Annotated in this window: 52 protein-coding genes (1 of these 52 cut by a window edge); 24 read left to right on the top strand and 28 right to left on the bottom strand. The window is 60.0% G+C overall.

All coding sequences use genetic code 11. The features are described from left to right. The 14 genes from JUI81_RS23590 to JUI81_RS23525 all read right to left on the bottom strand — a co-directional run. Positions 1–639, bottom strand: the 5' portion of a protein-coding gene (locus JUI81_RS23590; protein WP_204125164.1) for an NAD(P)-dependent oxidoreductase. The gene continues 219 nt to the left of window position 1, outside the view; the window shows 639 of its 858 coding nt (coding positions 1–639); it begins with the start codon at positions 637–639; its stop codon lies off the left edge, out of view. After that, complete coding sequence (locus JUI81_RS23585; RefSeq protein WP_204125163.1) at positions 636–1,862, bottom strand: class I SAM-dependent methyltransferase; 1,227 nt, start codon at positions 1,860–1,862, stop codon at positions 636–638. Before JUI81_RS23585 ends, JUI81_RS23590 begins: the two co-directional genes overlap by 4 nt. Further along, positions 1,859–2,419, bottom strand: a complete 561-nt coding sequence (locus tag JUI81_RS23580; protein WP_204125162.1) for a dTDP-4-dehydrorhamnose 3,5-epimerase family protein — start codon at positions 2,417–2,419, stop codon at positions 1,859–1,861. Before JUI81_RS23580 ends, JUI81_RS23585 begins: the two co-directional genes overlap by 4 nt. Next, on the bottom strand, positions 2,416–3,498 hold the full coding sequence (rfbG, locus tag JUI81_RS23575; protein WP_204125161.1) for a CDP-glucose 4,6-dehydratase: 1,083 nt from the start codon (positions 3,496–3,498) through the stop codon (positions 2,416–2,418). Before rfbG ends, JUI81_RS23580 begins: the two co-directional genes overlap by 4 nt. Beyond that, positions 3,480–4,253, bottom strand: a complete 774-nt coding sequence (gene rfbF, locus JUI81_RS23570; protein WP_204125160.1) for a glucose-1-phosphate cytidylyltransferase — start codon at positions 4,251–4,253, stop codon at positions 3,480–3,482. The genes rfbG and rfbF overlap by 19 nt, the downstream gene beginning before the upstream one ends. Positions 4,254–4,523: 270 nt before the next feature. Continuing rightward, on the bottom strand, positions 4,524–8,084 hold the full coding sequence (locus JUI81_RS23565) for a glycosyltransferase (protein WP_204125159.1): 3,561 nt from the start codon (positions 8,082–8,084) through the stop codon (positions 4,524–4,526). Between the two features lie 94 nt (positions 8,085–8,178). Continuing rightward, on the bottom strand, positions 8,179–9,744 hold the full coding sequence (locus JUI81_RS23560) for a flagellar hook-associated protein 3 (RefSeq protein ID WP_204125158.1): 1,566 nt from the start codon (positions 9,742–9,744) through the stop codon (positions 8,179–8,181). A gap of 13 nt (positions 9,745–9,757) precedes the next feature. Further along, positions 9,758–11,818, bottom strand: a complete 2,061-nt coding sequence (gene flgK / locus JUI81_RS23555) for a flagellar hook-associated protein FlgK (protein WP_204125157.1) — start codon at positions 11,816–11,818, stop codon at positions 9,758–9,760. 23 nt (positions 11,819–11,841) lie between these two features. Next, positions 11,842–13,140, bottom strand: a complete 1,299-nt coding sequence (flgJ, locus tag JUI81_RS23550; RefSeq protein ID WP_204125156.1) for a flagellar assembly peptidoglycan hydrolase FlgJ — start codon at positions 13,138–13,140, stop codon at positions 11,842–11,844. Positions 13,141–13,151: 11 nt separating this feature from the next. Then, positions 13,152–14,240, bottom strand: coding sequence for a flagellar basal body P-ring protein FlgI (locus tag JUI81_RS23545; RefSeq protein ID WP_032831038.1), 1,089 nt, complete (start codon positions 14,238–14,240; stop codon positions 13,152–13,154). 27 nt (positions 14,241–14,267) lie between these two features. Beyond that, positions 14,268–14,963 (bottom strand): flagellar basal body L-ring protein FlgH, encoded by a 696-nt coding sequence (gene flgH / locus JUI81_RS23540; protein WP_019579544.1) that lies wholly within the window; start codon positions 14,961–14,963, stop codon positions 14,268–14,270. A gap of 52 nt (positions 14,964–15,015) precedes the next feature. Further along, on the bottom strand, positions 15,016–15,801 hold the full coding sequence (gene flgG, locus JUI81_RS23535; protein ID WP_018929947.1) for a flagellar basal-body rod protein FlgG: 786 nt from the start codon (positions 15,799–15,801) through the stop codon (positions 15,016–15,018). A gap of 45 nt (positions 15,802–15,846) precedes the next feature. Continuing rightward, positions 15,847–16,587 (bottom strand): flagellar basal body rod protein FlgF, encoded by a 741-nt coding sequence (locus tag JUI81_RS23530; RefSeq protein WP_026286705.1) that lies wholly within the window; start codon positions 16,585–16,587, stop codon positions 15,847–15,849. Between the two features lie 247 nt (positions 16,588–16,834). Beyond that, positions 16,835–18,397 (bottom strand): sigma-54-dependent phenylalanine hydroxylase transcriptional regulator PhhR, encoded by a 1,563-nt coding sequence (locus JUI81_RS23525; protein ID WP_019579542.1) that lies wholly within the window; start codon positions 18,395–18,397, stop codon positions 16,835–16,837. Positions 18,398–18,678: 281 nt separating this feature from the next. On the opposite strand from JUI81_RS23525, the gene phhA reads away from it, so the two are divergent. From phhA to JUI81_RS23500, 6 genes are all read left to right on the top strand, one after another. Next, entirely contained in the window at positions 18,679–19,464 is a 786-nt protein-coding gene (gene phhA / locus JUI81_RS23520) for a phenylalanine 4-monooxygenase (RefSeq protein WP_018929945.1), read from the top strand. A gap of 105 nt (positions 19,465–19,569) precedes the next feature. Further along, positions 19,570–19,926: a 4a-hydroxytetrahydrobiopterin dehydratase gene (locus JUI81_RS23515; protein WP_018929944.1), complete on the top strand. Its 357-nt coding sequence runs from the start codon at positions 19,570–19,572 to the stop codon at positions 19,924–19,926. Continuing rightward, on the top strand, positions 19,926–21,119 hold the full coding sequence (locus tag JUI81_RS23510) for an amino acid aminotransferase (protein ID WP_019579541.1): 1,194 nt from the start codon (positions 19,926–19,928) through the stop codon (positions 21,117–21,119). Before JUI81_RS23515 ends, JUI81_RS23510 begins: the two co-directional genes overlap by 1 nt. A gap of 315 nt (positions 21,120–21,434) precedes the next feature. After that, positions 21,435–21,566 carry a hypothetical protein gene (locus tag JUI81_RS32015; protein WP_007938543.1) on the top strand — a complete coding sequence of 44 codons (132 nt, stop codon included), beginning with the start codon at positions 21,435–21,437 and terminating at the stop codon, positions 21,564–21,566. 75 nt (positions 21,567–21,641) lie between these two features. Beyond that, a complete protein-coding gene (locus JUI81_RS23505) occupies positions 21,642–21,824 on the top strand; it encodes a hypothetical protein (RefSeq protein ID WP_204125155.1) in 183 nt (60 codons plus the stop codon). Positions 21,825–21,928: 104 nt separating this feature from the next. Next, a complete protein-coding gene (locus JUI81_RS23500; protein WP_204125154.1) occupies positions 21,929–23,128 on the top strand; it encodes an MFS transporter in 1,200 nt (399 codons plus the stop codon). Here the strand turns inward: JUI81_RS23500 and arfB are convergent. Continuing rightward, a complete protein-coding gene (gene arfB / locus JUI81_RS23495; protein WP_204125153.1) occupies positions 23,125–23,538 on the bottom strand; it encodes an alternative ribosome rescue aminoacyl-tRNA hydrolase ArfB in 414 nt (137 codons plus the stop codon). The two genes, JUI81_RS23500 and arfB, sit on opposite strands and share 4 nt — an antisense overlap. Before the next feature lie 101 nt (positions 23,539–23,639). After that, the gene (locus tag JUI81_RS23490; protein WP_018929941.1) at positions 23,640–25,052 is read right to left on the bottom strand and encodes an amino acid permease; all 1,413 of its coding nucleotides are present in this window, start codon (positions 25,050–25,052) and stop codon (positions 23,640–23,642) included. A gap of 932 nt (positions 25,053–25,984) precedes the next feature. On the opposite strand from JUI81_RS23490, the gene JUI81_RS23485 reads away from it, so the two are divergent. Together JUI81_RS23485 and JUI81_RS23480 are read left to right on the top strand one after the other, a co-directional pair. Further along, positions 25,985–26,122, top strand: a complete 138-nt coding sequence (locus JUI81_RS23485) for a hypothetical protein (protein ID WP_007938535.1) — start codon at positions 25,985–25,987, stop codon at positions 26,120–26,122. Between the two features lie 67 nt (positions 26,123–26,189). Next, positions 26,190–27,155, top strand: coding sequence for a leucyl aminopeptidase (locus JUI81_RS23480; RefSeq protein WP_204125152.1), 966 nt, complete (start codon positions 26,190–26,192; stop codon positions 27,153–27,155). 167 nt (positions 27,156–27,322) lie between these two features. Here the strand turns inward: JUI81_RS23480 and rluB are convergent, their stop codons facing one another. The 5 genes from rluB to JUI81_RS23455 form a co-directional block, all read right to left on the bottom strand. Next, positions 27,323–28,588, bottom strand: coding sequence for a 23S rRNA pseudouridine(2605) synthase RluB (rluB, locus tag JUI81_RS23475; RefSeq protein ID WP_018929938.1), 1,266 nt, complete (start codon positions 28,586–28,588; stop codon positions 27,323–27,325). 300 nt (positions 28,589–28,888) lie between these two features. Further along, complete coding sequence (gene scpB, locus JUI81_RS23470) at positions 28,889–29,881, bottom strand: SMC-Scp complex subunit ScpB (protein WP_204125151.1); 993 nt, start codon at positions 29,879–29,881, stop codon at positions 28,889–28,891. Between the two features lie 11 nt (positions 29,882–29,892). Continuing rightward, positions 29,893–30,651, bottom strand: a complete 759-nt coding sequence (locus JUI81_RS23465; protein WP_253548957.1) for a ScpA family protein — start codon at positions 30,649–30,651, stop codon at positions 29,893–29,895. Between the two features lie 66 nt (positions 30,652–30,717). Next, on the bottom strand, positions 30,718–31,347 hold the full coding sequence (locus tag JUI81_RS23460) for an L-threonylcarbamoyladenylate synthase (protein WP_007938530.1): 630 nt from the start codon (positions 31,345–31,347) through the stop codon (positions 30,718–30,720). A 13-nt stretch (positions 31,348–31,360) separates the two neighbouring features. Next, positions 31,361–32,224 carry a PHP domain-containing protein gene (locus JUI81_RS23455; RefSeq protein WP_018929935.1) on the bottom strand — a complete coding sequence of 288 codons (864 nt, stop codon included), beginning with the start codon at positions 32,222–32,224 and terminating at the stop codon, positions 31,361–31,363. Between the two features lie 87 nt (positions 32,225–32,311). On the opposite strand from JUI81_RS23455, the gene JUI81_RS23450 reads away from it, so the two are divergent. From JUI81_RS23450 to JUI81_RS23425, 6 genes are all read left to right on the top strand, one after another. After that, positions 32,312–32,908: a septation protein A gene (locus JUI81_RS23450; RefSeq protein ID WP_007938527.1), complete on the top strand. Its 597-nt coding sequence runs from the start codon at positions 32,312–32,314 to the stop codon at positions 32,906–32,908. A gap of 1 nt (position 32,909) precedes the next feature. Beyond that, positions 32,910–33,209 (top strand): YciI family protein, encoded by a 300-nt coding sequence (locus JUI81_RS23445; protein ID WP_019579534.1) that lies wholly within the window; start codon positions 32,910–32,912, stop codon positions 33,207–33,209. 110 nt (positions 33,210–33,319) lie between these two features. Next, a complete protein-coding gene (locus tag JUI81_RS23440) occupies positions 33,320–33,730 on the top strand; it encodes a hypothetical protein (protein ID WP_018929933.1) in 411 nt (136 codons plus the stop codon). A gap of 7 nt (positions 33,731–33,737) precedes the next feature. Continuing rightward, positions 33,738–34,415, top strand: coding sequence for a response regulator transcription factor (locus tag JUI81_RS23435; RefSeq protein ID WP_018929932.1), 678 nt, complete (start codon positions 33,738–33,740; stop codon positions 34,413–34,415). A 340-nt stretch (positions 34,416–34,755) separates the two neighbouring features. After that, entirely contained in the window at positions 34,756–35,205 is a 450-nt protein-coding gene (locus tag JUI81_RS23430) for an LTXXQ domain-containing protein (RefSeq protein WP_019579533.1), read from the top strand. A 67-nt stretch (positions 35,206–35,272) separates the two neighbouring features. Further along, positions 35,273–36,613: a cell wall metabolism sensor histidine kinase WalK gene (locus JUI81_RS23425; RefSeq protein WP_204125150.1), complete on the top strand. Its 1,341-nt coding sequence runs from the start codon at positions 35,273–35,275 to the stop codon at positions 36,611–36,613. 82 nt (positions 36,614–36,695) lie between these two features. Here JUI81_RS23425 and JUI81_RS23420 read toward each other — a convergent pair whose 3' ends face one another. Then, on the bottom strand, positions 36,696–37,262 hold the full coding sequence (locus JUI81_RS23420) for an NAD(P)H nitroreductase (protein WP_019579531.1): 567 nt from the start codon (positions 37,260–37,262) through the stop codon (positions 36,696–36,698). 122 nt (positions 37,263–37,384) lie between these two features. On the opposite strand from JUI81_RS23420, the gene JUI81_RS23415 reads away from it, so the two are divergent. Then, entirely contained in the window at positions 37,385–38,839 is a 1,455-nt protein-coding gene (locus tag JUI81_RS23415; protein WP_018929928.1) for a TrkH family potassium uptake protein, read from the top strand. Here the strand turns inward: JUI81_RS23415 and JUI81_RS23410 are convergent. Continuing rightward, positions 38,796–39,857 (bottom strand): AraC family transcriptional regulator, encoded by a 1,062-nt coding sequence (locus JUI81_RS23410; protein WP_204125149.1) that lies wholly within the window; start codon positions 39,855–39,857, stop codon positions 38,796–38,798. The genes JUI81_RS23415 and JUI81_RS23410 overlap by 44 nt on opposite strands. Before the next feature lie 158 nt (positions 39,858–40,015). Here JUI81_RS23410 and JUI81_RS23405 point away from each other — a divergent pair, with 158 nt between their 5' ends. Next, positions 40,016–40,327 carry an Mpo1-like protein gene (locus JUI81_RS23405; RefSeq protein ID WP_019579529.1) on the top strand — a complete coding sequence of 104 codons (312 nt, stop codon included), beginning with the start codon at positions 40,016–40,018 and terminating at the stop codon, positions 40,325–40,327. 101 nt (positions 40,328–40,428) lie between these two features. Next, positions 40,429–41,019, top strand: coding sequence for an HD domain-containing protein (locus JUI81_RS23400; RefSeq protein ID WP_019579528.1), 591 nt, complete (start codon positions 40,429–40,431; stop codon positions 41,017–41,019). 146 nt (positions 41,020–41,165) lie between these two features. Here JUI81_RS23400 and JUI81_RS23395 read toward each other — a convergent pair whose 3' ends face one another. Next, positions 41,166–41,981: a UDP-2,3-diacylglucosamine diphosphatase gene (locus tag JUI81_RS23395; RefSeq protein WP_019579527.1), complete on the bottom strand. Its 816-nt coding sequence runs from the start codon at positions 41,979–41,981 to the stop codon at positions 41,166–41,168. Between the two features lie 149 nt (positions 41,982–42,130). Between JUI81_RS23395 and JUI81_RS23390 the strand changes: the two genes are divergently transcribed. Both JUI81_RS23390 and JUI81_RS23385 read left to right on the top strand, forming a co-directional pair. Continuing rightward, positions 42,131–42,889: an AraC family transcriptional regulator gene (locus JUI81_RS23390; protein ID WP_204125148.1), complete on the top strand. Its 759-nt coding sequence runs from the start codon at positions 42,131–42,133 to the stop codon at positions 42,887–42,889. Positions 42,890–43,010: 121 nt separating this feature from the next. After that, entirely contained in the window at positions 43,011–43,904 is an 894-nt protein-coding gene (locus JUI81_RS23385; protein WP_204125147.1) for a DMT family transporter, read from the top strand. Here the strand turns inward: JUI81_RS23385 and JUI81_RS23380 are convergent. The 4 genes from JUI81_RS23380 to recQ form a co-directional block, all read right to left on the bottom strand. Beyond that, positions 43,898–44,185 carry a SelT/SelW/SelH family protein gene (locus JUI81_RS23380; RefSeq protein ID WP_007895010.1) on the bottom strand — a complete coding sequence of 96 codons (288 nt, stop codon included), beginning with the start codon at positions 44,183–44,185 and terminating at the stop codon, positions 43,898–43,900. The genes JUI81_RS23385 and JUI81_RS23380 overlap by 7 nt on opposite strands. Before the next feature lie 67 nt (positions 44,186–44,252). Then, entirely contained in the window at positions 44,253–46,055 is a 1,803-nt protein-coding gene (locus JUI81_RS23375) for a FimV/HubP family polar landmark protein (RefSeq protein WP_204125146.1), read from the bottom strand. A gap of 128 nt (positions 46,056–46,183) precedes the next feature. Next, positions 46,184–46,618 carry a MarR family transcriptional regulator gene (locus JUI81_RS23370; RefSeq protein WP_018929920.1) on the bottom strand — a complete coding sequence of 145 codons (435 nt, stop codon included), beginning with the start codon at positions 46,616–46,618 and terminating at the stop codon, positions 46,184–46,186. Positions 46,619–46,737: 119 nt separating this feature from the next. Beyond that, a complete protein-coding gene (gene recQ, locus JUI81_RS23365; RefSeq protein WP_028939960.1) occupies positions 46,738–48,864 on the bottom strand; it encodes a DNA helicase RecQ in 2,127 nt (708 codons plus the stop codon). A gap of 284 nt (positions 48,865–49,148) precedes the next feature. Here recQ and JUI81_RS23360 point away from each other — a divergent pair, with 284 nt between their 5' ends. The 5 genes from JUI81_RS23360 to JUI81_RS23340 all read left to right on the top strand — a co-directional run bounded on the left by JUI81_RS23360 (position 49,149) and on the right by JUI81_RS23340 (position 57,138). Next, a complete protein-coding gene (locus JUI81_RS23360; RefSeq protein WP_007938492.1) occupies positions 49,149–49,736 on the top strand; it encodes a YecA family protein in 588 nt (195 codons plus the stop codon). Positions 49,737–49,746: 10 nt separating this feature from the next. After that, complete coding sequence (locus JUI81_RS23355; RefSeq protein ID WP_204125145.1) at positions 49,747–50,142, top strand: YbaN family protein; 396 nt, start codon at positions 49,747–49,749, stop codon at positions 50,140–50,142. A 245-nt stretch (positions 50,143–50,387) separates the two neighbouring features. Continuing rightward, entirely contained in the window at positions 50,388–51,095 is a 708-nt protein-coding gene (gene lapG / locus JUI81_RS23350; RefSeq protein ID WP_026331721.1) for a cysteine protease LapG, read from the top strand. Positions 51,096–51,118: 23 nt separating this feature from the next. Next, positions 51,119–53,059: a cyclic di-GMP receptor LapD gene (gene lapD / locus JUI81_RS23345; RefSeq protein ID WP_204125144.1), complete on the top strand. Its 1,941-nt coding sequence runs from the start codon at positions 51,119–51,121 to the stop codon at positions 53,057–53,059. A gap of 131 nt (positions 53,060–53,190) precedes the next feature. Beyond that, positions 53,191–57,138, top strand: a complete 3,948-nt coding sequence (locus JUI81_RS23340) for an Ig-like domain repeat protein (RefSeq protein WP_239077728.1) — start codon at positions 53,191–53,193, stop codon at positions 57,136–57,138. Positions 57,139–57,412 lie beyond the last annotated feature (274 nt).

The following is a 57,412-nucleotide window of genomic DNA, read 5'->3' as shown; positions in this document are numbered from 1 at the left end:
GAGGTAATCGGCGGCCGTGTCGACCGCCAGGTAATCGCGCAACTGCTCGCCGGCCGACATGTTGAAGCTGTCGTCCCCAGCCTCGATTGCCCGGTCCAGTGCCGCCAGTAAACTGTTGGGGTTTTGCCCGGCACCGTGCAGGTAGAACAGCCGCGCCCATTGCAGGGTGAAGGGCTGTTGGCGCTGCAGGTTTTCGAGGAACAGACGCAAGCTGTTCTTGGCCAGCCCGTAGGGGTTACTCGGCCGCGCCTCGGTCTGCTCGCTGAGCGGCCCGCTCTGCAGGCCGTATTCGAAACAGGTGCCGGTAACCAGCACCTGCGACACGCCCGCCTCGACCGCGCCCTTGATGAACCGGTAATCGGCCATCAGGTTATGCTCGAAGTGAAACAGCGCCTGATAATTCGGCAACCCCGGCCAGGCGAGATGCGCCAAGGCATCGACGCCATCGGTCAGCGCGGCGAAGTCCAGGTCGGCGGCATGAACATCCGCGGCCACGAACTCCACGGCGTTGATCCACGGCAGTTGCGCAGCAGTCTCGGCGTTACGCGCCACGGCCCGCACCTCGCAGCCACGGGCGAGCAAAGCCGCGACCAGATGTCGGCCGACGAACCCGGTAGCACCGGTCACCAGCACCTTCACAGTACGGTCAACTCAGGCACGGCGATCACGAAACGGCCGTCCCACTGACGTACCTGCGCCAGTTGCTGACTGACTTCGTGCAACAGGTTCCATGGCAACACCAGGATGTAATCCGGTTTTTCCAGATCGATCTGCGTCGGCGAAACGATCGGAATGCGACTGCCCGGCAAGTACTTGCCCTGCTTGTGCGGGTTGGCATCGGCCACCCAGGCCAACAGGTCCGGTTTGACCCCGGCGTAGGTGAGCAAGGTGTTGCCCTTGGCTGCCGCGCCATAACCGACCACGCGCTTGCCGTCGGCCTTGGCCTGCAACAGGAAACGCAGCAATTGGTGCTTGATGCCCTCGGCCGCTGGCGCCAGGGTCGCGTAGTACTCGGGGGTTTTCACTCCCGCCGCCAGCTCGGCCTGCAACTGCTGTTGAACGGCTGACTGCACCTCACGGCGAATACCGTCGGCCCGCTGGACGAACACCCGCAATGAACCGCCATGGGTCGACAACTGGCTGACGTCGAACACTTCCAGGCCATTGCGCTCGCACAAGGTCTGCACGGCGGTCAGGGACAGGTAGGAATAGTGCTCGTGATACAGCGTGTCGAATTGCTGCCCGGCCATCAGCGTCAGCAGCTGCGGAAACTCGAACGTTGCCACACCGGTCGGTTTGAGCAAGGTGGCAAAACCACCGAGGAAATCATTGATGTCCGGGACGTGGGCCAACACGTTGTTGGCGGCCATCAGGTCGGCGGCCCAGCCTTCGCTGTTCAGCTGCGCGGCGGTGTCGCGACCGAAAAACAGTTCGCGAATCTCCAGGCCTTTTTCCCGCGCCGCTTGCGCGGTGCTACGGGTCGGTTCAACGCCCAGACAAGGGATGCCGCGCCCGGCCACGTACTGCAACAGGTAACCGTCGTTGGCGGCGATTTCCACCACGCGGCTGTCGGCAGTCAGGCCAAAGCGCTCGACCATCTCGGCGACATAGCGCTCGGCATGGGCCAGCCAGGTGCTGGAGAACGAACTGAAATACGCATACTCGGCGTCGAACAGGCTGTCGGCGCTGGTGTAATCCTCGGTCTGCACCAGCCAGCACTGCTGACACACCGCAACCTTCAATGGCACCCATTGCTCGGCTTGTTCCAGGCGATCGGCGTGCACATAGGCATTGGATGGCGGCGAGGTGCCGAGATCGATCAGCGGCAAGGCCAGAGGAGTACCGCAACCACGGCAGTTCATAGACGCACTCCAGCGAAGTGTTCATCGAGCAAGGGATGGCTGGAATCCCTGACCGACAGATTATTGACAGGCAACGGCCAGGCAATCGCCAGCCGTGGATCATTCACCGACAACCCACCCTCGTGCGCAGGCGTGTAATCGGCGCTGTGCAGGTAGAGCAATTCGGCGTCATCGGTCAGCGTCTGGAAGCCGTGGGCGAACCCGGCCGGGATCAGCAAGCTGCGACCGTCACCGGCCTTCAGGTGCTCGGCGTGCCAGTGCAGAAAGGTTTCGGAGTCGGGGCGCAAGTCCACCGCCACATCCCAGACCTCGCCGCGCAGGCAGGTAATCAACTTGGCTTCCGGCGCATTGGAATTTTGATAATGCAGACCGCGCACACTGCCCCGCTCACGGGTGCAGGAGTGGTTGATCTGGCGGATATGAAACGGCTGGCCGAAAGCGCTCAGGCTGCCTTCGCAAAACAGCCGGGCGAAATGTCCGCGATCATCTTCGAAGAGTTTGTGCTGCACGCTGAACAGTCCGGCCAGCGGCAAGGTCTTCAACAAAAACTCGCTCACAGCGCGCCTCGATACAGGTTCAACTGACGCAGGGTGATTTCACGCATGTCATCGCCGTTCTGCCACGCCAGGTGCCAATCGAGGGTCTGGGTCAGGCACTGCTGCAACGACCAGCGCGGTTTCCAGGCCAACAGTTGACGGGCGCGACTGCTGTCCAGACGCAGCAGGCCGGCTTCGTGCAAATCACTCGGTTCGATGCGCAATCCGCGCGCTTGCGGCCAGCGGTTGGCGAGCAACTCGACCACTTCACCGACGCTGCACATGTCCGCTTCGCTCGGGCCGAAGTTCCACGCGCCGGCAAACTGCGGGCCTTGTTCGTAGAGACCGGCGGCCAATTGCAGATAACCGGCCAGCGGCTCCAGGGCGTGCTGCCATGGGCGCACGGCCTGCGGGTAGCGCAGGGTCACCGGTTGGTCGGCCGACCAGGCCTTGAGTACATCGGGAATCAGGCGCTCCGGCGCAAAGTCACCACCGCCCAGCACGTTGCCGGCACGCGCGGTAGCCAGTGCCAAGCCATGTTCGGCGTACTTGTCGGCCGGGAAAAACGATGCGGCGTAAGACTGTGCCAACAATTCGCAGCAAGCCTTGCTGCTGCTGTAAGGATCGTGACCACCCAGGGCTTCGTCTTCGCGGTACGGCCACAGCCATTCTTTGTTGGCGTAAACCTTGTCGGTAGTCACCAGCACACAGGCGCGCACACCACCGACCTGACGGATCGCTTCAAGCAGGTTGAGGGTGCCCATGACGTTGCTGGAATAGGTGCCGAGCGGATCGCGATAGCCTTCGCGCACCAGCGGTTGGGCCGCCAGGTGCAGGACGATTTCCGGCTGCACGTCGGCGATCAGTTCCAGCAAGGCGCCGAGGTCACGCAGGTCGCCGCGCTGATCGTTGATGCCCTCGTGCACCCGAGCCAGTTCGAACAGGCTCGGCTCGGTGGACGGATCAAGGGCAAAGCCACTGACCTCGGCACCGAGGCTTTGCAGCCACAACGTCAACCAGCTGCCCTTGAAACCGGTGTGGCCGGTCAGCAGCACCCGCTTGCCACGCCAGAACTCCGGACTCAGGCCCATTGCTTCCATGGGGCCTCCCCGCTCTGCCACAGTGCTTCGAGGTGGTTCTTGTCGCGCTGGGTGTCCATCGGGTGCCAGAAGCCTTCGTGTTCGAAAGCCTTCAACTGTTCGTCCTGGGCCAGACGAGCCAATGGCTCGGCTTCCCAGGTGGTCTCATCACCGCCGATGTACGACAGCACTTTCGGCGACAGCACAAAGAACCCGCCATTGATCCAGCCGCCGTCGCCACGGGGCTTCTCGGTGAAACCGAGCACTTGATCGCCGTGACGCTCCAGGGCGCCGTAGCGGCCTGGCGGTTGTACGGCGGTGACGGTCGCCAGACGACCGTGGGCGCTGTGGTAGTCCACCAGTTGACGGATATTGATATCGGAGACGCCGTCGCCGTAGGTGAAGCAGAACGCCTCTTCATCCTTGAGGTAACGACCGGCGCGCAGCAAGCGGCCACCGGTCATGGTTTCCTCGCCGGTGTCGATGAGGGTGACGCTCCACGGCTCGCTGTAGTTCTGGTGCACGTCCATGCGGTTGTTGCGCATGTCGAAGGTGACGTCGGAGGTGTGCAGGAAGTAGTTGGCGAAGAAGTCCTTGATCGCATAGCCCTTGTAGCCGAGGCAGATCACGAAGTCATGAATCCCGTGGGCGGAGTACTGTTTCATGATGTGCCAAAGAATTGGCTTGCCACCGATCTCGATCATCGGCTTGGGCTTGAGGTGCGACTCTTCGCTGATGCGCGTACCGAGACCACCTGCCAGAATTACTGCCTTCATCGCTGTCCTCTTGCTCTTCACACGGCGCGGCAGCCCCTCAAAGGGTCGGCGAACCATCAGATGCACATCATTTACCCGCAGCCACTGGGCCATTCACGCCGTATGCGGTGAAGGTTTTATGGCGATATATGAGGGACTTGCAGGAAGTGAGCCAATTGCACAGGGCAAAAAAAATCGCAGCCTTCCGGCAGTGCCCACAGGTGTAAATACATCCCTGTGGGCACTGCCGGAAGGCTGCGATCCTTTGATGGTTAGAAGGTAATAACAGAATCAGTCCGGCAACCAACCCCACAACCAGTGGTTCAAATTGTCGCCCCGCAGCATGAAATCCCGATGAACCGCGTCGCGCAGTTCATCACCCATGCGGTAACTGGCGTCCGGGTCGGCCAAGTGCATGCGGATCGCCTGCAGCCATTCGTCCGTGCTGTTGCTGTAGACCCTGGTGCATGGCAAGTGGCCGCGATAGGCCTCGGTGTCAGTGCAGATCACCGGGTAACCGCAGGCGCCGTACTCCAGCAATCGCAGGTTGCTTTTGCAATCGTTGAAGATGTGGAACTCCAGCGGAGCCAGTGCCAGATCGAGGTTCAGGCTCGCCAGTTTGAACGGGTAACTCTGCAAGCCTACGGAGGAATGAAACTCGTGAATATAGGGGCGCAAGGCGTCGGGGCACATGCCGAAGAACACCCACTCGACTTCGTCCGCCAGCTCGCGCACCACCTCGGCAATGATCTCCAGGTCCCCGGTGTGACTCGTGCCGCCACCCCAGCCAACACGCGGCTTGCCGGAGGTGCGGCGACGGCTGGTCAGCGCTGCCCAAGGATCCGGCGACAGCATGTTCGGCACCACGCGAATGTCGTTGTGCATGCTCGACAAGACATCGGCCAACGGTGGTGTGGTGACTACCAAGCGGTCGCACAGACCGATGCCTTCGCGCAGCATCTGTTCGATGTTGGCCGGCTGGTTGCGGGCATGAGCGTTTTTCTTCGGTGCGCTGACGATGTAGTCGTCGAGTTCGAAAACCCGCAGGGCGCTGGAATACTTTTTCATCCGCAGAATATCGCCGGCGGAGCCTTCGCTGTAACGTCCTTGCAGGACGATGGTGTCCGGGGACAGACGCTCAATCTCCATGATCGACGGCGACTCATGAGCCACCCGTGAGATCACTCGCGCGGTGGATTCGAGTTCCGCCAGTGGCGCGATCACCCGGTAGTGACCGACGGCAGTGTTGTTGACCGGAAGACCGAGAATCAACGGCAATGCCCGGGTGCAGAACGGGTTCCAGTTGTTGCGTAGCGAAGGCTCCAGACTGAAGCTGGAAACCCCAAGACTCAGTGCCGGGCTGTAGGCCGGATCCCTGGCGATCTTCGGCAGCCATCTGCGATAAAAGGCGTCCTGTTCATGCTCGCACAACTCCAGCGTCGACTCCTCGCCTTCCGGAGCCAACACCACACTGGAGTATGGCGTCCAGACCACCAGGTAGCCGTTATTGTTCGCCCGCAGGCACAAATCGACATCGCCCAGGCTCTGGGCAAACGTCGCCTCATCGAGCTGCCCCAGGCTGTCAAAAACTTCCTTGCGAACCATCAGGCAGTGGTCACTGACCGCGCTCCAGTTCTGGGTCACGTGCAACCGCTGCATGTAGCCACGAGAGCCGGCAGCTTCCCCAACAAATGGCGAACCGGCCGCCCCCGCCAACCCGAGGATCAACCCGGCGCTGACGATCGAACCCTGCGGGCTGAGAATCCGGGCACCGACCACCCCCACTTCGGGACGCTGTGCGTGGTTGAGCAATTCGTCCAGCCAGTCGCTGTCGCGGATCACCGTCCGGGGGCTGAGCAACAGCAAGTATTCGCCGTGAGCCAGGCTCGCGGCGAAGTTGCGGATCGCTGCGTCATTGGCGTCACCGGCGTAACGCAGCACCCGCAACATCGCGGCACCCAGCTGCGTCATGGCAGCCAACCAGTCGAGCATCGCCGGGTCGTCAGTACCGCTGTCGACGATCAGGATTTCGTACTGGGTGTAGGCCGTGCGCTCGATCAAACCTTCGGCGCAACGCTGCAACGCGTGAAGCGAATCACCGGTCCGGACGATGATCGACACCAGCGGACGCGCCTCATGCCGGTAATCGATGCGATTGATCAGTGGCAGCTCTTCGTGACGGACAGCGTGCGCGACGCCGATACGCTCCAGGTGCGCACCGATCATGCCAGCATTGTTTTCGATGACTTCGGGTAATGACAGCCAGTCGGAAAAGGCCAGACTCGACTCCACCTGAATCTCGGCGATGTGCTCGATGGTCTGCGGACCAACCTCTTCCACCAGACGCCACATCAGGTCATGGGGTGCCAGCTCACCGTGAGCCGGGTCAAACCCGCCCAACGCCATGAAGTGCTGACGTTCAAAGGCCAGGGCTCGGCCGACGTAGGGGTAGGCGCGCATCAGGTCGAGGTTGAAATCGGGCTTGAATACCGGATCGATCGACTCGCCGTCGACCCGCGCGCCCTCGTCGCTGTAGACACAGAGAGCGCCCGCGGAACCGGTAATGCGCTCTGCCAGAATCAGCAGAGCGGATTCACGCAAGGTGTCGCCGGCCCGCAACAGATAAAACCAGTGAGCACCTTCCAGTTGCGGGACCACGGCATTGAGCTGTTGCACCCAGTTCGACTGAAACGGCAACTGCACGATTCGATCATCAGCATCACAGTGCGCATCGGATAGCACCACCACCGCCTGAGGCGCATACAGCTGAGCACCGATGCTCTGCAATGTGGTTTTCAACGCTACGCTGTCAGCACCGCTGTCAATGACAATCGGCACGATCTGCGGGCGGAAGGCCCAGCTGTCGATGCGCTGCGGCATGAGCCGCTGTTCGACTGCCGAGAACCTGCGGATCGCCAACCATTCGCGATAGAAGTCGGCGTAACTTTCGCTCTCCCCACCCACTCGACCATTGACCACCGTGCTGCGGTTACCGAGGATGTGCGTCACATACAACTCTTCCCAGGCGTGGGGTTGATGAGTGACTTTGCTCAGGTCGATATAGCGAACCCATCCCTTTGCCGGCGCCGATTCGCCACTGCGTACCGCGAGCATCTGCGCCAGCCAGCTCCACTCGAGCGCTGCCGCCTTGAGCATCTCAGGGGTCCGGCTCAATCGCTCTGTATACAGACGCTCGGTGCTCAGCACGGTGCTGAGTGACACCAGATTAGCGCGGCGCATCAGGCACACGAACAAGGCGAAATCGAGCATGGCGAGGAACCCGGAGCCGTCCTGGATCAAGGCTGGCAACAACTCCAGCACATCAGCGCGACGCATCAGGCTGGAGCTGAAATTGCCGAGGAAATTCTTTGGCGTGCCCTCGAAAATCGCCAGCATATCGTCGCCCTTGAGTAACGCATCGGTCGGACAAAAGCGGCTGTTGCCCACCCGCGACGGCAACAGAAAATTTCCGGCATCGCTGAGCATGCGCAGGCCAAACACCAGATTGACGTCGGGGTGATCGATCAACACCTGGGCCTGCAAGGCAACGCTGGGCGCAAACAGTCGATCGTCATCGCACAGCACTTTGATGAACTCGCCCCGGGCTTCTTCGACGCAACGCAGTACGTTCTTCTGTAATCCCAACCGCTGCGAGTTACGCAAGTAGCGAACCGGATGAACCGACTCGGTAAAGCCCTGCACAATGCGGCGGATTTCATCGTCGGGCGAGTCGTCACAGATGACGATCTCGACATGCTCATAGGTCTGGGAGAGCGCACTTGCCAATGCCTGACTGAAGAAGCGCGGGTTGTAGGCAGGGATGACGATGCTGACGAGGGGACGTTGATTCACGGCGGGAAGCTCTCGAGCGGCGGGCCTCTATCCTTTCAGGCAGAGGCCCCGGAACCGCTTAAAAAAGTCGGTTGGCAGCTCGGCAGACGCCGGCTCAGACCTTGTTGAACAGGCCCAACTGAGCAATCTTGCTGAAGGCCAGTTGTGAGGCCTGTAACATGGTTTGTTGCAAGGTCAGACGGGTCATCACTTCAGCCGGATCGGAATCGCGGATCGACGATTGGGTCTGGGCATTGGCCAGCTTCAGGCTCTGGTTGGTATCGCTCTGGGTGTCCAGGGCTGCACCGCGCCCACCGACAGAACTCAAGGCACTGGACAGTTGATCAGTGCCGCTGGCCAGGTTGGCAACACCGGAAGCCAGTGACGCTTGCAGTTTCTGTGTGGCAATCGCATTACCGTTGGTTGGCGTATTCAGTGCGGTTTTCAACTGGCTCACGGTGTCCAGAATGTTCTGGGTTTCGTGAGTATTGACCGCGATGCTGAACTGATCGTTGGCAGCCGGCGTACCGGTCAGGGTGAAGCTCACACCCGATGCGGTGGCGACGCTACCGGCCATGGTTCCGGTAGACACCGGCTTGCTGCTGGCCGTCAATGGCGCTGCGTACAGTTCGAAGGCAGTGGCACTGGTGAACTTCAGGATCGCCGAACCGCTAGGAAAACTGGCGTGGTAATTCACCGAGTTAGTGATGCTGCTGGCAGTTACCTGCGACGTCGAAGGGTTGCCCGGGCTGCCGGTTGCGCTGAGGGTGTCCGGCTTGGTCGCCAGGGTGAAAGTGTGGCCAGGCAGCACAGTCGCGGCCGTATCACCCGCGCTCAGATTGATATTAAGGGTCAGTTCGACGCCACGGAATGTGACGGCCTGGCCGGCCTTGCTGGCAGGATCGAATGCTCCGCCCTGGCTGGCTTCGGCGGTCACGTCGTTACCGAGCGAATCAGTGATTTTCAGCTGGGTGCCGCTGACGAAGTCCACGGTGTATGGCTCACCACTGCGGAACTTGCTGTTGTAGGTAACGCCCGAAGATACCTGGCCATTAGACAGGGTCACGCGACCGTCATCCACCGCCGGCGCGGTCATGGTGACCTGGCTGCGGCTGGTGTTGATCGCCTGCTGGAACGCATCCCAACCGGTGCTGTTGGTGGCCATCGACATGGTGTCGCCGATTGCCAGGTCAAGCGTCACCTGGTCACCGTTGTAGCTGTAGGTGCCATCGTTGTTGCGGGTGAACGGCACAGTGTCGCCCTTGGAGCCGGCGAAGATGTATTTGCCATTCTCGTCCTTGCTGTTCATCAGGCTCAGCAGCTGCTCTTCGATCTGCCCCAACTCCGATGCGTTGGCCTGGCGGTCGGCGTCGGTGTAACCGGCGTTACCGGCACCCACCGCCAGTTCCCTGGCGCGCTGCAATACGTTGCCAATGCTGCTCATCACCGCTTCGGTGGTGCCCAGGGTCCCCTTGATGGTCGTGGCGTTAGCCTCGTACTGATCGAGCATCGAAGCCTGCTGACCCAATTGCAGCAGACGCGAAGCGCCGACCGGATCATCCGCCGCGGTATTCACGCGAACCAGGCTGCTGGCCTCTTCGCTGCTCTTGACCACGTTGGAAAAGTTCTTCTGATAGTTGGCAGCAGAGGACTCGTAAAACTGGGCGGTAGAAATGCGCATGGGCTACGACTCCTTAAAGACTGTTGATCAGTGTGCTGAAGATTTCCTGCGCAGCCTTGATGATCTGCGAAGAGGCGGTGTAGTACTGCTGATACTTGACCAGATTGCCGGTTTCCTCATCGAGGTCGACACCCGACAGCGAATCACGAGCACCCTTGGCATTGGCCAGGATGGCGGTGGTCGCGGCACTGTCGAGCTTGCCTTGCGCGGCCTTGGCGCCGACGCCTTCGACCAGTTTGCCGTAGGCGTCAGTCAGGGAAATGCCTTTGCTGGCGGAACCGGTATCCACGGTCTGCTTGGTCTGCAAGCCGGCCAGTACGGTGCCGTTGCGGTTGTCCAGCGTGCCCGGCTGGCTGAGCGATACGTTGATCGCGGTGCCGTTACCTGGCGAACCGGCCACGGTCATGTCAAACGACACAGTGCGCTGCACGATGGGCGGTCCCGGATCATTGATCGCGGCACCGGTGCCGTCGACCAGCGGAATGGTCAGGCTCAGCGTATTGTTCTGGCCCGGCACAATAGTGCCGCTGCTGAGCGAGTTACCCTGGGCATCGAGCATTTGGTAAGTCTGAGTCGTACCACCGGCCGCACCGAACACGATCTTGACCGGCGTCGACGTCTTCAGGCCGTTCTGGAGCGTGGTGGTGGTCGCCGTGTCGTAGATATCGAACTTGGTGGTCAGGGTCGGTTGACCGCTGGCCGGAATCGTCAGTGTGCCGCTGCCGCCCGCTGCAATGGCCGCGCCCAACGGTGCCGCGATGGCCAGACGTTTGGAGTCGGTCATCTCGGTCTTGATGTTGGTCGCCGCGTTGCGGGTCGGGGTGATCTTGAACGTGTCGCCGGCGGCTGCTGTGCCACCGGAAAGTGTCATGGAGAAACCATCGATCACCGGCGGTGGCGTGGTCAGCGTGCTGAACGCGCCCATGGCGGTGCCTTCAGGCAGACGCTGCACGGTGTAGTTGGTGGCGCTGGTGAAGGTGACCTTGTAATCGTTGATAGTCAGCTTGCCGCTGTCCTCGATGCTCACATCGAAGTTGCCTGAGCCGGCGCTGTTGCCGACCGTGGCAACGCTGCGCTGAGCCATTTGCGCTGCGGTGTTGATGCTATTGAACAGGTTCGAGCCGAAGTCACCGTTCTTGTCGATGCCCTGGGCCTGGACAGTGTTCATCTGATCGGCAACGACCAGCGCCACACGCCCCAGTTCATTCATGGCCGGGTCCAGCACGGTGCTGCGATAACGCAGCAAGCCGCCCATCTCGCCACCGGTCATCACCGAGGTGATATCGATGGTGCTCGAACCTCGATTGAGCTGAATGGCCGAACGCGACGGATCGTCTTTACTCGGCACCACTTCCAGCTTGCTGGCAGTGCTGCCCATGACCAGCGGCTGACCGCTGCCCAGGTAAATGTCGAGGTTACCGTCACGCTCGATCACTTGCGCACCGGTGAAGGTGGACAACTGGCGCACGGTCTCGTTGCGCGCGTCGAGCAAGTCGTTGGGCTGGCCGCCGGCGTTGGAAACTTCGGAGATCTTCTGGTTCAACTGGGCCACGGTGGCCGCCAGTTTGTTGACCTGATCGGCCATGTCCGCCAGGTTGCCGTTGATGTCCGCATTCTGCGCGGTCAACTGGCTGGAGATCGAGTTGAAACGGTTACTCAGGGCTTGCGCATCGCTGAGCAGCAGTTGGCGGGAAGCATCGTCACCAGGTTTCGCGTTGACGTTCTGTACCGAGGCGAAGAACTTGGTCAGGGCGCCGTTGAGGCCGGTGCCGCTGTCCGACAGCAACTTATCGAGCGGGCTGATCTGTCCGGCATAGGCAGCCGAGTCGCTGTTGAGCGAGGTGGTGGTTTGCAGTTGCGCATCGAGGTAGCTGTTGTACACCCGACGCACATCGGCCAGGGTCGTACCCGTGCCGATGTAGACATTACCGAACTGATTAGAGGCCTTGCTGCCCTGCACGGTTTGCTGACGCGAGTAGCCTGCGGTGTCGGCGTTGGCAATGTTGTTACCGGTCACCATCAACGCGCTTTGGCCTGCGGATAAACCCGACATCCCGATGTTGAGCAAACTCATGATTCAAACCTTATGCCTTGTGCCTATAAAGGCGTAGTGGAAGCGCCCGCTGCAGCGTAGTTTTGGTAACTCGTCATCTGCTTGGCTATCTGCGAAATCTTGCTCGCGTAATCCGGGTCGGTTGCATACCCGGCTTTTTGCAACTCGCGTACAAACTGTTCTGGGTTATCGGCCGACTTCAGCACATCTTGATAGCGATTGTTGCTTTGCAGCAGCGTCACAAGGTCATGGAAACTGTCCTTGTAAGAGGCGTAGGAACGGAACTCGGCCGTCTCCTTGACCATCTGGCCATTTCTGAATTCGCTGGTGATCGCCCGCGCCGAATCGCCCTTCCAGTTACCACTGGCCTTGATCCCGAACAGGTTGTGGCTACTGCTGCCATCCTGGGCGCGCATGACCGATTTGCCCCAACCGGTTTCCAGGGCGGCCTGAGCCACCAGGTAACGCGGATCGACACCGATACGGTCGGCGGCTTCTTTGGCCATTGGCAGCATGGTGTTGACGAATTCGTCGGCGGAACTGAAGGCTTTCTTCGCTGGCGCCAAGGGGATTTGAGCCATGGCACGACCATAAATCTGCAGGCGCCCGCTGGAGGTCGTATCCGTTTGCGAAGCCAGCCAATCGCCGTTGTACAGCGGGCCGGAACCGGTCGCGGTGCTCGGCGGCACCTGGATTTTGTTCTGCGTTGCGATGGCGGTTGTCGCCGTGGTCGATGCCGATGGCACCAGCCCTGCGAGCAAACGGTCGGCCAGTTTCGGTGGCAGCGCCAGACGCCGCTGATTGATCAGCGCCATGTCGTTGCGGTGTGCGCCCTCGCCCGCACCTGCCGGCGTCCTCACCGCGCGTGAAGCCCACAATGGGCGCTCGCCGTTGAGGCGCGACAGCGGCCCATTGGTGGCAACCGTACCGGCGGCAATCGGTGTTTCCACGGCGGCCTTCGCGGCGGCTTGCTTGGCGGCAGACGCTGCAGCAGCCTCACCCGGTGCCAACGGTTTGTTCTTCGACATCTGGCGCATCAGCACGTCAGCCAGACCAATACCGCCACCTTCGCGGGACAGGGAAACGGCCAACTGCTGGTCGTACATTTCCTGGTATTGCTTGGCTGCCGGCGTGTTGAGCGGATTATCCTTGCCCAGCGCTTCGGTGGCCGAGCGCATGGACTTGAGCATTTCACCGAGGAACAGCGACTCGAATTCCTGCGCCACTTTGCGCATGTTCGCATCGCTGTTCTTGTCGCCGACCTTGAGCTGGTTCAAACGATTCAGGTCCGAGTAAGAACCCGAATCGCTGCTGCTGACCAGACCGCTTTTGCGCATATCCATGATCGCCGTCCTCAGATCACGATCAGGTCGGCTTGCAACGCGCCGGCCTGTTTCAACGCTTCGAGGATCGCCATCAAGTCACCCGGCGCTGCGCCGACCTGGTTCACCGCACGAACGATCTCGTCGAGGGTGGTGCCCGGGCCGAACTTGAACATCGGCTTGGCTTCTTGCTGAGCGTTGACCCGCGAACGCGGCACGACCGCCGTCTGCCCGTTGGACAGAGGGCCGGGCTGGCTGACGATCGGGTCTTCGGTGATGGTCACGGTTAGGCTGCCGTGGGTCACGGCGGCCGGGGAAACCTTGACGTTCTGGCCAATCACGATGGTGCCGGTGCGCGAGTTGATGATGACTTTCGCCACCGCCTGGCCCGGATCGACTTCGAGGTTTTCGAGGATCGACAAATAGTCGACCCGCTGGCTCGGATCGAGTGGCGCAGTCACGCGGATCGAGCCGCCATCGATGGCCTGAGCGACGCCAGGGCCAAGCATGTCGTTGATCTTGTCGACGATGCGCTTGGCCGTGGTGAAGTCCGAACGGTTGAGGTTCAGGGTCAGGCTGTTGCCCTGATTGAAGCCGCTCGGTACGGCACGCTCGACCGACGCACCGCCGGGGATGCGACCGGCCGACGGAACGTTGACGGTGATCTTCGAACCGTCACGACCTTCGGCATCGAAACCACCGACCACCAGATTGCCCTGAGCGACGGCGTAGACGTTGCCATCGATACCTTTGAGCGGCGTCAACAGCAAGGTGCCGCCGCGCAGGCTCTTGGAGTTACCGATGGACGCTACGGTGATATCTATCTGCTGACCCGGCTTGGCGAACGCTGGCAAATCGGCGCTGATCGACACGGCCGCGACGTTCTTCAATTGCACGTTGCCGGAACCTGGCGGCACCTTGATGCCGAACTGCGAGAGCATGTTGTTGAAGGTCTGCAGGGTGAATGGGGTCTGGGTCGTCTGGTCACCGGTGCCATTAAGCCCGACCACCAGGCCATAGCCGATCAATTGGTTGGAACGCACGCCGGAAATACTGGCGATGTCCTTCAGCCGTTCGGCTTGAGCATCGAAGGCCGCCGTCAGCAACAGGACGCCCACCATAAGGCTTTTCAGATTCAACGTAGCCACCTAGAAAGGGAACAGCGGGCTGAGGAAGAAACGGTCGAACCAGCCTGGCTGACTCGCATCGGCAAACGCACCGGTGCCCGAATAGGTGATGCGTGCATCGGCGACGCGGGTCGACGACACGGTGTTATCGGTGGCGATGTCATCGGCACGAACGAGGCCGGCAATCCGTACCAATTCGTCACCGGTGTTGAGAGTCAGCCACTTCTCGCCGCGTACAGCGATGATGCCGTTGGGCAACACGTCGGCAACGGTCACAGTGATCGAGCCGGTCAGGCTGTTGCTCTGACCGGACTTGCTATCGCCCTTCGTTGAGCGGTCGGCGCTATAGCCGGCGTTCAGACTCAGGTCGTTGCCACCGACCGGATTATTGGTGGTCAGGCTGGAGCCGAACAGCGAGGTCAGGCCGATCTTGTTGTCGCTGTTCTTGTCCATCTGCGAGTTGGCGTTCTTGCTCGCCTGGGTGCGCTCGTTCAGGGTGATGGTGATGATGTCACCGACCCGGAACGCCTTGCGGTCGCTGTACAGGTTCTGTTCGAAACCGGCCTGGTAGATCGAGCCGTTATTGGCGGCAGCCGGCAGCGGCGTGCGCGGCAACACCGGGGCGTAGTAAGGGTCATTGGGCTTTGGCGTCGGACCGACGCACCCCGCCAGCGCGGCGACCCCACTCAGTGCCAGAACAGATACGAAGCGATTCATGACCCTACCTCACGGTGTTGCAGGCGACCTCATGGCCGCCTCATAGACTTGATTACAGATTCTGCGTTACGAACGAGAGCATCTGGTCGGCGGTGGAGATCACTTTGGAGTTCATCTCGTAGGCGCGCTGAGTGGTGATCATGTTGACCATCTCTTCAACGGTGCTGACGTTGGACGTTTCCAGAGTGTTCTGCAGCGTGGTGCCAAAACCGGCCAGGCCCGGGGTGCCGACTTGCGGCGCGCCACTGGCAGCGGTTTCCAGGAATAGGTTGTTACCCACCGCTTGCAGGCCGGCCGGGTTGATGAAGTCGGCGGTTTGCAGGTTGCCGATCACCTGGGAGGCGGGGTTGCCGGCAACGGTGATGGACACGGTGCCGTCACGACCAACGGTGAACGTCTGGGCGTTGTTCGGAATGACAATGGCCGGCTCCAGGGCAAAGCCGCTGGCGTTGACGATCTGGCCGTTGGAATCCAGGTGGAAGGTACCGTCACGGGTGTAGGACGTGGTGCCATCGGGCTGCAGGATCTGGAAGAAACCGCGACCGTCGATGGCCATGTCCAATGGCTGCTCGGTGGTTTGCAGGCTGCCGGCGGTGAAGTTTTTCTGGGTGCCGACGATGCGCACACCGGTACCCACTTGCAGACCCGACGGCAGTTCGCTGTCCTGGGTCGACTGGGCGCCTGGCTGGCGTTTGATCTGATACAGCAAGTCCTGGAACTCGGCGCGGTCACGTTTGAAACCCGTGGTCGATACGTTCGCCAGGTTGTTGGAAATGGTGGTGAGGTTGGTGTCCTGGGCGGACAGACCTGTTTTGGCAACCCATAGAGCCGGAAGCATTCGTTTCTCCTCGTGCGCCTGTTTTACGGCGCGACGTTCTGATAATTAGCTGATCTGCAAGACCCGAGCCATGGCCTGGTCATCGTCTTTGGCGGTGTTCATCATCTTGATGTGCAGCTCGAACTGCTTGGCCAGCGCCAGTACCGAAGTCATTTCTTCCACGGCATTGACGTTGCTCGACTCGAGAAACCCAGACACCAGTTTGACGCCGGCATCGGCTTGCGCCGGCTTGCCGTCCTTGGTGTGGATCGAACCATCCAGGCCTTTGGTCATGTTCTTGAAGTCCGGGTTGACCAGCTTGATGCGGTCGACTTCGGCCATCACCCGCGGGCCCTCGCCCATCGCACGGATGCTGACGGTGCCGTCTTCGCCAACTTCGATCTGCTGCTCGGGCGGCACGGCAATCGGCCCGCCATTGCCCATCACCGGCATGCCGTTGCCGGCGCGCAGTACGCCCAGCGCGTCAACGTTCAGGCTACCGGTGCGCACGTAGCTTTCACCGCCATCGGGGTTTTGCACGGCGATCCAGCCGTTGCCTTGCACCGCGACATCGAGGTCGCGACCGGTTTCCACCAGGGCGCCCGGGGAGAAGTCGGTGGCCGGACGTTCGCTCATGGCAAACGCACGCGCCGGAAAGCTGTCACCAAACACCGGCATCGAACGGGCCTGCTCCAGGTCCTTCTGAAAACCATTGGTAGAGATGTTCGCCAGGTTGTTGGCATGAGCCTTCTGCGCCAGTGCATTCTGGCTGGCGCCGGTCATTGCCACATAAAGGTACTTGTCCACACTCTTTCCTCTGCATGCCGGACGTTTGCCGCCCACCGCTGTACTGCTGAGCCATAAGCAATTTGCAGACCAACTTTTTTCTGGCGGCGCCGGGCCCGGCAAACAAAGGACTTGAGGGGTTTAGAGAGGATTGGGGGAATGAATCGAAGACGAAAAACCGGCGGTGTCATGCCGCTTACGGCAAGCATCGACCTTTGCAGTCAACACAGAACTCTGTGGCGAGGGGGCTTGCCCCCTCGCCACAGGTTTAAACACCCGGCTCCTTGCCGACCTCATACTCGCGCAACTTATTGGCAATGGTGGTATGGGAAACCCCCAGTCGCTTGCCCAGTTGCCGACTGCTCGGATACTCGGAATACAAGCGCTCCAACACGGCTTTCTCGAAGCGCCCGACAATCTCGTCCAGCCCACCCTCGAGGGAGAAATCGCCAAGCGGCTGACGCACGCCGTAGTCCGGCAGACGAATGTGCTCGGCTTTGACGGTGCCGCCCTCGCACAGGGAAACCGCCTGAAACAGCACGTTTTCCAACTGCCGCACGTTACCCGGCCAGTGATAGTGACTGAGCCGTTCCATCGCCGCCGGCGCCAGTTTCGGCAGTGGGCAACCGATCTGTCGACTGGCCTGATCGAGGAAGTGTTCCACCAGCGGCGCCAGTCCATCGAGGCATTCGCGCAGCGGCGGGATGTGCAGCGAGAGCACGTTCAAGCGGTGGTACAAGTCCTGGCGAAACTCACCGCGAGCACACAGCTCGGACAAGTCCACCTGAGTCGCGCAGATCACCCGCACATCCAGATAGACCTCTTCATCGCTGCCAACACGACGGAAGCAACCGTCCTGCAGAAAGCGCAGCAATTTCACCTGCAAGCGCGGGCTCATTTCGCCGACGCCATCGAGAAACAACGTACCGCCCGCCGTCAGCTCCAGGAGCCCGAGCTTGCCTTCGGCCCGCGCCCCTTCGAAGGCGCCGGGGCCGTAGCCGAACAATTCAGTCTCGGCCATGGACTCAGGCAGGCCGGCGCAGTTGAGCGCCATCAGCGGTGATTGCCCACGCGGGCTCGCCAGGTGACAAGCCCGCGCCAACAACTCTTTGCCGGTGCCGGTTTCGCCTTCGATCAATAGCGGCGCATCCAGTGGTGCCATGCGCCGCGCTTCGCGAACCACCGCCGCCATCACTTTCGAACTTTGGAAAATGCTGTCGAAGCCGCGCAACTCCTGTTTGCGCACGTTATAGATGCGCTCGCCCACCCGGTCCGCCCGGTGCAGCGTCAACACCGCACCGGCCATGGCCTCGCTTTCGTCATGCTCCGATTGCAGCGGCGCGATGTCGGCGAGAAACACGTCACCCTTGACCTTCACCCGCAAGCCGTTGATCCGCGACTTGTTGGCGCGCACCAGTTCCGGCAAGTCGAAGTCTTCGGCATACCGCGACAACGGAATCCCCGGCACCTCATCTACCCGCACCCCGAGCAACTGCGCCGCCGCACGGTTGGCCGCGACGATGGAGCCGCCCATGTCGATCGACAGCACCGGAAACTCCAGGGCACCGAGCAAGGCATTGAGCTCCATGTGCCGACGCTCGCTGGGCATCAGCCCTACACGCTTGACGCCGAATACCCCGCCAATCGCCTCGAACTTGGGCCGCAACGCCTGGAACTGAATGTTGATCAGGTTCGGACAGTGCAGATAGATCGCATTGCCATGCTCACCACCCACCTCGCCGCGGGCGACGTTGATCCCGTACTCGACCAACAGGTTGAGAATGTCGCGCAGGATACCGATGCGGTTCTGGCAGTGAACTTTGATACGCATATAAAGGCCCGTAACAGGGGTGATCGAGGCCCGACGCAAGGAAATTTCTGCGCGAACGCCAAGTTAGTCGTCAAGATTATGTGACACCCGTGATCCATTTCAAACACGGAAATATCAATACTTACGCCACAGCAGCAAAACCGTAACGAATACTTTACGAAAAGCATGGATTTTTCCTACATGGCGCGCGGATCACCTGCTGCAAAGTCGCACACCTTGGCGTATCTCTAATTCCAGAGCAGGACATAAAACAAGAACGTATCCCCTAGCAGGAGAGCAGTATGAAGCAGACGCAATACGTGGCTCGCGAGCCCGATGCGCAAGGTTTTATCGACTACCCCGCTGAAGAACACGCGGTGTGGAATACGCTGATCACTCGCCAACTGAAAGTGGTCGAGGGTCGTGCATGCCAGGAATACCTGGACGGTATTGAAAAACTCGGTCTGCCCCACGACCGCATTCCGCAACTCGGTGAAATCAACAAAGTCCTCGGTGAAACCACCGGCTGGCAAGTTGCCCGGGTGCCCGCGCTGATTCCCTTCCAGACCTTTTTCGAATTGCTGGCGAACAAGCAGTTTCCGGTGGCGACCTTTATTCGTACCCGCGAAGAGCTGGATTACCTGCAAGAGCCGGACATTTTCCACGAGATCTTCGGCCACTGCCCGTTGCTGACCAACCCCTGGTTCGCCGAATTCACCCACACCTACGGCAAACTCGGCCTACAGGCTTCCAAGGAAGAGCGCGTGTACCTGGCGCGTCTGTACTGGATGACCATTGAGTTCGGCCTGGTCGACACACCGCAAGGCCTGCGCATCTATGGCGGCGGCATTCTGTCCTCGCCGAAAGAAACTGTTTACGCCCTGTCGGACGCACCTGAGCATCAGGCCTTCGACCCACTGGAATGCATGCGTACGCCGTACCGCATCGACATTCTGCAGCCGCTGTACTTTGTCCTGCCGAACCTCAAGCGCCTGTTCGATCTGGCCCACGAAGACATCATGGGCATGGTCAAACAAGGCATGCAGCTTGGGTTGCACGCACCGAAATTTCCGCCAAAAGCTGCGTGACCCGCGACTTTTGGCATCAAGTGAGTCTGTTACGGATCGCCGCTTTGCTTTAGCGTGGTCCCACTGACGACCGTTTTTCAAAACACTCGATTTCAGGAACACATCATGTCCACATTGAACCAAGCCCATTGCGAAGCCTGCCGCGCCGACGCCCCTCAGGTCAGCGACGAAGAACTGCCGATCCTGATCAAGCAGATCCCTGACTGGAACATCGAAGTGCGCGACGGTGTGATGCAGTTGGAAAAAGTTTTCCTGTTCAAGAACTTCAAGCACGCGCTGGCGTTCACCAACGCCGTTGGCGAAATCTCCGAGGCCGAAGGTCACCACCCGGGCCTGCTGACCGAGTGGGGCAAAGTCACCGTGACCTGGTGGAGCCACTCCATCAAGGGCCTGCACCGCAACGACTTCATCATGGCCGCGCGCACTGACGAAGTGGCCAAAGACGCCGAGGGCCGCAAATAATGCATTTCGACGCCATCGGCCGAGTACCCGGCGACCCGATTCTCGGCCTGATGGAGGCCTATGCGCAGGACCCTAACCCGCGCAAGTTCGACCTTGGCGTGGGTGTCTACAAAGATGCCCAGGGCCTGACGCCAATCCTGGAAGCGGTGAAGCTTGCCGAGCAGCGCCTGGTGGATCGCCAGGCCACCAAGACTTACATCGGCGGCCACGGCGATGCAGCGTTCGGCAAAGTCATCAACGAGCTTGTGCTGGGTGCTGATTCGGCGCTGATCGCCGAGCAACGGGCCGGCGCCACGCAAACGCCGGGCGGCACCGGTGCGCTGCGCTTGAGCGCCGACTTCATCGCCCAGTGCCTGCCGGGCCGTGGCGTGTGGCTGAGCAGCCCGACCTGGCCGATCCACGAAACGATTTTTGCGACGGCCGGGGTCAAGGTCAGTCACTACCCGTACGTGGGCAGCGATAACCGTCTCGATGTCGAAGCGATGCTCGAAGTGCTCAATCAAGCACCGAAGGGCGATGTGGTGCTGCTGCACGCCTGCTGCCACAACCCGACCGGTTTCGACCTGTCCCATGACGATTGGCGCCGGGTGCTGGACGTGGTGCGCAGTCGCGACTTGCTGCCGCTGATCGACTTCGCCTATCAGGGCTTCGGCGATGGCCTGGAGCACGATGCCTGGTCGACCCGGCTGTTCGCCGCCGAGTTGCCGGAAGTGTTGATCACCAGTTCCTGCTCGAAGAACTTCGGCCTGTACCGCGACCGCACCGGTGCGCTGATTGTCTGCGCGCAAACCGCCGACAAGCTGGTGGACATCCGCAGCCAACTGGCCAACATCGCCCGCAACCTGTGGTCGACACCGCCGGATCACGGCGCCGCCGTAGTCGCGACCATCCTTGGCGATCCAGAGCTGAAAAGCCGCTGGGCCGACGAAGTGGAAGCCATGCGTTTGCGCATCGCCCAGCTGCGCAACGGTCTGGTCGAAGCGCTCGAACCCCACGGCTTGCGCGAGCGGTTTGCGCACATTGGTGTGCAACGCGGGATGTTTTCCTACACCGGTTTGTCGCCGGAGCAGGTCAAGCAACTGCGCGAACATCACAGTGTGTACATGGTCAGCTCGGGCCGGGCGAACGTGGCGGGGATCGATGCGACACGCCTGGACCTGCTGGCCGAGGCCATCGCTGACGTCTGCAAGTAACCCGATGCAATGGCGAGCTCCCTGTGGCGAGGGAGCTTGCTCCCGCTCGAGCGCGTAGCGGTCGCAAAAAACTGCAACCGAGTTCTAACGCAAAGAACCCATTGCCTGCATTGGGGCCGCTCAGCGCCCCAGCGGGAGCAAGCTCCCTCGCCACAGTGGGTCTTCGCCTCCTGCTGACCTGTCTAGACAATCCCATCCGTCGTAACAATTGGATATAAAGTCTATTTGTCATTTTTCCTGCTGTATCCTGCCCAGGCTTTTTTAAAAGCGCGGATCTACCAGATCTATCAACAGACTTAGCGAGGAGCGCGAAACATGCACGAGATCCCTAATCTCCCCTTCCCAAGCCTGCACGAAACTGAGCAGACAACCACGCAACAAGCCGGCGCCCAACAGCCCGAGCCGAAAGAAGCACCTGAACGCCGCCAGGCCGACAGAGAAGACTGATACACCTGCAATGCCAGACCGTGTGGAAAGCGCTAACATGCGCTTTCCACACTGCCTGAACCGCGAGCCCGCACCATGAGCGATGATTTCACTGAAACCCAGGCCAGCGTCCTGATCGGCACCGCCGAGAAGATGATCGACATCTGGAATCGCCTTTCCCCCGAGAAACAAGCCGCCCTGCTGGCTCGCTTCGGCAGCGAAGAAAATGCCCTGGCCGCCCTGGTCACGACGCAACTGGTCGCCCCCGCAAAATCCTGATTCATCCCGTTCGGCAATTAGTTTTACTTTTTCACGCCCTGCGACCGTCCACGCCGCTATCATAAGCAGCCTATCTATCCTGCTGCCCCGTGGACCTTTTACCCATGTCTGAAACCCAGCGCCCCCTGGCGGTCACGCTGCAAGTCGTTTCCATCGTCCTGTTCACTTTCATCGGTTACCTCAATATCGGTATTCCCCTGGCCGTATTGCCGGGCTACGTCCACAGCGACCTCGGCTTCGGCGCGGTGATCGCGGGGCTGGTGATCAGCGTGCAATACCTGGCCACCCTTCTCAGCCGCCCTTACGCAGGGCGCATCATCGATAACAAGGGCAGCAAACTGGCGGTGATGTATGGCCTCGCCGGCTGTGGTTTGAGCGGCGTGTTCATGCTGATTTCAGCCTGGACACAAAGCCTGCCGATGCTGAGTTTGATCAGCCTGTTGATTGGCCGCCTGATACTCGGCAGCGCGGAAAGCCTGGTCGGCTCCGGGTCGATCGGCTGGGGCATCGGCCGGGTCGGCGCGGCGAACACCGCCAAGGTCATCTCCTGGAACGGCATCGCCAGTTACGGCGCGTTGGCGGTCGGCGCACCACTGGGGGTGCTGCTGGTGAGTCAATTGGGTTTGTGGAGCATGGGCGTGAGCATCGTGCTGCTGGCCGTGTTGGGCGTGGCGCTGGCCTGGCCGAAAACCGCGGCGCCGATTGTCGCCGGTGAACGTTTGCCGTTCATGCATGTGCTGGGACGGGTGTTCCCTCATGGCTGCGGCCTGGCACTGGGCTCCATCGGTTTTGGCACCATCGCGACCTTCATCACCCTGTATTACGCCACTCAGCATTGGTCCAACGCGGTGCTGTCCTTGAGTTTGTTCGGCGCCAGTTTCATTGGCGCACGGTTGCTGTTCGGCAACCTGATCAACCGCCTCGGCGGCTTTCGCGTGGCGATTGCCTGCCTCTCGGTGGAAACCCTCGGGCTGTTGCTACTGTGGCTGGCGCCGGATGCCCATTGGGCACTGGCTGGTGCGGCGCTGAGTGGTTTCGGTTTTTCGCTGGTGTTCCCGGCCCTGGGCGTGGAAGCGGTCAACCTGGTGCCGGCCTCCAGCCGTGGCGCAGCAGTTGGGGCCTATTCGCTGTTTATCGATTTGTCACTGGGGATTACCGGACCGCTGGCGGGTGCGATTGCTGCAGGATTCGGGTTTGCCTCGATCTTCCTGTTCGCCGCCCTCGCCGCCTTGAGCGGATTGATGTTGAGCGTTTACTTGTACCGACAGGCACCCAAGTATCGGGAAGAGCGTGAAGCGCGCTAAAAATCCACCTTGCCCCGCCCGGCCTTGATGCTGCCGCGCTTGGTCTTGGATTCGAGCCGACGCTTTTTCGAGCCCAGAGTCGGCTTGGTCGGACGGCGTTTCTTTTCCACTTTGGTAGCGCTGAGGATCAACTCGGTCAGACGCTCCAGCGCATCGGCACGGTTCTGCTCCTGCGTGCGGTATTGCTGGGCCTTGATGATCAACACCCCTTCGCTGGTGATGCGACTGTCGCGCAACGCCAGCAGCCGTTCCTTGTAAAACTCGGGCAGGGACGAGGCCTGAATGTCGAAGCGCAGGTGCACCGCACTGGAGACCTTGTTGACGTTCTGCCCACCGGCGCCCTGGGCGCGAATGGCCGTCAACTCGATCTCGGCATCCGGCAGATGCACGTTGTTGGAAATCACCAGCATGGAAAAAAGTCCGATATCAGGACCGCCAGAATACCCCGGCTTTCGCATCCTCCACAAAAAACCCGGCACTTTGGCCGGGTTTATCGTTTCTGCGCGTTGCGTTATTTCACCGCAACCTGCAACGCCTGCTGGGCGCTGCGCTTGTTCTTGATGCCGTAGCAGATCCACATGAACGCGACCCACACCGGAATCGCATACACCGAGACCTGGATGCCCGGGATCAGCAGCATCACGCCGAGGATGAACACCACGAACGCCAGGCAGATGTAGTTGCCGTACGGGTACCACAGGGCCTTGAACAGCGGCGTCTGCCGGGTCTTGTTCATGTGCTGGCGGAACTTGAAGTGCGAGAAGCTGATCATCGCCCAGTTGATCACCAGGGTCGCAACCACCAGCGACATCAACAGTTCCAGCGCGTTTTGCGGGATCAGGTAGTTCAGCAATACCGCGATCAATGTCACAGCGGCCGACGCCAGGATCGAACGTACCGGCACGCCACGCTTGTCGATCTTCGACAAGGCTTTCGGCGCATCGCCCTGCTCGGCCATGCCCAGCAGCATGCGGCTGTTGCAGTAAGTACCGCTGTTGTACACCGACAGCGCCGCGGTCAGGACCACGAAGTTGAGGATGTGCGCGGCGGTGTTGCTGCCGAGCATCGAGAACACCTGCACGAACGGGCTGCCGCTATAGGCATCGCCAGACGCATTCAGTGTCGTCAGCAGGCTGTCCCAAGGGGTCAGCGACAACAGGACCACCAGCGCACCGATGTAGAAAATCAGGATCCGGTAGATCACCTGGTTGATGGCTTTCGGGATCACGGTTTTCGGTTTGTCGGCTTCAGCGGCGGTGAAACCGAGCATTTCCAGGCCACCGAAGGAAAACATGATGATCGCCATGGCCATCACCAGACCGCTGACACCGTTCGGGAAGAAACCGCCGTGGGACCACAGGTTGGTTACCGAGGCTTGCGGGCCGCCGTGGCCGCTGACCAGCAGATAGCTGCCCAGGGCAATCATGCCAACGATCGCCACGACCTTGATGATCGCGAACCAGAACTCGGCCTCACCGAAGACTTTGACGTTGGCCAGGTTGATCGCATTGATCAGCACGAAGAACGCGGCGGCGGAAACCCAGGTCGGGATATCCGGCGCCCAGTAGTGGATGTATTTGCCGACCGCGGTCAGCTCCGACATGCCCACCAGGATGTACAGAATCCAGCAGTTCCAGCCCGACAGGAAACCGGCAAAACCGCCCCAGTATTTGTGCGCGAAGTGGCTGAAGGAACCGGCCACCGGCTCTTCGACGATCATTTCGCCCAGTTGGCGCATGATCATGAAGGCGATGAAGCCGCAAATGGCGTAGCCGAGAATCATCGACGGGCCGGCGGATTTGAGCACGCCGGCTGAGCCGAGGAACAGCCCGGTACCGATCGCGCCACCGAGGGCGATCAGTTGAATATGGCGATTTTTCAGGCCGCGTTTAAGCTCACCTGAATGCGAGTTTTGTCCACTCATGAAAAGGGTCTCACGCAAGGTTTGATGATGTTCAGTAGACGTAGCTGCTCGGTTGCGATTTCAAGCAGCGCCGATCAAACCCCAGCGCAGGCACCAGGAGTTCAGCGTTTTTACGACAGTCATGCGTCACCTGTTTGTTTTTATCTGTGACGAAATCGAACCCGACACGCTCGTGACGCGGCGGAGTGAACAAGGCGGATAGCCTTGAGGTTTGCGCTGTTGCGCAGAGGGTCACAGTTAAAACGCGGCGCATTGTACACCTGTAACCCCCTGCTGCCAGACACCGCTGGATCAGCGCGTCGGTTGCCGGGATTGCCTGTGTCCGCCTCGAAGGTCTCGGGCGGCTGCAAAAATTGAGTTAGACCTTTGCAGGTCTTCGACGGGGGCAGCGGAAAAATCGCCCCACGGAGAGAGATGGAGATGAGTCACGGCGTTCATTGCGCCTCCTTCTTGTTATGCACCTGCACGACAGGCATGGGGCGCATCTCACCTTTCAATCGAGGCCGAGACAAGCGCGCCAGAGCCCTTGAACAGCACCATCGCGGCGGCGGACGGCAGGTTTTCCTTACAGCCCTTTCCACAGCGGCATTCCATGGGGTTTGAGCGCGCTTTTCGTAAGGATTTATTTACAGCGCGTAACGCATGCTTTCCAAATCAGATCCAGAGAGCCGTCGACTGTAAATTGACGATAGGAAGCTTCCTAAGGAGTTTTCCGACTTAGTTTTCTGTTTTTTATTAGGAAATTTACTTTTTGAAAAATGGAATAATTAGTTCAAATGAAAATTGTTTAATTATTTTTTTGCAATTCAAAAACCTGTGAACTAGGTTTTCAACGACTTGCCGAGCCGCATCGACCGGCAAGTTGACGCGCTCTTCAATGAATGAAAAACGCGCCGCTGTTCTTACCGAAAAAGTCATTCAGGAGATTCACCATGCAAGCACTGGACAAAGACTTGGATACTGAACTGCAACTGGACGATTGGTTTGAAGCACCGACCCATGAAGCCGCCGTTGAAATGATGCAAGCCGACGCGGTTGTTCCGTTCGGCACGGCGATGTGGCCTCTGTAAGACATCCCGGCGGGCATGATCCGGCCGGTCGTGCCCGCCACTTACCAGGTTTGTCAGGGAGGACTCCATGGATAAGCAGCGTGCCATCTCGCATTTCCTTTACTACCTCGAACATCACCCAGCCGTTGCCGGCATCAACCCGGCGAAGGTCTTGCTCGGCCATACCGCTGATTACGAGGTACTGACCGGCGCCATCGCCGAACAGGCCGGCAACAGCCCAAGGTTCAGCTTCAGCGCAGTGCGTCTGGACCTCGAACCCACCGAATTGCTGGCCCAGGCGATTGCCGACAGCGATCTGTACATTTTCTTCTACGACTCTTCCACCCTGCCCAACCCGCGTCCCGACGGCCCGGACTTTGTCCGCGCGCTGCAAGGCGTGATGGCGGAAAACTGGAAGAAGTCGCTGCTGTTCAAGGATTACGGCGATTACTTCTACGACACGTTCAGTGTCACCCCGCAGCGGATTGCCGGGTTGAACAGCCACTTGATCCAGCGCATGTCCCACGCCACCACTTTAAGTTTCAAAGATGATCACGGCTCGTGGTTCGAAACTCCGTTGAGCAGTATCAAGAAGTGGACCGACATCAATGGTGTCGGCAACTTCGATCTGGCGCCCGGCGAGATTGCCACCCATAGCGAGGCGATTAATGGCCGGGTGAAGTTTATGGGAACGTTCCTCAGCACGATTCCGTTTGCCCGCAAGTACGGCGTACTCGAATCACCGCTGGAGTTGTGGATCGAGAACTCGACCATCAGCAAAATCGCCACCGATGTGCCGGGACTGGAACATGACTTCAACAAATACCTGGACGCCAATCCGTCCAATCGACGCATCGAGGAGTTGGGGATCGGTACCAACGAAGGCGTGAAAGAGTTGTATGCGCGCAATGCCGGTTTCGAAGAGCGCCATTGCGGTTTGCACTTGGGGTTGGGCGGAGGTGCCAAGGGCAGCCATCATCTGGACCTGATCTTCTCTGGCGGCGTGTTGGCGCTGGATGATGAGCCGGTGTTTGATGGGCGGTTTGTCTTCTGAACAACACCGGCCCCTGTGGCGAGGGAGCTTGCTCCCGCCGGCCGCTTCGCGCCCCAGCGGGAGCAAGCTCCCTCGCCACAACGCCACCTGCATACTGAAAACCGGTTCTGCCAGACACAAAAAAACGCCATCCCGAGGGATGGCGTTTTTTATGCTGCGCTTACCGATTACTCAGGCTTGCGACGACCGAAGCCCGGACGCTGGCCCGAACCGGCGGGTGCGCCGCGGCGCTTGCCCGATGGTGCGTCCTTGTCGACCAGCACGATGCCTGGGCGTTTCTTCGGCGCCGGCTTGGCCGGGCGCTTGGTGTCGGCCGGGCGGTCTGCCACCGGCGTACCACGGCCGGCAGGCGCACCGCGATCGCTACGACCACCGGACGGAGCGCCACGGCCTTCGCCGCGCTCAGTACGACCGTTGGCCGGACGTGGCGTGCGTGGACCGCGCTCGCCGTCCTGACGCGGCGCTGGCTTGCGGGCCGGGCGCTCGCCTTCGATCTGCGGCTCGCGAGATGGACGCGGGCCGGCAGCTGGAGCGCCAGCGGCTGGACGCAAGGTCCGTACGCGTTCAGTCTTGCCCACCGGGCGGGACGATTTGCGCTGCATACGCTCGAGCTTGTCTTTGCTCTTGGCGTTCATTTGCGGCATCGCCACCGGCGTCAGGCCGACTTCAGCACTCAGAATGTCGACTTCCTGCTGGCTCATTTCGCGCCAGCGACCCATCGGCAAGTCGGAGTTGAGGAACACCGGACCGAAACGTACGCGCTTCAGACGGCTGACCACCAGACCCTGGGATTCCCACAGACGACGAACTTCGCGGTTACGACCTTCCATCACCACGCAGTGGTACCAGTGGTTGAAACCTTCGCCACCTGGTGCCTGCTTGATGTCGGTGAATTTGGCCGGGCCGTCTTCGAGCACCACGCCTGCCTTCAGACGCTCGATCATCTCGTCGTCGACTTCACCACGTACACGGACCGCGTATTCACGGTCCATTTCGTAGGACGGGTGCATCAGGCGGTTGGCCAGCTCACCGTCGGTGGTGAACATCAGCAGACCTGTGGTGTTGATGTCCAGGCGACCGATGTTGATCCAGCGACCTTCTTTCGGGCGCGGCATCTTGTCGAACACGGTCGGACGGCCTTCCGGGTCGTCACGGGTGCAGATTTCACCGTCGGGTTTGTTGTACATGATCACGCGGCGTACCGACTCGGCAGCTTCTTCGCGCTTGATCACCTTGCCATCGATGGTAATGGCGTCATGCAGGTCGACGCGCAGGCCAAGGGTGGCGTCTTTGCCATTGACCTTGATGCGGCCATGGCTGATCCAGGCTTCTACGTCACGGCGCGAGCCGACGCCGATACGGGCGAGGACTTTCTGCAGTTTTTCGCCTGCTGGGCCGATTTCCTGGTCATCTTTCTGGTCGTTGATACTCATCTGGGCACCTCCCGGTGTGATCAAGTTCAGGCCTTGGCCTGAAGATGTGAAATCTGGTCGTTTGACGAAGGGATCGTCAAAGGGTCGCGAATCATACGCTCATGGAAGCGTTCGCGCATCAGAGACTAGCTGATCGACCGTCAGTTATTTGCTTTTCCGCCAGCCGGTGGTGGATGGAGGAACAAGATCAAAAGATCGCAGCCTCGTTTCACTCGACAGCTCCTACAGGATCGATGTTCGCCAAAATGGTGTTAGCGCAACATACAAGGAGCTGCCGCAGGCTGCGATCTTTTGACGGCTTCAATCCTCGAACTGGCGGCGTTCGGCCTCGATCGCTTCGGCCAGGGCCCGGGCTTCGGCTTCTTCATCGCTGAGTTCAGGTTCGGGCTTGGGTTGTTCAAGCGCGGCAACCGCGGCCAGCAGTTTCTCGCGAGCCTCGGCAACGCCAAGAATGTCATCCTCAGGCTCTGGTTCCTGCTCTTCTTCGTCAGCAACTTCGGCCTCAACCTGAAGCTCTACCTCGACTTCCGGCTCCGGCTCCGGCTGCTCCGATACCTCTTCAGTCTCGCTCAACTCGCCATCGCGCAACAAATCGTCGAAATCGGTCTTGAGCCCCTCCTCCATGGTGTCCAGCTCCAGCAACAGCGTGTGGAAGCTGGTTTCTTCCTTGGGCTCTTCCGGCTCGGCGCTGGCATCCGCCAATTCTTGCAACCCGGCCGGCACCGGTGCGTCGTCGAACTCGAGCATCGGTTCGGGCTCCAGCTCGCGCAGCTCCGCCAGCGGCGGCAGGTCGTCGAGGTTCTTCAGGTTGAAGTGATCGAGAAACGCTTTGGTGGTGGCAAACATCGCCGGTTTGCCGGGCACGTCGCGGTAACCGACGATGCGGATCCACTCACGCTCCAGCAGGGTTTTGACGATGTGGCTGTTGACCGCCACGCCGCGCACGTCTTCGATCTCGCCCCGGGTGATCGGTTGGCGATAGGCAATCAGGGCCATGGTTTCGAGCATGGCGCGCGAGTAACGCTGTGGCCGTTCTTCCCACAGGCGCCCGACCCACGGCGCAAACTTTTCGCGGATCTGCAGGCGATACCCGGAGGCGACTTCCTTCAGTTCGAAGGCTCGGCCGTCGCAGGATTTGCCCAGAATCGTCAGCGCTTTCTTGAAAACCGCTGGTTCAGGCCGCTCGCCTTCTTCGAAGAGTTCGAACAGGCGCTCAAGCGATTGCGGTTTTCCCGAGGCCAACAGAAAGGCTTCAAGCAGTGGCGCCAGCTCGCGGGGTTCAGTCAGGTTCATGATTCAACTCGTTATTCGGCTCGGGCTCGCACATGTATCGCCGCGAACGGCTCATTCTGCACCAGCTCGACCAAGGATTCCTTGACCAGTTCGAGGATCGCCATAAAGGTCACCACCACCCCCAAGCGCCCTTCTTCAGCGGTGAACAGCTCGACAAAGGGCACGAAACCGCCGCCCTTGAGCCGCTCCAGCACATCGCTCATGCGTTCGCGGGTGGAGAGTGCCTCGCGGCTGACCTGGTGGCTTTCGAACATGTCGCCCCGGCGCAAGACCTCGGCCATGGACATCAGCAACTCTTCCAGACTCACGTCCGGCAGCAGCTTGCGCGCCCGGGCCTCCGGCGCGTCGAGCTTGGGCACCACGACATCGCGGCCGACGCGGCTCAGCCCATCGATGCCTTCGGCGGCGGCCTTGAAGCGTTCGTATTCCTGCAAGCGGCGGATCAGTTCGGCGCGAGGGTCGTCTTCCTCGTCTTCAATGGTTTCGGCCCGCGGCAGCAACATCCGCGACTTGATCTCGGCGAGCATCGCGGCCATCACCAGGTACTCGGCGGCCAGTTCCAGGCGCACCGACTGCATCAACTCGACATAGCCCATGTACTGGCGGGTGATTTCCGCCACCGGGATGTCGAGGATGTTGATGTTCTGTTTGCGGATCAGGTACAGGAGCAGGTCGAGCGGGCCTTCGAAGGCTTCCAGAAAGACTTCGAGCGCATCCGGCGGGATATACAGGTCCAGCGGCATTTCCATGACCGCCTGGCCATAGACCATGGCGAAGGGCAGTTCTTGCTGGGCGCCGGCCTGGCTGTCGACGGGTTCTGGTTCTACTGCAGACATCTACGCCTCGGCCATGAATGGCGTAGGGTCGCCGCAACCGACGCGGATGACTTCCGGCTCGCCGTCAGCGAGGTTGATCACGGTGGACGCCTTGATTCCGCCGAAACCGCCGTCGATGATCAGGTCCACCTGATGCTCCAGCAACTGGCGCATTTCGTAGGGATCGGTCAGCGGGTCGGTGTCGCCGGGCATGATCAGGGTCACACTCATCAGCGGTTCGCCGAGCTCTTCCAGCAGCGCCAACGCAATCGGGTGGCTTGGTACGCGCAGGCCGATTGTGCGTTTTTTCGGGTGCAGCAACAGCCGCGGAACTTCGCGGGTGGCGTTGAGGATGAAGGTGTAAGGCCCCGGCAAGTGGGCCTTGAGCAGACGGAAAGTACCGGTGTCGATCTTGGCGAACAGCCCCAGCTGCGACAGGTCGCTGCAGATCAGTGCGAAGTTGTGCTTCTCATCCAGCTGACGCAACCGACGCACACGCTCCACGGCGGTCTTGTCACCGATCTGGCAACCAATGGCGTAGGAAGAGTCTGTGGGATAAATCACCACCCCGCCGTTGCGGATGATCTCGACAGCCTGTTTGATCAGGCGCGCTTGCGGGTTTTCCGGATGAATCTGGAAAAATTGACTCACATTCTCTACCTGTTCAGACGGCGGCAATAATTGGGTCATGTTTGAATCGACACCACAGTGGTGGCAGATCCTCCGGGAGCGGGCGGTATTCACCGATCTCGGACCAGCCTCCAGGGCCATGAAAATCACTGCCGGCGCTGACCAGCAGACCAAACTCACGGGCAAGAATCGCCAGGCTGCCCACTTGCTCGGCGGGCTGATGGCCATTGACCACTTCAATCGCGTGGCCCCCGGCTTGAATATAGTCAGAAATCAGGCGGCGACGCTTGCTACGAGTGAAATCGTAGTGCCAAGGGTGCGCCAGGCTGACCCAGGCACCCGCGGCGCGCAGGGTCTCGACGGTGTCTTCGAGGGTCGGCCAGTGCAGCTTGACGTCTCCCAGCTTGCCGGCGCCCAGCCATTTGCGGAACGCTTCGGCGCGATCCTTGACGAAACCTTCACGCACCATCCAGTCGGCGAAGTGCGGACGGGCCGGCGCGTTGCCGCTGTCGCCCAGTTCCTGCTGAATGGCGCGGGCGCCGTCAAGCGCCCCCGGCATGCCTTTCAACGCCAACTTGCGGCTTATTTCTTCGGACCGTAGCCAGCGGCCATCGTGCAATTTGGCGATGGCCTCGACCAATGGCGCGGCATTGACGTCGAAACCGTAGCCCAGCACATGAATGGTCGCCCCGCCCCAGGTGCAGGACAATTCGACGCCGTTGACCAGTTGCATCCCCAGCGCCGTCGCGGCGCTACGGGCCTCGTCGAGGCCTTCAAGGGTGTCGTGATCAGTCAAGGCCAGGACTCGCACGCCTTTCTCGAACGCACGCGCAACCAGTGCCGCAGGCGCCAGGGCGCCATCGGAGGCCGTGCTATGGCAGTGCAAATCAACATTCACAGGACTATGTAACCTCAAATCAGCTGACGCTATCGCGCGTCAATATGTTTGTTATTATGCCGCCACATCCTGCTTCTGGCTGCCACTGTGAAACAATTCATCGACTTCATCCCGCTTCTGCTGTTTTTCATCGTCTTCAAAATCGACCCGCGGGTCGTCGACATTGGCGGTCATCAACTGTCTGTCGGTGGTATTTACAGCGCCACCGCGATGCTGATCATCAGCTCCCTGGTGGTCTACGGCACGCTGTATATCAAGCAGCGCAAGCTGGAGAAGAGCCAGTGGCTGACCCTCATTGCCTGCCTGGTCTTCGGCAGTCTGACCCTGGCGTTCCACAGCGAAACCTTCCTGAAATGGAAAGCCCCGGTGGTCAACTGGCTGTTCGCCCTCGCGTTCATCGGCAGCCATTTCGTCGGTGACCAACTGCTGATCAAACGCATCATGGGCCACGCGCTGACTCTGCCGGAGCCGGTCTGGACCCGTCTGAACATCGCCTGGATCGGTTTTTTCCTGTTTTGCGGTGCCGCCAACCTGTTCGTCGCGTTCACCTTCCAGAGCTACTGGGTAGACTTCAAGGTCTTCGGCAGCCTGGGCATGACTTTGCTGTTCCTGGTCGGCCAGGGCATCTACCTGTCCCGCCACCTGCACGACGCCGACACCACAACGCCAAAAACCGAGGACTGACATGCTTTACGCAATCATTGCCACAGACGTCGCCAACTCCCTGGAAGCCCGACTCGCCGCACGGCCTGCGCACCTTGAGCGTCTGCAAGTGCTCAAGGGCGAAGGTCGTATCGTATTGGCCGGTCCACACCCGGCGGTCGACAGCAATGATCCGGGCGCAGCCGGTTTTACTGGCAGCCTGATCGTCGCCGAATTCGAGTCCCTGAGCGCCGCCAAGGCCTGGGCCGACGCCGATCCGTACGTTGCCGCAGGCGTCTACGCCAATGTTCTGGTCAAGCCGTTCAAGCAAGTCCTGCCGTAAAGTTCTCGCGTGCGGTGAATCTCATCGATTCATCGCACGTTCAATCGCTCATTATTCTCGTTTACCGGCCGACAACCTGCCCAATACTCGTATTGGAATCAGGAGTTGCGATGCGCAAAGGTCCGTTGTGTCTGATGTTGGTGACGTTGTCGATCATGGCGCCCGCCCATGGTGAAGAAAGCGCCAATGGCGGTAATTCGACGCCGCTGTCCTTGAGCGCCGGTAGCCAGATCACCGAGTTGCAGCAGCGCTTGAAAGAAAGCGAGCAGCAACGAGAAACACTGAGCAAACAATTGCAAACCACCGATGGTGAACGCGAAAGCGCCCAGCTGAGCCGGTTGCGCCAGGAGAATCAGCGCCTGAAGCTGCAACTCAAGGAAGCCCTGGCCAGCCCACTACCGCGCCTGCTGACCGATCAGCAGCAGTGGTTCGTCATTGGGGCAGCAGTAGCGCTATTGGCCCTGCTCTGCGGTATCTTCGCCAGTGGTGCCACCAGAAAACGTAGGCAATGGCTAAATTGAGTGAGTCATGAGCGAGCTGTTACTAATTGATGATGACCAGGAGCTGTGTGAGCTCCTGAGCAGTTGGCTGAACCAGGAAGGCTTTCAGGTTCGCGCCTGCCACGATGGCCAGAGCGCCCGTCGCGCGTTGGCCGAAACGTCTCCAGCGGCCGTGGTGCTGGACGTGATGCTGCCGGACGGCAGCGGCCTGGAACTGCTCAAGCAACTGCGCAGCGACCATCCGGATTTGCCGGTGCTGATGCTGTCGGCCCGTGGCGAGCCGCTGGACCGCATCCTCGGCCTGGAACTGGGCGCCGACGATTACCTGGCCAAGCCCTGCGACCCACGGGAACTGACCGCCCGCCTGCGCGCGGTGTTGCGCCGCAGTCATCCGACGGCGGTCTCCAGCCAGCTCGAGCTGGGCGACCTGTGCTTCAGCCCGGTGCGCGGGGTGGTCAGCATCGATGAACAGGAATTCACCCTCACCGTTTCCGAAAGCCGCCTGCTCGAAGCCCTGCTCAAGCAGCCCGGCGAACCGCTGGATAAACAGGAACTGGCGCAAATCGCCCTCGGTCGCAAACTGACCCTGTACGACCGCAGCCTGGACATGCACGTCAGCAACCTGCGCAAAAAAATCGGCCCACACCCCGACGGCCGCCCACGCATCGTGGCCCTGCGCAGCCGCGGTTACTACTACAGCCTCTGACACCCAACGGGTCTGCGTTCGACTCTTGTAGCAGCTGTCGAGCCCCAGCGAGGCTGCGTTCGACTGCGCAGCAGTCGTAAAACCTGTTTGCACGTTCTTCCAGATACACCGCGTCAGGCGGATCACGACTGCTTCGCAGCCGAACGCAGCCTCGCTGGGGCTCGACAGCTGCTACGAAGGCCAGATTTCATCTGACAGAAATCGGCGAAGTGTCGGAATTGTCAGGAAGACAGAAAACCGTCTTTACCCAAGCTTTACGCTCCGCTGACCGCCGTTGACCTTGATCTGCGTAATCTGCACACATCCGGAACGTACCGGGAACGAGACAAGGAGATACACCATGCGCAAGACTCTTATCGCTCTGATGTTTGCTGCCGCCCTGCCGACCGTTGCCATGGCCATGCCTGAAGGCACAGGCCCGATGGGTGATCACATGGACGGCTCACGCCACGGCGGTCAGATGCACGGCATGCACGGTAAAGGCCCTTACAGCCAACTGGACCTGAGCCGCGAACAGCGCGAGCAGATCCGCAAAATCATGGGCGAGCAGATGCACGAGCGTCAGCAACTGGTCGACAAGTACCTGGAAAAACTCTCGCCAGCCGACCAGAAAGCCCTGAAAGACGAGATGGAGGCCAAGCACAAGAAAGCCGAAGCCGACGTTCGCGCCCTGCTGAAACCGGATCAACAGAAGCAATTCGACGAGATCCAGAAGAAACAAGCTGAGCGTCGCGCCGAATGGGCCGAGTTCAAGGCCTGGAAAGCGCAGCAAGCGCAAAAAGCGCAATAATGTTCTAGGTTCACGATCCAGCCCAACGGTTAATCGCCGTTGGGCTTTCTTTGTTCGAGGATTTTCTGTGCGCTCATTGTTCTGGCGTATCCTGGCCAGCTTCTGGCTGGCCATCGCTCTGGTTGCAGGGCTTTCCATTTTGCTGGGACACATGCTCAACCAGGACGCGTGGATTCTCAGTCGCCACCCGGGCCTCAATACCCTGGCCGAACAGTGGACGCAAACTTACGAAAGCCAGGGTGAAGAAGCCGCCCAGGACATCCTGGAGCAGCGCAAGCGCCAATATCACATCGACGTTCAGGTGCTCAACGAGACGGGCGATCCGGTGGTACGCGGCACCTTCCCTCGGCGTGCAGCCGCCTTCGAAGCACGGCAGCAAAACGATGATCGGCGCCTGCCGTGGCGACGCCTGACCGATGAATACACCAGCACCAAGACGGGCGACACCTACCTGCTGATCTATCGCATTCCCCACCCGGAACTGGACGCCTGGCACCGTGAAAGCCTGCTCTGGCCGTTGAGCGCGCTGGGTATCGCCCTGGTGGTACTGACCCTGTTCAGCCTGCTGGTGACCTTCTCCATCACCCGACCGCTGAGCCGTTTACGTGGCGCAGTGCATGAGTTGGGGCAGACGACGTATCAGCAAAACAGCCTGGCGCAACTGGCTAACCGCCGCGATGAATTCGGTGTGCTGGCCAACGACTTCAATCGCATGGGTGCGCGCCTGCAAAGCCTGATCGGCAGTCAGCGGCAATTGCTGCGCGATGTGTCCCACGAGTTGCGTTCGCCCTTGGCCCGACTGCGCATTGCGCTGGCACTGGCCGAGCGGGCCAATCCCCAGGAGCGGGAAAAGCTCTGGCCGCGCCTGACCCGTGAATGTGATCGACTGGAAGCACTGATCAGCGAAATCCTGGTGTTGGCGCGGGTCGATGCCGACAACGCCAGTGCCGAAGAAGTGGATCTCAATGCACTGCTCAATACCCTGCAAAAGGATGCTCAGCTAAGTTCGCCGGAGCAGAACGTGCGCCTTGAGGCCGAGCCTCAACTGAACCTCAGAGGCTGGCCGACCATGATCGAGCGCGCCGTGGACAACCTGCTGCGCAATGCCCAGCGCTTTAACCCGGTCGGGCAACCGATCGAAATGCAGGCGTCGCGTCAGGGCGACAGGATTGTGGTCAGCGTGCGCGATCACGGCCCTGGCGTAGAGGCCGAACATTTGAATCAGCTGGGTGAACCGTTCTATCGGGCACCGGGGCAGACAACGGCCGGGCATGGCTTGGGGCTGGCCATCGCACGTCGTGCGGCGGAACGGCATGGCGGCAGTCTGGTGCTGGCCAATCATCCTGAGGGTGGGTTTATTGCCAGTCTGGAATTGCCGTTGGTGCCGGGGGCGGTGGTGCAGCCGTAAATCGGGGGTGATGCAAAAAGATCGCAGCCTCGTTTCACTCGACAGCTCCTACAAGTGCAACGAAGCTGCGATCTTTTGATATTCAGGCCTTACCGGGCCAGGCGCTGACAAACTCGGCCAGATCAACCTTCTCCGCCACACGCGGTTCTTTCTGCGGCGTACCGAGATAAAGGAACGCAATCACCTCTTCCCCTTCGGCCAAACCCAACCCCTTGGCTACATGCGGCGAATAGGCCAGCTCACCAGTGCGCCATACGGCGCCAATGCCTTGCGCGTAAGCGGCCAGCAAAATCCCGTGAGCCGCGCAGCCTGCCGCCAACAATTGTTCGGATTTCGGGTATTTGACGTGATCCTGCAAACGCGCAATCACCACAACCACCAGCGGTGCACGCAGCGGGCCGTTACGGGCCTTGTCCAGCGCGGCTTCTGACACCTCGCTGTCTTGCAGCTTCGCCGCTTCGGCCAGCAACTCGCCCATTTGCTCGCGCGCCGCGCCTTCGACTGTCAGGAAGCGCCAAGGCTGCAAGTGGCCGTGGTCTGGCGCGCGCATCGCGGCGGCAAACAGCACTTCGCGTTGCTCGGCAGTGGGCGCCGGATCAAGCAGTCGTGGAACGGAAACACGGTTGAGCAAAGCGTCGAGAGCCTGCATCGGCCACCTCCTGGAAAAAATGTCTGGCTATTCTAGCTGCATCTGCCACAGGGCTGTCGGTTTACATGCCCTGCCCCGCAGGTAGAATGGCGCCCTTCCCTACTTCAGCCCGAGCGGACTTCATGGCGTTGCCGACCTTACGGATCATTGGTTTCATCATCGGCATCTTCCTGATCACGCTGGCCATTTCCATGGCCGTGCCCATGGCTACCCTGGTGATCTTCGAGCGCACCAGCGACCTGCCGTCGTTCCTCTGGGCCAGCATGATTACCTTTGTCGCCGGCCTGGCCCTGGTGATTCCGGGGCGCCCCGAACACATCCATCTGCGCCCGCGAGACATGTACCTGCTGACCGTCAGCAGCTGGCTGGTGGTGTGCATCTTCGCCGCCCTGCCGTTCCTGCTGACCCAGAACATCAGCTACACCGACTCATTCTTCGAAAGCATGTCCGGCATCACCGCCACCGGCTCGACGGTGCTCACGGGCCTGGACACCATGTCCCCCGGCATCCTGATATGGCGCTCCTTGCTGCACTGGATCGGCGGGATCGGCTTTATCGGCATGGCGGTCGCGATTCTGCCATTGCTGCGCATCGGTGGCATGCGGCTGTTTCAGACCGAGTCGTCAGACCGTTCCGAAAAGGTCATGCCCCGTTCACACATGGTGGCGCGTTTGATCGTTGCGACCTACGTCGGCATCACCATTTTCGGCAGCCTGGCGTTCTGGTGGGCCGGGATGAGCCCGTTTGATGCGATCAACCACGCGATGTCAGCGATTTCCACCGGCGGGTTTTCCACCTCCGACCAGTCCCTGGCCAAGTGGCCGGAGCCTGCGGTGCATTGGGTCGCGATCGTCATCATGATTCTCGGCGCCTTGCCGTTCACCTTGTATGTCGCCACGTTACGCGGTAACCGTCGGGCGCTGATCAAGGATGAACAGGTGCAAGGCTTGCTCGGCATGTTGCTGGTGACCTGGCTGGTGCTCGGCACCTGGTACTGGTGGACCACCCAGTTGCACTGGCTGGACGCCTTGCGGCATGTGGCGCTGAACGTCACGTCGGTGGTGACGACAACAGGTTTTGCACTGGGGGACTACAGCCTCTGGGGCAACTTCTCGCTGATGCTGTTCTTCTACCTGGGGTTTGTCGGTGGCTGCTCGGGCTCGACCGCTGGCGGGATCAAGATTTTCCGCTTCCAGGTGGCCTACATTCTGCTCAAGGCCAACCTTAACCAGTTGATTCACCCGCGCGCGGTGATCAAGCAGAAGTACAACGGCCACCGTCTCGACGAAGAAATCGTACGTTCGATCCTGACCTTTTCGTTCTTTTTCGCCATCACCATTTGCGTGATCGCTCTACTGCTGTCGCTGCTCGGCGTGGATTGGATGACCGCCCTTACCGGTGCGGCCAGCACAGTGTCCGGCGTCGGCCCGGGGTTGGGCGAAACCATTGGCCCGGCGGGTAACTTCGCCAGCCTGCCGGATGCCGCGAAGTGGATTCTCTCGTTCGGCATGCTGCTGGGCCGGTTGGAGATCATTACGGTGTTTGTTCTGTGTATCCCTGCGTTCTGGCGTCACTGACCGGCTTGAGCGCTTCCGTCAGCCGCGCCCGGTATTCGCCGGGGGTGGTGTCGAACCAGCGTCGGAAGGCGCGGAAGAAGTTGCTCGGATCGGCAAACCCCAGCAGGTAGGCAATTTCCAGCAGCGTCATGCTCGGTCGCGCCAGGTATTGCTCGGCCAGTTCACGCCGCGTGTCATCCAGCAACGACTGAAAACTCGTGCCCTCTTCCTGCAAGCGTCGCTGCAAGGTGCGTTGCGACAGGTGCAGCGCCTGCGCTACTGCATCGCGCTTGGGTTCGCCCTGGGGCAGCAAGCGGCACAACACCTGCCGCGCATTGTGGGTCACGCGGCTCTCGGAAAACCGCGCCAGGTATTCACCGGCAAAGCGGTCGTGCAGCAGCGCCATGGCCTCGTTGGCGGTGGGCAACGGCGCCTCCAGGTCGGCGCGTTCGAAGATCAAGGCGTCATAGGGCGCGTTGAACATCATCGGCGCGTGGAAGGCTTGCTTATACGGTTCGAGATCGACGGGTTGATCGCCCTGCAGCAGCACTTTGCGCGGATGCAGCATGCGCCCGGTCAACCAGCCACAAAACGCCAGGGCACAGGCCAACGATGCTTCAGCGCTTTGTCGGGTCGGCGGCAAGTGGTCGCCATGCACCGTCAGGATCAGCGCATACCCCTCATCCAGCACACGTAAACTCAGGTCGGCACTTTCGGCAATGATTCGCTGATAACGCACCAGACGTTGAAAGCCTTCGGCCAGGGTTCGACTGGACATCAAGGCATAACCGGCAACGTGCAGGGACGCCGGTCGCACCACCTTGCCCATGTTCAGGCCGATCGCCGGGTTGCCGGACAACTCGACCGCGCGCTGCCAGAGCCGCGTCATGGAATCTTGCGGGAAGCGCGCATCCGGATCATCCAGTGCCGCATAGTCGAGCCCTAGCTGCTTGAACAAAACCCGGCAATCCAGGCCGTCCATTTCCAGTGCTTTGACAATCCCCATCGCCCAGCTTGCAGAAGTCGTTCGTTCGCTCATGGCGTTTACTACGTGATGGCCGCATGCCACGACCCAATGCCCAAGGATACTAAAGTGGCGCCTATTGTCACTGGCTGATGCCTATGATCACTCTAGACTTAAATAGGCTACCCGCAGCGCAACTTGTTGCCTGCACACACACCACAGAGATCGCAGTCGTGGAAAACATCAAACGTTTCAACAGCTTCGCTGCGTTTTACCCGTATTACCTCAGCGAACACCGCAATAGCACTTGCCGACGACTGCACTTTGTCGGCACCACGCTGGTTATTGTCATTCTGGCGCTGACCATCGCCAAAGGCGCATGGTGGCTGTTGCTGGCCCTGCCGCTGGCCGGTTACAGCTTCGCCTGGGTCGGGCATTTCTTCTTCGAGAAGAATCGTCCTGCAACCTTTCAGCATCCTTTTTACAGCCTGCTCGGCGATTTCGTCATGTACCGCGACATGATTGTAGGTCGTGTGCCGTTCTAGGCTCCTTTGGCCACAAAAGCGTCCTGTGCAGCCAGTGCAGCGCTCTGGATCCAAGCCCTACACTCCAAACATCCCTTTCGATAAGAACAAGAGGATAGCCGATGAATGCCCGCGCCCGTTTTACCCACATGCAGGACGGCACGCAGGAAGACTGGGCGATCATCGCCACAGACTTCAGCGCCTATGCCCGGCAATTGCCTACAAGGATCGTGGCGCATTTGAAGTTACTGGAAGGTGATTTCGGCGGATTCCCGGTGGATCGCCTGACCCACTCGCTGCAAACCGCCAGCCGCGCCTGGCGCGATGGCCGCGACGAAGAGTACGTGGTCTGCGCTTTGCTCCATGACATCGGCGACACACTGGGGTCCTACAACCACCCGGACATCGCCGCGGCGATCCTCAAGCCGTTCGTCAGTGCCGAGAACCTGTGGATGGTGGAGAAACACGGGATTTTCCAGGGCTATTACTTCTTCCATCACCTGGGCATGGACCGGCATTTGCGCGAGCAATTCAGCGTTCATCCGCAGTATCAGGCGACCATCGAATTTTGCGCCCGGTACGACGCGGCGGCGTTTGACCCGGCATACGACACGCTGCCGCTGAGCTTTTTCGAACCGATGATGGAGCGGTTGTTTGCGCAGCCGAAGCATTCGATCTACAAGGCGGCGATGGAAGAACAAGCGCCGGCCTGACCCCACACTGTGGCGAGGGGGCTTGCCCCCGTTGGGTCGCGAAGCGGCCCCAAAACCATTATCCCTAGATCGTGTGTGTAGGTTTTACGACTGCTGCGCAGCCGAACGGGGGCAAGCCCCCTCGCCACAAAGGCTAAACCTCCGGTTTAAGCTGGTTCTGCGATTTTAATTGCCTTCAACTCCGCCTCCCGCGCTTGGGCATCGGCCAACCGGTACAACTCGATCGAGCCGTCCCAATGCTCGATCAGCGCCGTGCACGACTCCACCCAATCCCCGCAATTGAGGTAGTCCACCTCGCCAACCTTGCGAATTTCGGCATGGTGGATATGCCCGCACACCACGCCATGCAACTCGCGTTTGACGCATTCGTGGGCAATGGCTTCCTCAAAATCGCTGATGAAACTGACGGCGGTCTTGACCTTGTGCTTGAGGTACGCCGACAACGACCAATAGCCATAGCCATAACGGGCCCGCCAATGGTTGAGCCAGCGGTTGAGGGTCAGGGTAAATTCGTAGGCCGAGTCGCCGAGGAACGCCAGCCAGCGGTGATAGCGAGTAATCACGTCGAACTGATCGCCATGAATCACCAGCAGATGACGACCATCGGCGGTCACGTGCACGGCTTCGTCCACCAGCTGGATATTGCCCAGCATCAGTTTCGAATAACGGCGCAGGAATTCGTCATGGTTGCCGGTGACGTAGATCACTTCTGTGCCGCGCTTGCTCATGGTCAGCAGGCGACGAATCACGTTGGTGTGCGCCTGGGGCCAATACATGCCGCTGCGCAGCTTCCAGCCGTCGATGATGTCACCGACCAGGTAAATCCTGTCGGCATGGTAGCCCTTGAGAAACTGCGACAGGTGTTCTGCCTGGCAGTCCCGTGTGCCCAAATGCACGTCGGAAATCCATAAGGTCCGCACACGTTGCTTACGGCTGGGTTTGGCGAGCTCGGCGCTGGTCATGGGCAACCCTCTGGACAAGTTTTGGCAAGCTTGCGCCGGTCGGGTTAATTGCCCATGACATTCGCAAGTCAGTCCTGTGACAACGCGCGAACGCAGGGCCTCGGTGTAGACTGGCTACTTCACTCATCAATATCGCCACGAGACCTGCGATGAGACCGATCCTCACACTGCGCCAATACACCCACGACCTGATCGTCCACAGCCACGACCACGCGCAACTGGTATTCGGGCTGTCGGGCGCACTGGATTTCGAGGTCGAGGGGCTTGGCAGTCAGGTGGTTCAGCAGAGTTTCGTGGTGGTGCCGTCCGGGGCGCATCATGCCTGCGACAGCACCCATGGCAGTCGTTGCCTGGTGCTGGATGTACCGAGCGATCAGTGGGTGTCTCAGTCACTGGGGGACCACGCCGAGGCCAGCCGCCGTTTGCTCGACAATGCCGGGCGTCTGTCGCTGGACGCCGGGCAAAGCCAATTGGTGAGCTGGCTGGCGGGCAGCCCGATCAGCGATCCGCTGATCGCCCAGCAAGGCGCGGTGTTGCTGCTGGCCAGCCTCAACAACGCCAAGCCCGACACGGTCGGCGGTCGGCGTCTACCGCATGCGGCGCTCAACGCTCACATCGATCAATACGCGGCCTATCCACTGCAAGTCGCCGATCTGGCGCGCATCGCCGGCCTGTCCAGCGCTCGCTTGCATGCGCGGTTCGTGGCGGAATGCGGGCAAACGCCGATGGACTACATCCGCAGTCGCCGGCTGCACATCGCCGTGCGCTTGTTGCGCGATTCGGCGCTGCCCATTGGCGAGATCGCGTGTCGGGTCGGCTACAGCTCCCAGAGCGCATTCGCCGCAGCAGTGCTGCGTGAGTTCGGCGCCTCACCCGGTAAATTGCGCCGCGAGGCTGGCGACAAATGACGCGAGTCTGGCGACAGACACCCGCAAGCACATCGTTCATTGTGTAGGAGTTGCCGAAGGCTGCTCCTACACAGGTCGACGGTGTCGTCGGCCAGATTCGATACGTTACTCAAGGACTGCAATGACTCCCCGTACCGCCCTTGGCGCTCTGCATATCGGTGCACTGATGTTCGGCCTGACCGGCGTGTTCGGCAAACTCGCCGCCGCCTCGCCGGCGATCATCGTGTTCGGTCGTGCCGCGTTTGCCGTCCTCGCCCTGGCGTTTTTCGCCCGGTTCGCCAGTAATACCCGTTGGCAGACACTCGACGCCGTGGACTGGCGCCGCCTGTTGCTCAGCGGCTTGCTGCTGACCGGGCACTGGGTGAGTTTCTTCATTGCGGTGAAGGTGGCCGGGGTGGCGATCGCGACCCTGGGCTTTGCCAGTTTCCCGGCGTTTACCGTGATCCTCGAAGGGCTGATTTTCCGCGAGCGCATCCGCGCCAATGAAATTCTGCTGGTGGTACTGGTCAGCATCGGTTTGGTACTGGTCACACCGGACTTCGATCTGGCCAGCGGCGCCACCACCGGCCTGTTGTGGGCAGTGGCCTCCGGCTTGCTGTTCTCCCTGCTGTCCCTGACCAACCGCGCCAGCTCCGGGCGAATCCCGCCGGTGCAGGCGGCGCTGTGTCAGAACGTAGTGGTTGCGATCTGCCTGCTGCCGGTGGCGATGCCGCAGTTGAGCGAAGTACGCGCCATCGACTGGCTGTGGATTGGCCTGCTCGGGGTGTTCTGCACCGGCGTCGCTCACAGCCTGTTCGTCGCCAGCCTGGCGGTGATCAAGGCCCGGACCGCGTCAGTGGTGTTCGCAATGGAGCCAGTTTATGGCATCACCATGGCTTGGCTGTTGTTCGATGAAAACCCGACGCTGCGCATGCTGATCGGCGGCGCGTTGATCATCGTGGCCATCATGGTCTCCAGCCGGTTGTCCGGCGGTTCAAGCCACAAGACCGTTGCCGCGCAAGCGCCGTCTCACTGAGTGCGGTCGTTGTGGCCCAGGTCGCGGTCCGGATCGATCTGATCGCGGACCCGCTGCTTAAGCACCTTGGCCTCGGGGAAACCGCCGTCGGCCTTGCGTTCCCAGAGCTGCACATCGTCGCAGAAAATGTGGAATACCCCACCAGTGCCGGGCACCAGGGATACTTTGCCCAGGTCGTCGCCGAAGGTGCTGAGCAGTTCCTGGGCCAGCCAGGCGGCGCGCAACAGCCATTGGCATTGCGTGCAGTAGGTGATGACGATTTCCGGTTTACGTGCGGTCATGATTGGCAAAACTCCTCTGCCTGAGGGAGCCGCCATAATAACCGCAAAGGCTGCGACCTTTTGATCTTCAGCGAATACCCGCCAACAGCGTTCGGGCTGTCTCCTTCAGCGGTTCGTCGCCTTCCTTGAGCAACTCGTTGAGCAGCTCGATGGCGCTGTCCAGATCACCGTCGTCGATGCAGGTCTGGGCCTGTTCGAGTTTGCCCGCGCTGCTCGGCTCGGCCGGTTCAAGATCGATCAATTCAGCAGTCAGCGGTTCAAGCTCCAGCGATTGGCCGGGATCGCTGAATTCGTTGAGAAAGGTCTCGTCCAGAGATTGCGAGTCAGGTTCGGCGACCCATTCAAGCTCGGGCTCATCCAGCGTCGGCTCGTCGGGTATTTCGAAAACATCGGGCAACACATGCAGATTCGAAGTGAACCCCGGCTCGTCTGCCGGTGATGACTCATTCGACGGTTTGGCACTGGGCGGAGAGTTGTCGAAGGGGCTGATCAGGTCCCAGTTCGCATCCATCGACAGGTCGTCGAGGTTCAACTGGAACTCATCGCTCGGTGCCACTGGAATTGCAGGCGTGGACGGAGCCACTGCCACCGCGGTGGCCACCGGCACGGCATCGATCAGTTTCGGATGGCGGTTGCGGATGTCCTGAAGTTGCTGTGTGTCAAACCCGGCGTCACGCAGGCTACTTTCCTGCGCGTCATACGCTTGCACGTCACCCTGCTTACCAAGAACCTCCAGCAGCTGCACGGCCAGGTCGATGCGTTGGGGCTCCTTGACCAACGCCTCTCGCAACAATCCGGCTGCCTCGGACAAACGGCCATAGGCGAGGTAGATACTAACCCCTTCCAGCACGTCGCCTGCGGCAGTCTCATCAGACGAGCCACCTAGCGATTGCGCCTGGGTGGCTGACTTGGCCGGATCTGCTGTGCGGTTGAGCACCGATTCATGACGTGACGGCTGCACGGGTAGCGGCTCGGGCAAGGCCTGAACCTGCTGTCGTTGACGGCGAATGAACACTGCGAGCGACACCAGGGCCACCAACGACAGCAACCCGATGATCAGCGGCCAATGGGATGCTTCGGACGTCTCGACAACCACCGGAACCGGCGCCGGCACCTCGGGTGCGGCAGGCGCCGCCGACGCCTGTTTGACTTCCGTCAGTTGGGTTTGCAGCTCAGTCACCTGTTTTTTCTGAACAGAGATCTGCTCGTCCTGCGCCTGCAGCTTCGCATTGAGTTCATCGATGGTCTTTTGCAACTGCTGGTTTTGCAGCACGCTAGTGGCCAGTTGTTCGGCAACAGGATCACTCGCCGGCGTGGCGGCTGATTTATCGACATCAGGCTTGGGTGCCGAACTATTCACCGCAGGTGGCGGTGCAACAGCCGGTTCAACAGACGGGAACGCGGAATCCTGAGGGCTCGGCGCGGGGTCGTCGTTGACGGGAACGATCCCAGGTGAACCCGGCGGATCGATCAGCACGGTGTACTCGCGCAGCAAACGCCCGTTGGGCTGATTGAGCTGCACCAGAAAATTCAGAAAGGGTTCCTTGACCGGTTTACTGGACGTCACCCGGATCAGGTTGCGGTTGCCCCGCAGGATCGGCGTGAACTTCAGGTTATTGAGGAAGAACACCCGCTCGACACCGGCGCGGCTGAATTCTTCCGCCGTCGCCAGGCTGACCGACAGCTCGCCCTCCTCCAGCCCCCCAACGTCCAGCAGGGCGATATCGGCGCTGAATGGCTGATTCAACGCCGAATGCTGGGTGATCTCACCCAAGCCTAGCGCAGGGGCCAATGCCGAGTAAGTGACGGCACTACCGACCAGCAGCAGCCGGGTGCAACACCGCAATACAACGTGCCAACTCTCGAGCATGAGCATCCCTTAGATAACCAGAACCAACCTGTATGCATTCGCACATCCGGTACGAACACGATATTGCCTAGTAGTTCTTTATAGTCTGCCCAACGGGGTATCTCAAAAGTCCGACGCGTGGTTGTGCCTCAAGATTTTTCCAGGTTGCCCAGGATGTGCGCGTGGACACGCATGCAGACCTTCAAATCCGCCTCATCAACGCCTTCGAACAATTCGTGGCGCAGTTGTGTGGCAATGGTTTCAATTTGTTCGATCAAGGGCCGGGCCGGGGCACAGAGGACGATTTTTTTCGCCCGACGGTCTTCCAGCACCGATTGGCGTTGCACCAGGCCCTGACTTTCCAGGCTATCGAGCAGCCGAGCCAGGGTAGGCCCTTCGACGCCGACGCTTTGCGCCAGTTCACGTTGGGTGGGAGCATCATCGAAACGCGCCAGGTGCAGCAGCACCAGCCAGCGCGCCTGGGACAGGCCCAGGCCAGCCAGTCGGCGGTCCAGTTCGGCACGCCAGCCGCGAGACATCTGCGCCAGTTGCATGCCAAAGCGGTGTTGATCGGTTAACGGCATAAAACACTCATGGTTAGACTGAAATAGAGAAAAACTAATTATTAGTCAGCTAAGCATGACCTTTGGCTATAGGCAAGGTTTGCTCTGTACTGAATCGTTACATCTGCGCGACAGGTCATTCAAATTTCGAATTCCGACTGCAGCGCGGCACGTACGCAATACAAAACGCCTTCCGGCACCCGCCCTGCGAACAACGCGGCGATCTCCGCCACCGGCGGCAACTCGCCTTCGCCGTCGAGGAAAGCGTCCTGAACTTCGCCCATCAACTCTTCAGGCAGGTCCAGCGCCTGTTCCAGTGACAGCTGCTGCTTGCCGATGGCCTCGGCGAGCATCGTGTAGACATTCTTTTCCGAGCATTGCAGCTGACCGGCGATCTGCAGCGGTGTCATGCCGGCCCGGGCCAGCGTGATCAGCTCGTGGCGCACATCGGCCACCACTTTCGGTGCCTCGACCTGACCGCCGAGCACTTCGAGGAAAGCCTCGCCGTAACGTTCCAGTTTGCGCGCGCCGACACCGCTGACCGTGGCCATTTCCGCCAGCGAGGTTGGCTGGCTGCGGAGCATTTCCAGCAGCGTCGAATCGGGGAAGATGACATACGGCGGCACGCCATGTTCTTCGGCCAGTTTGCGGCGCAAGGCACGTAGCGCTTCCCACTGTTCGCGCTCCTCGAAGCGGACCAATTGGCTCGCCTGGCTCTTGCTGCTTTTGGCGGTGGTTTGCGGCTTGAGGTCGCGGCGCAGTTCCAGGGTCACTTCGCCCTTGAGCAGCGGCCGGCAGGTATCGCTCAGGCGCAGCCCGCCGTAGCCTTCGAGGTCGATGTCCGCCAGACCGCGAGCAACAAGTTGTCGGAACAAGGAGCGCCATTCACTTTCACCCAGCGCTTTGCCTACGCCGTATACCGACAAATGCTGATGGCCAAAACTGCGGACCTTTTCGTTGTCCTTGCCCAGCAACACGTCCACCAGATGGCCGACGCCGTAGCGCTGACCGGTGCGGTAGATCGCAGACAACGCCTGGCGGGCCGGCTCGGTGGCGTCCCAGGTCTGCACACCGTCGACACAGTTGTCGCAGTGGCCGCAGGGCTCGGGCATGTCTTCGTCGAAGTACGCCAGCAGGGTCTGGCGGCGGCAGCGGGTTTCTTCACAGAGCGAGAGCATGGCGTCGAGCTTGTGCTGCTCCAGACGCTTGTGGCGCTCGTCGCCTTCGGAGTTCTGCAACATCTGCTTGAGCATCACCACGTCTTGCAGGCCGTACGCCATCCAGGCATCCGCTGGCAGACCGTCACGGCCGCCGCGACCGGTTTCCTGATAATAGGCCTCGAGGGATTTGGGCAAATCGAGGTGAGCCACAAAACGCACGTTGGGCTTGTCGATGCCCATGCCGAACGCCACGGTGGCGACCATGATCAGGCCTTCCTCGTTGAGGAAGCGCTTCTGGTGATGCGCCCGGGTTTCGTTGGCCAGACCGGCGTGGTACGGCAGCGCCGGGAAGCCTTGCTCACTGAGGAACACCGCCACTTCGTCGACCTTTTTGCGCGACAGGCAGTAAACGATGCCGGCATCGCTGCGCCGCTCGGCGAGGAACGCCAGCAACTGCTTGCGCGGCTGCTCCTTGGGCACGATGCGATAGAAAATATTCGGGCGGTCGAAACTCGACAGGAAACGCTCGGCATCCTGCAAATGCAGGCGATCGACGATTTCTTCCCGGGTACGCTTGTCGGCGGTGGCGGTCAGGGCAATGCGCGGGACGTTGGGGAACAATTCCGCCAACTGGCCCAGTTGCAGGTATTCGCGACGGAAGTCGTGGCCCCACTGGGACACGCAATGCGCTTCGTCGATGGCGAACAGGGCGATTTCGAGGCTTTGCAGGAAGGCCAGCATCCGTGGCTGAACCAGGCGTTCAGGCGCGAGATAGAGCATTTTCACCTCGCCGCGCTTGATCCGTGCAGCAAGATCCCGCTGCTGCTCGGCGCTGAGAGTGGAGTTCAACGACGCCGCGGCGACCCCCAGCTCTTCGAGGGTGGCGACCTGATCGTCCATCAGCGCGATCAGCGGCGACACCACCACCGCCAGGCCTTCGCGCAGCAGCGCCGGCACCTGGAAGCACAAGGACTTGCCGCCCCCGGTAGGCATCAGCACCAGGGCGTCGCCGCCACTGGCCACGCGCTCAATGATTGCACCCTGGCGGCCACGGAAACTGTCGTAGCCGAAGATGTCCTTGAGGACGCGTTGAGCCTGTTCGAGCATAAAAACTCCAAAAATCACCGAAACATCCCTGCAAGGCTGGTTCAGAACCACGAAAGCTGCACAAACAAATCGTAAGTGCGCATTGCATGACGCTGCATATTTCAGCCGTGACGCCAGCAGGGCATCACAAAACGCGCGAGTATACCCGAGCCCTCCCCTGCAAAGGGTGCCGGTGATAAGACGCACGCAAGCCAACCGCGGGAGCAAATATGCCGCGCGGCTGGCCTGAGCGCTCAAGAAGGCCTAGAATTCCCGCATCGTATATTCCCCAAGGTAGCCCTTTAATGTCCTTCGCTGAGCAACTAACCCGCCTGCAAGTCTTCCTCGACGCCGACGAGCTGCATGACGAGGCGCTGGACTACGTGGCCGCCCACGGCTACCTCACCGCGCTGTCGATCTGTTCCGAAAGCGTTCCCGACCGCGAATGGATCGATGCGCTGTTCGCCGAAGAACCGCATTACGCCGACGACACCGAGCGTGAAGCGATCGAGTCCACCCTGGTGCTGCTCAAGGCTCACATCGCCCGCCAACTGGCGTCCGACGAAGAGTTCGAGCTGCCATGCGACCTCGACCTGGGTGATGACCCAGACGATTCCGACCTGCGTGGCTGGTGCATCGGCTTCATGGAAGGCGTGTTCCTGCGCGAAGCCGCCTGGTTCGAAACCGCCGAAGACGAAGTCAGTGAAATGCTGCTGCCGATCATGGTCGGTTCGGGTCTGTTCGACGAACAGCCTGAGTTCTCCGACATCGCGGCCGACGCCAACCTGATGGACGACATGATCGTGCAAATCCCGGAAGCCCTGACCGCGCTGTACTTGCTGTGCAACGCGCCAGACGAAAAACCGGCGATCCTCAAGCCACGTCACCACTAAGGTTTTGCCTATGGACAAACCCATAGGCAACCGCCCCCTGATGTTGCGCTACGTGCTGCTGGCCATCGGCTGGCTGAGCGTAGTGCTGGGGGTGATCGGGATTTTCCTGCCGGTGCTGCCCACCACACCGTTCCTGCTGTTGGCGGCAGCCTGCTTCGCCCGCAGTTCGCCGCGTTTCTATCACTGGCTGGTTGAACATCCACGGCTTGGCCCCTGGATTCGTGACTATCTGGACGGCAACGGCATTCCGCTCAAGGGCAAGGTCTACACCATCGGGTTGATGTGGACGAGCATCCTGTTCTCCTGCTACCTGGTGCCCCTGCCGTGGGCGCGCGGGTTCATGCTGACCAGTGCGGTGCTGGTGACGGTTTATATCCTCAAACAGAAAACCCTGCATAAGCCCTGATCCCCCTCTGTGGCTCGAGGGCTTTTGTGGCGAGGGGGCTTGCCCCCGTTCGGCTGCGCAGCAGTCGTCAATGCGGCGTGTCGGAGAAGGTTGGGTTGCAGGTTTTGGGGCTGCTTCGCAACCCAACGGGGGCAAGCCCCCTCGCCACGGAAAACAACCCGCCGACATCCTTTCGTCCGACGACCTGCCCTCCCTCGCCGTAAACACCACCTAGACTTCAGGCATCTGCACCCGAGCAGCCAGACATGTCCCGCGGTCCGCGTAGTCCAGGATGGTCAACGCTCCGACTTCGGTTCGGCGGATGGCTGTTGCTGGCGAGTTTTCTGCTGGCCGGGTTGGGCAGTGTCTGGGCCGACTGGGATTTTGCGCAGGTTCTGCAAACGGCCGAAAAACGCTACGGCCCCCTTGGCCCGGCACAGGGACGGATCGAGGCCTGGAGCCAAATGCTGCAAAGCGAACGCAACCAGCCTGAGCGTGAACAACTGAACGCGGTCAATCACTTCTTCAATCAGCAACTGAGTTTTCAGGATGACACGCGCATCTGGCATCAGACCGATTACTGGGCCACGCCCGTGGAATCCTTGATCAAAGCCGCAGGCGACTGCGAAGACTACGCCCTGGCGAAATACTTCAGCCTGCGTCACCTCGGGATTCCCAGCGAAAAACTGCGCATCACCTACGTCAAGGCCCTGACCCAGAACCAGGCGCACATGGTGTTGACCTTCTACAGCAGCCCCACGGCCGATCCGCTGGTGCTGGACAACCTGATCGACGAGATCCGCCCCGCCTCCCAACGCAAAGACTTGCTGCCGGTGTACGCCTTCAACGCCGAAGGTCTGTACTTGCCGGGGGCCAATGGCGGTAAACGCAGCAGCGACTCAAAAAAACTGTCGCGCTGGCAAGACGTATTGAAAAAGATGCAAATCGAAGGGTTCGCCGTGGGCGAAGGCTAGCCGCCACTGCAAGGAGTGTTTTCATGTCACTGCGCAAACAGTTGTTCCTCGCCATTTGCCTGTTCTTGCTGGTGGCCTTCAGCGGCAGTTTTTTTGTCAGCCTGGAAAGCTCCCGTGAACAGATGCTCAGTCAGTTGCGCTCCCACGCCCAGGATGCTGCGACGGCGCTGGGCCTGTCGTTGACCGCGCAGATCGACGACCCGGCGATGATCGAATTGATGGTCAGCTCGATTTTCGACAGTGGCTATTTCAGCAGCATCCGGGTCATCAACATCGAGAATGAACAAGTGCTGGTGGAGCGCAGCGTACCAGCGCAAATCGAGGGTGTTCCGGGCTGGTTCGTCAGCCTGGTGAACCTGCGCCCACAAGGCGGCGATGCGCTGGTCACGCGTGGCTGGGACCAGGCAGCCCGGGTCGAAGTGCTGAGCAACCCGCAGTTCGCCCTGGCCAAGCTCTGGGACAGCACCCTTGGCAGCCTGATCTGGCTGCTGATTTGCGGACTGCTCAGCGCCGTGTTTGGTGGCTGGCTGTTGCGCCGGCAGCTGCGGCCGCTCGACAACATGGTCAAACAGGCGGAAGCCATCAGCAAACGCGAGTTCCGCAGTTTGCCGAAACTGCCGCGCACGCCGGAGCTCAAACGCGTGGTGCTGGCCATGAACCAGATGGTCGAAAAACTCAAAGCGCTGTTCGCCGAAGAGGCCGCGCGTAGCGAAAAACTGCGCTCCGAATCCTATCAGGACAACCTCACGGGCCTGGCCAACCGGCGTTTGCTGGATGAACAACTGGCCGACCAATTACTGGATTCCGAGCAAAGCCGCGACGGTCATTTGCTGATGCTGCGGATCAACGACCTGATCGGTCTCAATCAACGCCTGGGTGGCCAACGCACCGATGCCCTGATCAGCGCCGTCGGCGAGTTGCTCAAACGCCTGACGCAACCTGCAGAACGTCGCACCTGGCTCGCGGCGCGTAATCGCGGTGGCGAATTCAGCTTGCTGACGCCGGGCCTGGACAGTAAGGATGCCGCGCGACTGGCCTCCGAAATCAGCGCCACCCTGGAAAACCTGCGCCTGACCGGCGCCAGCGACTGTATGCCCGTGGCGCACCTGGGCATCGTCGCCTACCACCCCGGCGAACCGGCAAATGATGTGCTGCTGCGACTGGATCAGGCGCTGACCCAGGCTCGGCAACATCCCGAGCGGCCGTGGATATACCAAGCCCAGGTCGATACTGCGCCGAATCACTCTCAGCATGATTGGCGCAACTGGATCGACGACGCGCTGACCGAAGGCAAGATGCAGTTGTATTTCCAACCGGTGGTGCAATGCGCCGACACCAGTCAGGTGCTGCACCACAAAGTCCTCGCGCGCCTGCTCGACCCGCAAGGCGAGGCCGTTGCCGCCGGGCATTTCCTGCCGTGGATCGAACGCCTCAGCTGGTCGGCGCGGTTCGATCTGGCGATGCTCGAAACCACCCTCGAATACCTCGCCGCCAACCGCTGGCCGCTCGCGTTGAGCCTGTCCGGCAGCACCCTGCGCGACCAGACCCAGCTGAAACTGATCTGCGACATACTCGAATCATTGCCGGAACTGGCGCCTCTGCTGACCCTGGAAATCGACGAACGCCAACTGCCGCCCCCCGAAGAACTGCAACGCCTGAGCCACAGCCTGCTCAACACCGGTTACCGCATCGGTCTGCAGCATTTCGGCGGCAGCTTCAGCCAGATCGGCAACCTGACGCAGCTGGGGTTGGCGTACTTGAAAATCGATGGGGCGTACATTCGGGGTATCGATGAGCAGAGTGACAAGCGGTTGTTTATCGATGCGATATACCGGGCGACCAACAGCATCGATTTGCCATTGATTGCGGAGATGGTCGAGACCAAAGGGGAACTGGAGGTGATTCGGGAGTTGGGGTTGTTCGGGGTGATGGGGCGGTTGATCGGGCCGCCGGAGCCGATGTGAGGAGGATTACCGTTCGTCTTAAACCGGGGTTTACCTGTCAGATATGACAGTAGCGGTCAGGGGATTATCTGAACTAAAAGAGGAGCAGCAGGCAGCTGTATTGCGCCCCTTATCTCCAGATGGAGCTGATCATGACCTCTTTCCACCGGTTCCTGTTTATTCCCCGAGAAGAACTTGCCTCCCTCATATCGCCATTACAATCGTGGCCACTCTTCATCGCCGGCATGGTCCGTCCTCTGGAGGATGCTGACGGCGGTATCAACATTGCGGTGGTCGAAGAGCATGAGAAAGGCATGTTCTGCGTGATCGACCCTTACCGGGCCATGGCAACCAACGATGTGCTAAAGATCTTCTGGAACGAAAAGTTGATCCATGAGCTGAAAGTAAAGCCTGAAGAAGTTGACGAACGATTGTTCTTTTTTCTGCCGACAAATGATGTCGTGTCAGGCTGGGCCGAGTGCTATTACCAATTGACCCGCGCAGGAGAATCCATTCCCGACGACCCTTCGGCCAAGTTAACGCTGTTCATCAAACTGTATAGACCCGCCAAGGAAGATAAGGAACCCCATAAACCCGGGCATTCGGAGCTCAATAAGGTCCAGTTGCCTCTGGATGTCATCAATAACGGCGTCTCTAAAGAGTGGGCAACCAAAGGGGTTCCGATGACCATCAAGGTTTACCCGTGCGTCGCCTTGGGCGATGTTATCCAGGTAAAGTGGGGCAGCGTGTTTCTCCTGCCATTTGAATTATCACAGGCCCATGTGGATGGCTCCGCCGACATTGTCATCACCGCCCTGCCCGCTGACATCCTGAGCGCCGGTGATGCCGCCGCCTTGAAAATACATTACGAGGTCCATGATCGGCTGTGGAATTACAGCGAAAAATGGTCCCAGGAAACGACCGTTTTAGTCGAAGCCGGCGAGGCTCGCCTCGAAGCGGCTATTTTCAAGGAAGCCATCGACGGACAAATTCACCTCAAAGACCTGGATCATCAACCCGTCACGCTGCTAATCAATGTCAAGAGTGGCGATGAGTTTGTTGAGGGCGATACGCTCAAGATCAGAGTGATTGGCACACCGCTTCCGGGTAGCGCACCACGAACTTTCACAACAGAGGCCACTGTCGGCAAACCTGCTTATATTCTCGAAACATTTATACCCTTTGAGTTTGTAAGCCTCTTCGCCATGGGAACCCTCGATGCCTCTTATGAGCTGCACAAGAAGGACGGCAGCGACACCCTCTCCTCCAAACGCGCCTTTACCGATGTGATAGGCAATCCCTCGCAGCTGCCGGCTCCGACAATCAACGAGGTGATCGGGGCAACTCTGCCCGGCGATGCCATGATGGCAACAGTGGTGATCCTCTACCCGGCCATCGCTAACGGGGACACAATCCATCTGATTTGGGAAGGCTTGAAATCAGACAGTACCCCGTACGTGCATGAGGAAGAACACGATGTCAGTGACAACGATCAGAAAGAAGGCGTTGTCATTATTTATGTGGCGCCTGAACACATTCAGGCGTTGATCAATGGCAGTCTCAAGCTGTATTACCGGGTCTACAACGATTCGACGGACAACTACGGCATCAGCGAATCCGATTTCCTGAGGGTCGAGGTGGGATCGCTGAAGGCCACGTTACCGGCGCCTGAAGTTGAGGAAGCCAAGGACGGGATTATCGACCCGCCTCAGGTTTTCACCCAGGCCCATGTGCTGATTAAACCGGTCAATTGGGTCAAGGGCGACACGCTGACCTACCACTGGATTGGCATCAATCCCTTCGGGACCACTTCGGGTAGCGTACCTATCACCATGGTGACTGTCGGCCAACCGGTGCGCTTTCGGGTAGATGCCAAATATGTCACGGCGAATATCGGTTACAACGTCACCGTCAGGTACACCCTCCTTCATGGCGCAACTGGCAAATACAGCTACTCCGTGCCACTGGAAGTATTGGTCGGAGAACCGGTGGGCCGGCTGTTGCCGCCCACAGTTGAAAAAGCCCCGACTGGCACGCTAAATCCAATGGATGCGCTCAACGGTGTAGATATCAAGTGCAGCTACGCGTCAATGGACGAAATACTGGACACACTCGGGCTGAAATGGCGGGGAACGCCCGGGGATGGCACTTCGGAAGATCTCGAAAAACCCGCCAACGCCTCTGGTACGGTCATGTTTCACCTGCCCGCCAAAGTGGTCGGTGCCAATATCCGTCGCGAGGTATCCGTCGCCTACACAGTGAAGCGCTATAACTTGTGGACTCCGTCCGAAGAACTGCCGCTGAACATTCTGGGCTTCCAGAACCCTGACAAAGACCTGCCCAGGCCTGAAGTTCCGCTCGCCAAAGACGGAGTGCTGGATCTGATGGAGTTTGAGGTTGACGTCAGCGTTCTGGTCAAGGCTTGGCCTTTTATCGCTGCTGGGCAACTTGTCTGGCTTAGCGTTGAAGGCCGCACTGGCGCCGGCGCCTATACCATCGATTTGCTCAAGGGACATTCGCTCAGCAACACGCAAGCCACCCAGGGGCTGAACGAAACGCTGCTCAGAACGGAGCTGCTGAAACTGGTTCATCGTTCGGACATCACCGTGAAGTGCAAGGTGATCTTCGATCGTAGTACGGAGGAAGCCAGCGCGATCGACTTTCCGAGCCTGCCACTGAATATCCGTACACGCTATGACTATCTGAAACCCGTTATCACCTTCGTGAAAAATCCGCAAAGCATCGACATTGCCGAAGGCGAGCTAACGTACGACAAGCGCCTGACGATCCAGGGCACGGCGACACGAGGTCAAAAAGTCGACGTCCAGATAAACGGAATCTCACACGGCACACCTCCCGTCAATGAGCTCGGAATATGGACCGTACAGGTGACATTGATCGAGGGTTTACAACGTGTCATAGCCATTGCCCAATACGACGCCGATGAGAAGAACAGTGAGCCGAGAACATTCACTATCGGTATCGCCACTGAGCCCAAAATCACCGCACTCACAGACTCCAAAGGTTCTGTTGGCCATAACGGAACGACCTACGACAAAGAGGTCACGGTGACCATCAAGGCGGATCCGAACCAACGCATCCAGCTCTACGATAACGCCACGGCCATCGGCTCCCCTATCCTCCTCGACGGCGAGGGAGAAGGCACTACGAAGCTGTCCAATCTGACCCCGAAAATGTACTCAATCAAGGCCAGGGCGCTCTACGGTGATGAGCTGGAATCTCCCGCGCACGTATTTACGGCCAAGCTTCACCTTACGGTAACACTGGCATCGGTCAGACACTCGGGAGGAGAGCTGATCAATGGAGCCCGAACCACCGACACCTCTGTCAGCATGACAGGTGCGGTGACGCCTTTATATGACGTGCAGATCTATGACAACAATGGTCCTAAACATACCGCGAGGGCTAACGGAAGCGGCGTTTGGACAGCCACTCTGGCGATTGACCTTGGCGAGCATTCGGTTTTCGTCAAAGCGCTGGCTACCGGACAGAATTCCAATACACGCAGCTTCACGAGAGACGCTCCGCTCCCGCCGCTGAACTTCAATACCAATTCAGTCACATTGGGTGGCAGGACTTACATTTTGCCGCACCACGGGGTTTTGCCTGCCTTCAACACAGGCAATTCGGTGCGGTACCAGGCCACCGGTGGCCGGCCAGGCTATACCTACGATTCAAGCGTAAAGGCTGTAGCCGAAGTCGACAGTACAGGCCTTGTGACTGTGCGTGGTCGTGGCACCACCTATATCACGGCCTCGGATACGGCCGGCCAGACCAAGGGGTATTACGTGACAGTGACGAACGTGATCCATTGTCTCGGTCTGGGCAATTCAACGTGGGCAACCGCGAATTCGTCCGCTGCCGCCAATGGCGCGCGCATTCCCAGCATGGGCGAGCTCAACGAAATACATGCAGCCTACGGCGCGCGTTGGCCCATGGGTAATCACCATTACTGGTCAACCGATCCAAGCAACTATTGGTGGCCGTTTAAAGCCAATCAAACCAAGTATCTGGTCTGGGGAGGTGATGGCTCGGTGAAGTTAGTCGGCAATTATTCGAACGTGGTGGCTATCCGATAAAGGGAAAACTGTAAGCGCGGGCAAAACAGCCGCCGCTCTTACCAATTTGCAGTCTACAGATCAGCCCGCAATAACCCGTCCGGTCGTTTACAGAGCGGACGGGGATGTGCCGGTTCCCCCAGCACAGATGCACTACCGTCTATCGGAATCCTTCTCAAACCTGTTATTTCTGACAGTAGCCAACCCTCCCGCTTCAGGCCTTAAATCACTCCATCGCCCTACCCCGGCCGGAGTGCCCTCCCATGCTCGTTCAAGCCCTGAAAAACCTCAGTCC

Source organism: Pseudomonas sp. 008 (genome assembly GCF_016861935.1).
GTDB lineage: Bacteria > Pseudomonadota > Gammaproteobacteria > Pseudomonadales > Pseudomonadaceae > Aquipseudomonas.
Note: the sequence above shows the minus strand (reverse complement) of the source record. Positions and strands in the feature narration are given on the sequence as shown.

Excerpts from the sequence above, each read along its gene's own strand:
- JUI81_RS23585 (WP_204125163.1), bottom strand. The coding sequence starts at position 1,862 with ATGAACTGCCGTGGTTGCGGTACTCCTCTGGCCTTGCCGCTGATCGAT.
- rfbG (WP_204125161.1), bottom strand. The coding sequence starts at position 3,498 with ATGGAAGCAATGGGCCTGAGTCCGGAGTTCTGGCGTGGCAAGCGGGTG.
- rfbF (WP_204125160.1), bottom strand. The coding sequence starts at position 4,253 with ATGAAGGCAGTAATTCTGGCAGGTGGTCTCGGTACGCGCATCAGCGAA.
- JUI81_RS23560 (WP_204125158.1), bottom strand. The coding sequence starts at position 9,744 with ATGCGCATTTCTACCGCCCAGTTTTACGAGTCCTCTGCTGCCAACTAT.
- flgK (WP_204125157.1), bottom strand. The coding sequence starts at position 11,818 with ATGAGTTTGCTCAACATCGGGATGTCGGGTTTATCCGCAGGCCAAAGC.
- flgJ (WP_204125156.1), bottom strand. The coding sequence starts at position 13,140 with ATGGATATGCGCAAAAGCGGTCTGGTCAGCAGCAGCGATTCGGGTTCT.
- JUI81_RS23545 (WP_032831038.1), bottom strand. The coding sequence starts at position 14,240 with ATGGTGGGCGTCCTGTTGCTGACGGCGGCCTTCGATGCTCAAGCCGAA.
- flgH (WP_019579544.1), bottom strand. The coding sequence starts at position 14,963 with ATGAATCGCTTCGTATCTGTTCTGGCACTGAGTGGGGTCGCCGCGCTG.
- flgG (WP_018929947.1), bottom strand. The coding sequence starts at position 15,801 with ATGCTTCCGGCTCTATGGGTTGCCAAAACAGGTCTGTCCGCCCAGGAC.
- JUI81_RS23525 (WP_019579542.1), bottom strand. The coding sequence starts at position 18,397 with ATGCGTATCAAAGTTCACTGCCAGAACCGCATCGGTATCCTGCGCGAC.
- phhA (WP_018929945.1), top strand. The coding sequence starts at position 18,679 with ATGAAGCAGACGCAATACGTGGCTCGCGAGCCCGATGCGCAAGGTTTT.
- JUI81_RS23515 (WP_018929944.1), top strand. The coding sequence starts at position 19,570 with ATGTCCACATTGAACCAAGCCCATTGCGAAGCCTGCCGCGCCGACGCC.
- JUI81_RS23510 (WP_019579541.1), top strand. The coding sequence starts at position 19,926 with ATGCATTTCGACGCCATCGGCCGAGTACCCGGCGACCCGATTCTCGGC.
- JUI81_RS32015 (WP_007938543.1), top strand. The coding sequence starts at position 21,435 with ATGCACGAGATCCCTAATCTCCCCTTCCCAAGCCTGCACGAAACTGAG.
- JUI81_RS23505 (WP_204125155.1), top strand. The coding sequence starts at position 21,642 with ATGAGCGATGATTTCACTGAAACCCAGGCCAGCGTCCTGATCGGCACC.
- JUI81_RS23500 (WP_204125154.1), top strand. The coding sequence starts at position 21,929 with ATGTCTGAAACCCAGCGCCCCCTGGCGGTCACGCTGCAAGTCGTTTCC.
- arfB (WP_204125153.1), bottom strand. The coding sequence starts at position 23,538 with ATGCTGGTGATTTCCAACAACGTGCATCTGCCGGATGCCGAGATCGAG.
- JUI81_RS23490 (WP_018929941.1), bottom strand. The coding sequence starts at position 25,052 with ATGAGTGGACAAAACTCGCATTCAGGTGAGCTTAAACGCGGCCTGAAA.
- JUI81_RS23485 (WP_007938535.1), top strand. The coding sequence starts at position 25,985 with ATGCAAGCACTGGACAAAGACTTGGATACTGAACTGCAACTGGACGAT.
- JUI81_RS23480 (WP_204125152.1), top strand. The coding sequence starts at position 26,190 with ATGGATAAGCAGCGTGCCATCTCGCATTTCCTTTACTACCTCGAACAT.
- rluB (WP_018929938.1), bottom strand. The coding sequence starts at position 28,588 with ATGAGTATCAACGACCAGAAAGATGACCAGGAAATCGGCCCAGCAGGC.
- scpB (WP_204125151.1), bottom strand. The coding sequence starts at position 29,881 with ATGAACCTGACTGAACCCCGCGAGCTGGCGCCACTGCTTGAAGCCTTT.
- JUI81_RS23465 (WP_253548957.1), bottom strand. The coding sequence starts at position 30,651 with ATGGTCTATGGCCAGGCGGTCATGGAAATGCCGCTGGACCTGTATATC.
- JUI81_RS23445 (WP_019579534.1), top strand. The coding sequence starts at position 32,910 with ATGCTTTACGCAATCATTGCCACAGACGTCGCCAACTCCCTGGAAGCC.
- JUI81_RS23440 (WP_018929933.1), top strand. The coding sequence starts at position 33,320 with ATGCGCAAAGGTCCGTTGTGTCTGATGTTGGTGACGTTGTCGATCATG.
- JUI81_RS23435 (WP_018929932.1), top strand. The coding sequence starts at position 33,738 with ATGAGCGAGCTGTTACTAATTGATGATGACCAGGAGCTGTGTGAGCTC.
- JUI81_RS23430 (WP_019579533.1), top strand. The coding sequence starts at position 34,756 with ATGCGCAAGACTCTTATCGCTCTGATGTTTGCTGCCGCCCTGCCGACC.
- JUI81_RS23420 (WP_019579531.1), bottom strand. The coding sequence starts at position 37,262 with ATGCAGGCTCTCGACGCTTTGCTCAACCGTGTTTCCGTTCCACGACTG.
- JUI81_RS23415 (WP_018929928.1), top strand. The coding sequence starts at position 37,385 with ATGGCGTTGCCGACCTTACGGATCATTGGTTTCATCATCGGCATCTTC.
- JUI81_RS23410 (WP_204125149.1), bottom strand. The coding sequence starts at position 39,857 with ATGAGCGAACGAACGACTTCTGCAAGCTGGGCGATGGGGATTGTCAAA.
- JUI81_RS23400 (WP_019579528.1), top strand. The coding sequence starts at position 40,429 with ATGAATGCCCGCGCCCGTTTTACCCACATGCAGGACGGCACGCAGGAA.
- JUI81_RS23395 (WP_019579527.1), bottom strand. The coding sequence starts at position 41,981 with ATGACCAGCGCCGAGCTCGCCAAACCCAGCCGTAAGCAACGTGTGCGG.
- JUI81_RS23390 (WP_204125148.1), top strand. The coding sequence starts at position 42,131 with ATGAGACCGATCCTCACACTGCGCCAATACACCCACGACCTGATCGTC.
- JUI81_RS23385 (WP_204125147.1), top strand. The coding sequence starts at position 43,011 with ATGACTCCCCGTACCGCCCTTGGCGCTCTGCATATCGGTGCACTGATG.
- JUI81_RS23380 (WP_007895010.1), bottom strand. The coding sequence starts at position 44,185 with ATGACCGCACGTAAACCGGAAATCGTCATCACCTACTGCACGCAATGC.
- JUI81_RS23375 (WP_204125146.1), bottom strand. The coding sequence starts at position 46,055 with ATGCTCGAGAGTTGGCACGTTGTATTGCGGTGTTGCACCCGGCTGCTG.
- JUI81_RS23370 (WP_018929920.1), bottom strand. The coding sequence starts at position 46,618 with ATGCCGTTAACCGATCAACACCGCTTTGGCATGCAACTGGCGCAGATG.
- recQ (WP_028939960.1), bottom strand. The coding sequence starts at position 48,864 with ATGCTCGAACAGGCTCAACGCGTCCTCAAGGACATCTTCGGCTACGAC.
- JUI81_RS23360 (WP_007938492.1), top strand. The coding sequence starts at position 49,149 with ATGTCCTTCGCTGAGCAACTAACCCGCCTGCAAGTCTTCCTCGACGCC.
- JUI81_RS23355 (WP_204125145.1), top strand. The coding sequence starts at position 49,747 with ATGGACAAACCCATAGGCAACCGCCCCCTGATGTTGCGCTACGTGCTG.
- lapG (WP_026331721.1), top strand. The coding sequence starts at position 50,388 with ATGTCCCGCGGTCCGCGTAGTCCAGGATGGTCAACGCTCCGACTTCGG.
- lapD (WP_204125144.1), top strand. The coding sequence starts at position 51,119 with ATGTCACTGCGCAAACAGTTGTTCCTCGCCATTTGCCTGTTCTTGCTG.
- JUI81_RS23340 (WP_239077728.1), top strand. The coding sequence starts at position 53,191 with ATGACCTCTTTCCACCGGTTCCTGTTTATTCCCCGAGAAGAACTTGCC.